Below are 55203 nucleotides of genomic sequence, written 5' to 3'. Positions count from 1 at the left end.
CGTCCGCGGCGGCACGCGCACCCGGCCCAGGCCGATCGCGAGCGCGAGGACGGTGGAGAGCACGAACGGCGCGGCCTCCACCAGCCCGATCGCGATCGCCTTCGGCACGTTTCCGTGCAGCGACAGCGTCTGCACCGGCATCGCGACGATGATCATGCCCGTGCCGACGTTGGCCAGCAGGTCCCCCAGCAGCAGCCCGGCCACCCGGCGGTCACGCAGGACCTCGCGGTACGACCGGGCCGCGACCTCGGTCAGCGGAGCTCCTGGATGCGCAGGAGGTTGCCGGCGGGGTCGCGGAACGAGCAGTCGCGGACGCCGTAGGGCTGGTCGACCGGCTCCTGGACGACCTCGGCGTTGCCCGCTTCGAGCTTCGCGAAGAGGGCGTCGAGGTCCTTGGTGGCCAGGTTGATCGAGGCGTAGGTGCCCTTGGCCATCATCTCGGCGATCATCCGGCGCTCGTCGTCGGTCAAGCCCGGCGTCGCGGCCACCGGCGAGAGCACGATCGCCGTGTCCGGCTGGTTCGGCGGGCCGACGGTGATCCAGTTCAGGTCGCCGTACTTGACGTTCTGGCGGACCTCGAAGCCGAGCAGGTCGCGGTAGAAGGCGAGCGAGGCCTCGGCGTCGGTGTGCGGGAGGAAGCTCGCGTGAATGGTGACGTCCATGACGGTCACACTATGTGGCCGCCGAAGGCCGCGCTTCTCGATTCCTGATCGGTCTGGTGACCTGCTTGGCCACGCACGGGGGCATGCCGACGGTGGCCTCGGCCTGCTGCTCCCGGTAGACGCTCGGCGGCATCCCGACCAGCTCCGCGAACCGCGTGCTGAAGGTACCGAGCGACGAGAAGCCGACGGTGAAGCACACCTCCGTGACGCTCAGCTCGCCCTTGCGCAGCAACGCCATGGCCCGCTCGATCCGCCGCGTCATCAGGTACGAATACGGTGACTCTCCGTAGGCCCGCCGGAACTGCCGGCTGAGGTGCCCGCCGGACATGTTCACGCCCCGCGCAAGCGCCTCGACGTCGAGCGGCTGCGCGTACTCCCGGTCGATCCGGTCGCGCACCCGGCGCAGCAAGGCAAGGTCACGCAGGTACTGCTCGGAGGCGGACGTGCTGCTCACCGCACGATCGTGCCACACCGCAGGGCTACGGCGGAGCCCCTCGTGTCGACCCCCCAATCACGCGTGTCGACCTTCCGATCACGCGTGTCGACCTTCCGATCACGTGTCGACCTCCGGATCACGCCTGTCGACCCTCCGATCACACGCGCCGACCCTCCGATCACGCGCGCCGAGCCCGGGAACCTGCGTGCCGACCCCGGACCACACGTGCCGACCCCTTCCCGTACCGCACCCGCCCCGCGCTCGGAGCGGCCGCAGCCGTGATTGGAGGGGCATCACACGTGATTGAGGGGGCATCTCGCGTGATTGGAGGGGCATCTCGCGTGATTGGGGGGCGACACGGTCAGCCGAGGGCGGCGCGGAGCGTGTCGCGGAGCCAGCGCTGGGCCGGGTCGGCGTCGAGGCGGGCGTGCCAGCTCAGCCGGACCTCCACCTGCGGCAGGTCGGCCGGGATCGGGAAGCGGCGCAGGCCCAGAGCCGGGCCGTGCTGGTCCGCCAGGCGCTCCGGGACCAGGCCGACGTGGCCGCTCGACGCCACCAGCAGCAGGGCCAGCGCGGACGTCGGCACCACCGCCGCGACGTGGCGGCGCAGGCCCGCCGCCGCCAGGACGTCGTCCAGCGGGCCTCGCGCGCGGCCGCGCCGGGACGCCGAGACGTGCGGGTGGCGGCACAGCTGCGCGAGCGTCGGACGGCGGGCGCGGCCCAGGGGACTGTCCTCGCGGACGATGCCGACCAGGCGCTCGCGGTAGAGCACGGCCGTCCGGATGTCCGGGGCCGAGGCGTCGCCGGCGCCGATGTCCAGGTCGACCGAGCCGTCGCGCAGGGCTTCGGCGCTTTCGGTGCCCTCCGCGACGAACCGCAGCGTGACGCCCGGGGCGGCCGCCGCCGCGGCCTCGACCGCCACCGTCGCCAAGGTCGCCGCGACGCCGTCGTTGATGCGGATCGTGAACGTCCGCTCGAGCGAGGCGAGCGAGAACTCGGTGTTGACCAGGGACGCCGCCTCCTCCAGCAGCGATCGCACCCGCGGTGCCGTGCGCAGCGCGAACGGCGTGGGCGCCATCCCGCGGCCGGCGCGCACCAGGATCGGGTCGTCCATCGCCCGCCGCAGCCGCCCCAGCGCGCGGCTCGCCGCCGGGATGGACAGGTGGAGACGCTCGGCCGCGGCCGTGACGCTCCCTTCGCGCAGCAGTGCGTCGAACACGCGCAACAGGTTCAGGTCGAGCTGGTCGGACATGGTTGCATCGTACGCAAGAGAACATTGCCAAAGTTGCGTGGCACGACACAGAACGTGGTCCTTAGCTTCGAAAGCATGTTCCTCAAGAGTCCGCGCGGCGGCCTGCTCCCGCTGATGTGCGCCTGCGTCGTGCTGGTGGTCGGCATGGTCGCGGCGGTCAACCTCGCCGTCCCGCTGCTCGCCGCGAGCACGCTGCACCCGTCCGCGCCGGCGCTCGTCTGGATCGTCGACACCTACGTGATCGTGTTCGCCTGCCTGGTGATCCCGGGCGGCGCGGCGGGCGACCGGTGCGGCCGCAAGGGCGTCCTGCTGGCCGGGCTCGGGCTGTTCGCCGCCGGCGCGCTGCTCTCGGCGGTCGCGCCGGACGTCGTCCTCCTGCTCGCCGGCCGGGCGCTCACCGGCGTCGGCGCCGCCGCGGTGCTGCCCAACTCGCTCGCCGTCCTGCTCCACGCGGTGCCCGCGGAACGCCAACCCGCGACCATCGCGACCTGGGCGTCGATGACCGGCATCGGCGGCGTCGCCGGCAACGTCGGCGGCGGGCTGGTCCTGACGGCCGGGTCGTGGCGCTGGCTCTTCGCCGCCGCGGTGCCGGCCGCCCTCGTCGCGGCCGCGCTGGTGGCCCGGGTCGCGCCCGTGTCGTCGCGCCACGACCGGCGTCTCGACCCGCTGGCCGCGGTGCTCCTCGTCGGCGCGTCGGTCGCCCTGCTGGCCGGGATCGTCCAGGGCCCGGAGGCGGGCTGGGGGAGCACGGTCGTCCTGACCGGGTTCGCCTGCGCCGCCGTGCTCTTCACGGCCTGGGTACTCGCCGAGCTGCGCGCCGAACACCCGCTGCTGGACCCGCGGCTGTTCCGGATCGCCCGCCTGCGCAGCGCGTGCCTCGGCATGACGACGGTCTTCTTCGGCATGTTCGCGCTGTTCTACGTCAACGCGTCGTTCCTCCAGTACGCCAAGGGGTTCGGCGTGCTGGGCACCGGGCTCGGGATCATCCCGCTGACCGTGCCGATGATCCTCGGCGGCCGGCACGTCGGCCTGCTGACGCGGCGCATCGGCCTCGACGCCACCGTCGCGCTCGCCTTCGCGTTCGTCGTCGGCGGCCTGCTCGGACTGTCCACAAGCGACACGCAGACGTCGTACGCGGCCTACGCCGCGTGGCTCCTGGTGACCGGCATCGGCGTGACGCTGGCGCTGCCCACGTTGTCGGGCGTCATCGCGGGGTCACTCCCGCCGGAACAGGCCGGGGTCGGCACCGGGCTGCAGGCCACCACGCGGGAGTTCGGCAGCGCGCTCGGCGTCGCCGTGATCGGCACGGTCCTGACCGGCCGGTTCGCCGCCGCACTGCCGCCGGACGTCCGCGGCGCGCACACGGTGGCCGAAGCCCTCGCGCGGACCGGCCGGGCGCACGAAGTCGTCGCGGCCTTCGTCAGCGGCGCGGACGCGGGGCTGCGGGTGGTCGGCGTGGCGGTCCTGGTCCTCGGCGGGCTCGTCGTGGGGGAGTCGCGGCTTTCCCGCCGCACGAGGTGAAGGCCGTTCCGAGGGCTCCCGTTTCCCTCGGAACGGCCTTCACCGGTGCAACCCCGACCCGACTGGCGACCGTGGCGGCCTTCCCGGCGGCATACCCTTCCCCCGGAAAGGCCGTCACGGACGTGCACGCCGCACCGGTCGAAGACCGCCGCGACGCTCGACCCCGGGCCCCCGCCCGGTGTGCCGGAAGAAGGCCATCCCGGAGGCGTCGGGTTCCTTCGGGATGGCCCTCTCCTGGCCCGCCGGGCGCTCGATCCGTCACCGGACGCGAGGCGGGCAGGGGGACGCTGGGGGCCGGCCACCACACCGCCCAGCCGCGGAGGGGGCGTGGTGACCGGCGAGGGGACGCGGCCGCCGCGCGCAGCCGGGTCCCGGTCCTTCTCTACCTCCCCATCGGAATGGCCATGGTCGGCAGCGCCGCTCCGGGCTGCGCGGCGAACGCCGTGGTGGGCGGGGCCTGCGCCGGGAACGCCGTGGTGGGGATGTCGTTGGCGAACTCGCTCTCGAACTCGCGCTCGAAGGCCTGGTGGTCGAAGCCGCTGTCGAACTCCGCCGGCACGTCGGCCGCCAGGGCGGCGAGCGACGGCTCGACCGTGGGGACCTCGGCGACCTCCGGGGCGGGAGCGGGCTCCGGCTCGGGCACGTAGTCGGGGGCGGGCAGCCGGCGGTCGAGCTCGGCCATCCAGTCCAGCATCGCCCTGGGCTTGTCCCACGCGGAGATGCCGACGAGCCGGCCGTCGCGGATGAAGCCGGTGATGCCGTCGGCCAGGGTCACGGTGTCCTCGGCCAGCGACGGCATCCCGCACATCTGCAGCCGCGTGTCGTAGAGCGTCGACCACGCGCGGGGGAGCGGGGTGAACGGCTTCGCGCTCGAGTGCCCCATCAGCAGGTTCTCCGCCGCGTGCCGGGCCGACTCGACGGCGTTGATCCAGTGCTCGACCCGCCGCGGGGTCTCGTCGAAACGCAGGTTCGGCCAGCGCGCGATGTCACCGGCGATGACGACGTCGGAGGCGCCCTCGGCGAACAGCTTCGAGTCGCAGAGCACGCCGTCGCTGATGTCGAGGCCGGAGCCGCGCATCCAGTCGACCGACGGGACGCTGCCGATGGCGAGCACGACGACGCTGGCGACCAGCAGCTGGTTGTTCGTCAGGTGCAGCCCGACGGTGTCCTTCGTGCTGATCCAGTGCCGCACTTCGCTCTTCATCGCCAGTTTCGCGCGGTGCTCGTGGTGCGCCTCGACGATGCCGCTGGAGACGCGGTCGCCGAAGCGGTGCAGCGGCGCCTTCGCGTGGCCGACGAGCGTGACGTCGCGGCCGATGTGCCGCATGCTCGCCGCGAACTCGTTGCCGATCAGGCCGGCACCGATCACGACGGCCGGCTTCTTGCTGGCGTGCAGGCAGCGCCGCACCGCCATCGAGTCCTCGACCGTGCGCAGGATCCGCACGCGCGGGTCGTGCCGCGGCGCGCCGGGCAGGTGCCGCGGGTAGACGCCGGTCGCGGCGATCAGGCCGTCGTACCAGAGGGATTCGCCGCCGGGCAGGTGCACGACCCGCTCGGTGGTGTCCAGGTGCGTGACGCGCGCGCCGAGGCGCCAGTGCACGTCGAGGTCCGGCAGGTAGTGCGAAAGGCCCACGTCGCTGGGCCGTTCGGTCCCCATCACCAGCGCCTTGGAGATCATCGGCCGGTGGTAGGGGCGCCGCGCCTCGTCGCCGATGAGCACGATCTCGCCGTCGAAGTTCAGTTCCCGCAGTCGTTCCGCGGCGCGCAACCCTGCGACACCCGCGCCGACGATGACGATCCGGTCGCCGTCAGCCATCCAGGTCCCCTCTCATCACGACCGCCTGCATCGGGCAGCAGCGGGCGGCCATCTTCGCCTGTTCCAAGGTGGTTTCGTCCAGCAGCCGCGTGTGGAAGCGCAGCCTGCCGTCCTGGCCGAGGTCGAACACGTCCGGCGCCTCCATGGCGCAGATGCCGTAGAGCTCGCACCGGTCGTTGTCGACGCTGATCCGGGGGCCACCCCCGAAGCGGAGCGGCATGTCAGACCACCTGCTCTTCGACGAGGCCGATCCGCTCCAGCGTGCGGGCCGGCATGAACCGCAGCAGCGACACCGTGACCGCCGGGACGAGCAGCGTGATGCCGCCCAGCCAGGTCACCGAGAGGTGGCCGTTGGCGATGGCGCCGAACCAGGAGTGGATCGCGATGAGCGCCACCGCCGGGTACGCGCAGCGGTGCAGCCACAGCCAGCGCCGGTAGGAGGTGAAGCGCTGCAGGCCCGCGGTGACGAAGATGGCCACCATCACCTCGAAGCCGACGATGCCCGCGATGTGCCGGGCCTCCTGGCCGGAGCTGAACGGGATGAACATGTAGGAGAAGCTGTACGGGGCGATCGTCAGGTAGGTGAAGCCGAGGGCGTGCACCGCGCCGAAGATCAGCGTCGCGGTCGCGAGCACCATGTGCGTGCTGCGCAGGCCCTTCCGGCCGGTGACCGACCGGATCCACCCCGTCGCGGTGAGCACGCCCCAGGTGAGCGTCAGCATCGTCGCGGCGTAGGACGTCCGGGCGGCGAACGCGGCGAGGCCGCGGGCCGCCGGGTCGGTCTTCGGCTGGAACTGCTGGGTGAGGAAGAGCGTCGCGTCGTGCCAGGTCTCAACCATGGCTGCCCCCCGGTCTGACGGTGGCCGGCCGGCGCGTGGCGCGGCCGCGGTTGCCCTTGATCTGGCGCAGTACGTAGAACAGGCCGCCGCCGACCAGCAGGAACAGCGCGCCCACCACGGCGATCTGGGACGTGTCGAGGCCGAGCGCGGCACCGGCCGGCGCCGCGGTGGTGGAGACGACCGGCGTGGGCAGCGCGTCGAAGTCGACGACTCCGGTGCTTTCGAGCATGGTCATGTGCCGCATGACGGCCTGGTTGCCGACCGTGGCGAACGCCCGCACGTCGTCGTTGCGGGTGCCGGCGCGCAGCTGCGCGAGGATGGCGAACACCTGGCCGTGCGCCGCGCGCAGCCGGTTGGCGAAGACGCGGTCGAAGGCCGGGCCGGGGGCCGCGTTCATCTCTTCGAGCAGCCAGCCGCGCTGCTCGTCGGAGGGCTGGTCGGGGACCGGCGAGTTGAGCTTCTGCGACAGCGCGCGCGTCGCGACGTCGAGCCGGCCGTGGTCCATCATGATCGCGAAGCCGACCGCCTGGACCTTCGGGCTGCCCTTCTCCATCGCCATCATGCCCGAGGGCATCTCCCAGAGCCCGGCTTGGCGGACCTTGGTCAGCAGCACGGCGTCTTCGGGGGAGACGGCGGTGGTCTGGGCGATCGAGGCCGGGGACACCGCCGCGAGCAGCGTCAGCACCGCGACCAGCACGAACAGGATCCGGACCAGCGGGCGGGAGCGCTCGAGCGGGGACGGTGGGGTGAGCTCCAGCCCCGCGAGCTCAGAGGCCGAAAGCATTTTCCCTCCACTGGTCCTGGGTCAGGGTGATCTTCTTGCCGTCCGGCGCGATGGGGTACCAGGCCTGGTCGGCGCCCTGGCCGGAGGTGTCGGCCGGTTCGCTGTCGCCGGTGAAGTGGTACAGCGGCCAGCCCGCCAGGGTGACCTGCTGGGTGCCGTCGTCGCGGGTGATCTGGCCGAGCAGCGACCGGTCGACGTCGATCGGCGCGGGACCGCCGGCCTTGACCGGGATCCACTTCGCGGCGCAGGCGTCGGTGCAGTTCGAGCGGGACGGGTCGGTCGTGTCGCGGTCGTAGCGGTAGATCGTGTACCCGGTGCCGTCGACGAGCATGAGCCCGAGGTCGAACGTCTTCGCGGCCCTGAGCTGGCTCTTCGCCGGATCGTTCGGGTTGGCGGTGATCGGCTGCGGCATCGCGAGGGTCATCGGGGCCTGCATCCCGGGCATCTGCATACCGGCGCCGGCGTACCCGCCACCGGTGGTGGCCGCGCCGGCGGTACAGGCGGTGAGCAGGGCGAGTGCGGTGAGGCACACGGCGGCGGGGACCACCGTTCGGGGAATGCGTATCACTGCTCCTCCGTGGGCATGACTACGCGCAGTTGCCTGGGGTGAGGCGGAAATGCGCGCGAAGGATCCACAGTGGACATTCGGTCCGGAGTGGATGCGGAGCGTTGCGGGGGACAACGCCTTGTCGGGGTCTTCGGTAGGGGATACGGACACGGTCCGGAAACGGTTCAAAAAAGTTTCGGGACCGTTTGGTACTGGACGTAGGCCCTTCGGAGCACCAGGATGTCCCGCGTGGGACGGCACACTCGAGCGCTGAGACCCGTTCAAGATCAGGAAGTCGTTGTCGAGCCCAACGACGCCCATGACGATCTGGCGAAGGCGCTGTACCAGGAGTTCGGCGGGTCCCTCATGGCGTTCGCGCTGCGGCTGACCGGCCACGACCGGCAGTGGGCCGAAGACGTCGTGCAGGAGACCCTGATCAAGGCGTGGCGGAACGCGGACAAGCTCGACCGCCAGCCGGAGATGCTGCGCGCGTGGCTGTTCACGGTCGCCCGGCGCATCGTGATCGACGGCTGGCGCAGCCGGAGTGTGCGGCCCCAGGAGCTCGAAGAGATCGAATCCGACGCGATCGCGGTGTCCGACGAATCGGACCGGACGCTCGCCGCGATGATCGTTTACGAGGCGCTGCAGGGCCTTTCGCCCGAGCAGCGGGAGGCCATCCAGCAGACCTACCTGCGCGATCGCACCGTGAACGAGGTCGCGGCGACGCTCGGCGTGCCTCCGGGCACGATCAAGTCCCGCATCCACCACGCCGTCCGCGCGCTGCGCCGCGCGTTGCGTGAGCGGGGGTGAACCGAGGGTGGCCGGGTCCGCACACACCGATGTAGCCGCGTACGTGCTCGGCGTCCTCAGCGAGGCCGAGAACACCCAGTTCGAAGCCCACCTCATGAACTGCCCGCACTGCCAGCTCGACCTGATCGAGCTCTACCAGCTGCCGGACGTGCTCGACCTCGTGAAGCGCAGCTGGCCGGAGCCCCCGATGCCCGCGCCGAGCCCGCGCACCCTCGCCCCCGGGCCCCGGGTGCTGCGCGGCCTGATGGAAGAGGCCGCGGTGAAGCGGCGCCGCCGCAAGCGCCTCGGCCTGCTCGCCGGCGCCGCGGCCGCCGCCCTCGTCGTGGCCGGCCCGCTGGTGACCCTCGCGGTCCGGCCGGCCGACGCCGTCCCGCCCGCCTCCCTCGCTGCTCCGAGCAGCAAGCAGGCACCGCCGGCGACGAGCGTCCTGGCGACGTCCGTCCCGCCGCCGTCTTCGGGCACGCCGAGCCAGCCCGGCGGCGGGCAGACCTACGGCCGCGGCAGCGGCGGGTCCGCCGTCAGCGCGGTCGTCTCGGTGTCCTCCGTGGAGTGGGGCAGCCGCGTCGACCTCGAGCTGCGCGGCATCGTCGGGCCGATGAAGTGCCAGCTGGTCGCGGTCTCGACGACCGGTGACGACCGCGTGGTGTCCGGCTGGTCGGTGCCGCCCAAGGGGTTCGGCATCCCGGGCTCGCCGGAGCCGTTGCGGCTGCAGGGATCGGTGTCCCTGGCCGTGGACCAGATCGGCCGCTTCGAAGTCCGTGGCGACGACGGCACGGTCCTCGTCGTCGTGCAGCGCTGAGCGTTCTGCCGCAGCTTTCTCATGAGTGTCAGGGCGGTTCGCGACCGTCTTTTGCGGCGGCCTGGTTGAACCGTTTTCCGGGGCAGAACCGTGTGACCTGCATGAACCGGATCCGGTTGCGTTCCGCCAGATAACGAACAGATAACGGGCCGGTCGCTTTTGAACCTCGCCGCGCTCGCGTCCGTATCCCCCAATGCATCCCCCGATGCGTCCCGACAAGCCGGAACCGCAGCATCCCCCGAGGGTTCCGTGCGATCTCGACCTCAACCAACGGTAGTTCTTGCCCGGGCCGCCGCGCTGTTCGGCGTGCCCGGAAAAACGAACGAGGTGAACTAGTCTATGGCCCGGAACCATTCTCGGTCCCCCGTGACGGGCAAGCATCGCGTGGCCCGTCGTACCAAGATCGCGATGGGCGCGATCGGCCTGGCGATCGCCGTCGGCGCACTCGCCGTCGCGGTCACCACGGGCCGCACGGGCGAGGCCAGCGCGGACCCCGCGGACCCGTCGTTCTTCATCGACATCACCAAGGTTCCCGCGGGCAACAACGTCAACGCGGCCTTGAAGAAGAAGGGCGCGCAGGGTTCCTTCACCGTCGACTGTGGAACGAACGCGGACGGCGCGCACCACAACCCGGACAACTTCATCGCGCAGCCCGGGATCAAGAACGGCGCCCAGCACCTGCACGACTACGTCGGCAACGTGACCACGGACGCCGACTCCAGCCTCAAGAGCCTCCTGGCCGGCGGCACCACCTGCAAGAACGGTGACCAGTCGGCCTACTTCTGGCCCGTCATCCGCATCGACCGCGCGGACAACGCGGCCGCGGCGAGCAAGAACCAGCAGGCCCAGCAGGCTCAGCAGGGCAAGACCGGCGACGTCCAGCAGGACCAGAGCGCCAAGGACGCGCAGGCCGCGCAGGACGCCGGTCAGGGCCAGGACCAGAACGCGCAGAACCAGGACCAGAACGCACAGGACCAGAACGCGCAGGACCAGAACGGCCAGCAGCAGCGGCGCCGGAACACCGGGGGCGGCGCGGGCCGCGGCGGTGACCAGAACGCGCAGCAGCAGGACCAGCAGAACCAGCAGCAGGGCCAGAACCGCCGCCGGGGCGGCCAGAACGGCGGCCAGAACAACGGCGGCCAGAACAACAACAACGGCGGCAACCAGAACCAGAGCAGCAGCGCGGCGGCCGGCGGCGAGCTCGGCGGCGCGCAGGGTGCGAACGAAGAAGTCGGCGACAACGACGGCCAGATCGTCGAGCCGGAGTCCGCGACGCTGAAGTTCATCGGCGGTGGCGCGCAGAACGTCACCGCGATGCCGCTCGGGCTGAAGATCCTCTACGGTGACGCCAAGCAGAGCACCAACGGCCCGGCCAACGCCCGGCCCAGCTGGACCTGCACCGGGTTCGAGGACCGGCTGACCGACCTGTACCCGATCTGCCCGCAGGGCAGCAAGGTTGAGCGCATCCACGCCTTCCCGAACTGCTGGGACGGCAAGAACACCGACAGCGCCAACCACCGCACGCACATCGTGTTCGCGAACCAGCAGGGCAAGTGCCCGCAGGGCTTCAAGAACGTGCCGCAGCTTCAGGTGACGCTGGTCTACAACATCCCGCAGGACGTCCAGCAAAAGGGTCAGTACAAAGTGGACGCCTTCGCCCAGGAGAAGCACAACCCGCGGTCCGACCACGACGACTTCGCGAACGTGATGAGCCGGAAGATCATGGGCCGCGTGGTCAACTGCATCAACTCCGGCAAGGCCTGCGCGGAATAACGCCTTTCGCCCCGGTCACTCCACACCAGGAGGGAGAACGTCCGATGAACCGTGCTCGTCCGATCGCCGCCGCGGTGCCCGCCGTCGCCGGTCTCGCGCTGGTCGCGGCCTGCGGGACCAACCCGTACGCCGCGCCCGGTGCGGTCCAGCCGCTGGGTGCTCGGCAGGAGCTTTCGGCGAGCACGGTTCCGGCGTCCTCCGGGGCCGGCCAGGACCGGCTGGTGACGTCCACAGTGGAGGGTCTCGGCGCCGTCCTCGCCGACGCGGCCGGCCACACGCTCTACCGCTACGCCGACGACTCCGCGAACCCCTCGAAGACGTCCTGTGTGGACGCCTGCGCGGAGGCGTGGCCGCCGCTGATCTCCGGCTCGCCGGCGCTCGCCGCCGGGGTGGACCAGCGGCTCGTCGGCCTCGTCACCCGGCCCGACGGGAGCAAGCAGGTGACCGTTGCCGGCTGGCCGGTCTACCGGTACGCCAAGGACACCGGCTCCGGCGTCGCGCTCGGCCAGAACGTCGGCGCGAAGTGGGCGGCCATCACACCGGCGGGGGAGAAGGCGGGGCAGAGCGCGGACTCCGCCAAGACCATCGGCACCGCCGAGATCGGCGGCCTCGGCCCGGTGCTCACCGACCGCGCCGGCCGGACTCTCTACCTGTTCACCAAGGATGGCAAGGGTTCCGGAACGTCCACTTGCGACGGCGCCTGCGCCAAGACGTGGCCGCCGCTGCTCGTCGACGGCCGGATCACCGTCGCCCAGGACGTCGACACCGCCCTGATCGGACAGCTCACCCGCGCGGACGGCCGCAAGCAGGTCACCGTCGGCGGCTGGCCGGTCTACACCTACGCCGAGGACGACGCGCCCGGCGAGGCGAACGGCCACGGCGTCGGGAACACCTGGTACGCCGTGGAACCCAACGGCTGCAAGGTCGACCCGTCACGCCGGCCCGGCAACGCCGTCGCGACGGCTTCGGCACCCGGCGGGTACTGACCCGCCCCACGAACCCCGGCCCGGCGGACACTTCCCTCCACCTCACCCCCCGAGTCCGCCGGGCCGGTTGCACCACCCGAAGAACCGCGGGACCCCCGTCCCGCGCCCCGAGCCCCGGCCCGGTGGACGTTTTCCCTCCACCTCACCCCCCAGTCCCCGGGCCGGGAGTCCTCACCCCACACCGATCCGGCGAAGCCGGGTCAGCGAAGGAGGAGACAGGCGGGAACCCCTTCCCGCCCCGCGAGTTCCGGCCGGTGGACGTTCTTCCCTCCACCTCACCCCCCCGAAGTCCACCGCGCCGGAACTCCTCCCTCCAGACACACGTGATGCCCCTCCAGACACGCGAGATGCCTCTCCGATCACGCGTGATGCCCCTCAGATCACGCGAGAAGCCCGCCCGGGCGAGCAAGGTCCGACCCCCAACAGTCGAGAGCCGGCCTCTGACCCTGCGAGCCCGCCGCCGAACACACGGATCCGCTTCGGATAACGCGGAGCCACCCGTGGTCACGCGAGTCCCACCGCCGATCACGTGGATCCGCTCGAGATCGCCGGATCACACAGCGCCACCGCGGTCACGCGAGATCCGCCCCGAACCTTCCCGGCCCGGCGGCCGCCCCTCGGTCACCGGGCCGGCCGCTCCTCCCCGAAGACCCCGGTCCGGTGGATGCTTCCCTCCACCTCACCCCCCTCATCCCCCGGACCGGCCACGCCGCGGTCCCCGTGCTCCGGCACGGGGACCGCGGCCCAGAAGTCCAGCGGTACGCGGCCCGTGCCGCGCCCGGCCGCGTCGAGCAGGCGGCCCATCAGCTTGACGCTCCGCAGCGTCACCGCGCGGCCGGTGATCTCCAGCCACGGCAGCTTCGCCGCCAGCAGCGCCTCCACCGCCACCGTGTCGTGCTGCGAAGGCAGCCACAGCACCAGCATCAGGTTCGCCGCCCCGGTCAGCGCCGCGCACATGCGGACCTCCGGCAGCATCGCCAGCGACCGCGCGGTCGTCTCCAGCTTGTCGGGCGGCACGCGCAGCCAGAGCGTCACGGTCACCGGCGCGGGCGACACCGACCGCGCGATCTCGCACCGGACGCGGATCGCGCCGCGGGCCAGCAGCGCGTCCAGCCGGCGCCGGACGGTCGTCGCGCCGACGCCGAGCTCGAGCGCCAACGCCGCCGCCGACGCCCGCGCGTCGGCCCCGAGGGCCAGGATCAGCGCCCGGTCCGCGTCGTCGAACCGCAGCGGCGCCCGGTTCTTCGCCGGCTTCACCGAAAGCGCCTCGCGCTGGCCCGGCGAGATCGCCCGGACCCGCCACCGGCTGCCCTCGGTGAACATCCGGGGCGAAAGGACCGTTCGCGCGCGCGTCATGCCGGGCACGGCAGCGACCCGGTCCAGGACGTGCGCGCCCAGCTCGCGCAGGGTCGGCGCGACGACGTGGGCGAGCAGGTCGCACGGCCCGGCCACGTACTCGACCGTCACCACGTGCGGGTCCGCGGCCAGCTCCTCCGCGACGCCCAAAGCCGAGCCCGGCTCGCAGTCGATCTCGACGAACGCCAGGGCCAGCTGCCCGGTCAGCTCGCCGCCGACGTACGCGGTCAGCCAGGCGTCCCCGCGCGCGACGAGCGTGTCCCACCGCCGGGCGGCGGTCACCGCGCTCAACCCGAGCGCGCGGCCGAGCGTCGACCACGACGCCCGCGGCGCCGCTTGCAGCGCGTCGACCAGTTTGAGGTCCTGCTCGGCCAACATGGTGGATTCTTCGCCCATCGGCCCTCGCAACGGTGGTTTCCGAACCTTTTCCCGGCCATTGTGCTCGACACTTGCATGATCTGCGGATGACCCTGCGATCCGACGCCGCCGCCCTGCTCGACGACCTGGTCGCCCTCCGCCGCGACCTGCACCGCATCCCGGAGATCGGCCTCCACCTGCCGCGCACCCAGGAGCGGGTCCTCGCGGCACTGGACGGCCTCGACCTCGAAGTCAGCCTCGGCAAGAACCTCTCGTCGATCACCGCCGTCCTGCGCGGCGGCAAGCCGGGCGGCACCGTGCTGCTGCGCGGCGACATGGACGCGCTCCCGGTGACCGAGGCGACCGGCGAGGAGTTCAGCTCGACGATCGACGGTGCCATGCACGCCTGCGGCCACGACCTGCACACCGCGGGGCTGGTCGGCGCGGCCCGGCTGCTCGCCGCGCGCAAGGACGAGCTGCCCGGGGACGTCGTCTTCATGTTCCAGCCCGGCGAAGAAGGCTGCGACGGCGCGGGCCGCATGATCGAAGAGGGCGTGCTGACGGCGTCCGGCAAGCACGTCGACGCCGCCTACGGCCTGCACGTTTCCGCTTCGAGCTACGCGAAGGGCCAGTTCGTCGCGCGACCCGGGACGCTGATGGCGGCGTCGGGCGCGCTGGCCGTGCGGGTGCTGGGGGCGGGCGGCCACGGCTCGTCGCCGCACGACGCGCGCGACCCGATCCCGGCCGCCTGCGAGATGGTCACCGCGCTGCAGACGATGGTGACGCGCACCTTCGACGTCTTCGACCCGGTCGTCGTCACCGTCGGCATGTTCCACGCCGGCACGCGGCGCAACATCATCCCGGACGACGCGGCGTTCGAGGCGACGCTCCGCTCGTTCTCCCCGGCGGTCGCGGCCCGCGTCGGCGAGCGCGCGGTGCAGGTGTGCCAGGGCATCGCGGCCGCGCACGGCCTCGACGTCGAGGTCACCTACGAACCCGAGTACCCGGCGACGGTCAACGACGCCGGCGCGTACGAGTTCGTCGCCGACACGATCCGTGAGGTCTTCGGCGAGGAGCGGTTCACCGAGATGGCCGATCCGATCACCGGCTCGGAGGACTTTTCCCGGGTCCTCGAACGGGTTCCTGGCGCGTACCTCTTCCTCGGCGCGTGCCCGGCGGACCCGGACACCGCGGCCGACAACCACTCGCCGCGCGCCCGCTTCGACGACGGCGTGCTCGCCGACGGCGCGGCGCTGCTGGCCGAGCTCGCCGTCCGCCGCCTCGGGATCCTGGCGGGGTGACGCCGTGCGCAGCTACCACTGGCCGCCGCTGCTCCCCGTGCTCGCGCTGGTCCTGATGCCGTTCCTGCCGTTCGTCAACACGACCGGGCTGTGGCTCGGGCTGCCGCGGATGGTCGTCTGGGGTGCCTTCTGGTGCCTCATGTTCACCCCGGCGCTGCTGCTGTCCGAACGGCTCATGCGCGGGCAGGAGGACGACTCGTGATCCTCACCTTCACCCTCGCCGGCATCGTGCTGATCGGCGTCCTCGGCTTCCTCGGCCGGCGCAAGCCCGTCGCCGACCTGGCGGAGTGGACCGTCGGCGGCCGCCGCTTCGGCGCGCTGACCATGTGGTTCCTGCAGGCGGGGGAGGTGTTCACCACCTTCACCTTCCTCGGCATGGCGGGCCTCGCGTTCTCCGGCGGCGTCGCGGCGATGTACGCGCTGCCGTACGTGCCGATCGCCTACGTCGTGCTGTTCTTCCTCGCCAAGCGCCTCTGGACGATGGGCAAGGAGCGCGGCTACCTCACCCAGGGCGACTTCCTCGAGGACCGCTACTCCAGCCGGGCGCTCGGGACGTTGTCCGCGGTGCTCGGCGTCGTGTTCGTGCTGCCGTACCTGCAGCTGCAGATCACCGGGCTCGGGCTGATCGTCCGGCTCGTCACCGGCGACTCGGCGTCCGGGACGCTGAGCATGATCACCGGCAGCGTGCTCGTGGTCGCGTTCGTGCTGTGGGCCGGGCTGCGCGGCGTCGCGGCGACGTCCTACTTCAAGGACGGGATCATGCTGGTCGCGCTGGTGGTGCTGATCATCGCCGTGCCGACGCACTTCGCCGGCGGCATCGGGGGTGTGTTCCACAAGATCGAGCAGCTGCACCCGGAGAAGCTGATCGTCCACAGTGGAGCGAACGACCACGTCTGGTTCGTGACGAGCATGCTGGTCAGCGCGATCGGCGTCGGCCTGATGACGCTGCCGCACTCGTGGCCGGCGCTGATGTCCGCGCGCGACCCGAAGGTGCTGCGGCGCAACTACACCTGGATGCCGGTGTACGAGCTGTGCCTGCTGCTGCCGATGCTGATCGGCTTCGCGGCGATCATCGTGGTCCCCAAGGGAAGTGACCCGAACGGCGTATTGCTGACGCTGTCGAAGGACGCTTTGCCGCAGTGGGTGACGGGCGTCGTCGTGGTCGCCGCGACGGCCACCGCGATGGTCCCGGCGGCCGGGATCCTGATCGGCATCTCGTCACTGGTGGCGCGCAACATAGTCCGCGTCCGCAGTGGCCGCAAGCAGTTCTGGATCAACCACGGCACGGTTGTGCTCGCGAGTACCCTTGCCCTCGTGCTCGGCATCTTCCGGCCGGACCTGCTGGCCAACCTGCTGCTGCTCACCTATTCGGGCTCGGTCCAGCTGGCCCCGGCGAACCTGCTGGGCTTCCTGCGGCGCGTCCCGGTGGGCAAGGGCCCGGTGTTCGCCGGGCTGATCGCCGGCGAGCTCGTGGTCATCTGGCTGACCTTTGTGGACACCCACCTCGTCGGCACGGTCAACGTGGGACTGGTCGGGCTCGGCGTCAACGTCGTCGTGCTCGCGCTGGCCGCTTTGCTGCACCGGCGCACTTCTCTCGTGGAGGCGGCGTGACGCGCACGGTTTTCACCGGCGGCTCGGTGTTCGACGGCACCGGCTCGGAGCCGGCGGCGGCCGACGTCGTCGTCGAGCACGGCCGGATCGTCGACGTCGGCACCGGCCTGGACGGCGACGAGGGCGTCGACTGCGCCGGCACGGTGCTGCTGCCCGGGTTGTTCGACTGCCACGTGCACGTCACGGTGTCCGACATCGGGCTGCTGGCGCGCGTGCAGAAGCCGTTCTCCTACCAGTTCTACGAAGCCGCGCGGAACCTGTGGGCGACGCTCGGGCTGGGCATCACGACGGTGCGCGACGCGTCGGGCGCGGACCTCGGCATCAAGCAGGCGGTGGACGACGGGCTGATCCCGGGGCCGCGGTTGCAGATCTCGATCGGGCTGATCAGCCAGACCGGCGGCCACGGCGACGCATGGAACCCGTCCGGCCTGTGCGTGCCGCTGCTGGTGCCGCACCCGGGCCGCCCGGACGCGACGGTCGACGGGCCGGACGAGATGCGCCGGGTGGCGAGGACGCTGCTGCGCGCGGGCGCGGACGTCCTGAAGGTGTGCACGACCGGGGGAGTGCTGTCGCCGCGCGACGACCCGCGGCACTCGCAGTTCACGCCGGAGGAGCTGGAGGTCCTGGTCACCGAGGCGGCGATGCAGGGGCGTCCGGTGATGGCGCACGCGCAGGGCTCGGCGGGCGTCAAGAACGCGGTCCGGGCGGGTGTCCGTTCGATCGAGCACGGCATCTACCTCGACGACGAGGCGATCGAGCTGATGCTGGGCCACGGGACGTGGCTGGTCCCGACGCTGATCGCCCCGGTGAACGTGGTGCGGGCGGCCGATGCCGGGGTGGATCTGCCTTCTGCGGTCGTCGCGAAGGCGCGGGAAGTGGTGGAGGTGCACCGGGACTCGGTGCGCCGCGCGTACGCGGCGGGGGTCCGGATCGCGATGGGCACGGACAGCGGCGTCGGCCCGCACGGGACGAACCTGGAGGAGCTGGCCCTGATGGCGGCGTGCGGCATGACCCAGGCCGACGTCCTGGAGGCGACGACGTCCTCGGCGGCGCGGCTGATGGGCCTGGACGGCGAGCTGGGCCGCATCGAGCCCGGGTTGCGGGCGGACCTCGTCGTGGTGGACGGGGACCCGTACGACTTCCCGGCCTTGGCGTCGAACATCCGGGAGGTGTGGAAGGACGGGGTCCGGGTGGTCTGACACCGTGCCGCGCGCGCGTGATCAGGAGGTCGACACGTGTGATCGGGGGGTCGACACGCGTGATCGGGGGGTCGACACGGTCAGAGGTCGGGGTTCAGCAGGTCTTTCAGAGCGGCCGCGAACTTGGCCGGGTTTCGTTGCGGGGCCAGGTGTGCGCCCGGCATCTCGGTGAACGGCAAGCCCAGCTCCAGGGCCAGGATCTTCGCCGGCTGGTAGTGGTAGCGGCCGCGGCTGCCCTCGCCCGCCACCGGGAAGATCTCCGTGTTCGCCCTGCGCAGCGCGCGCAGGTCCGGGAGGTAGTCGAAGAACTCCGTCAGCTCGCGGTCGAACAGGCGGATCCAGTCGGCTTCGTGCGGCAGCCGGAGGTTCGGCAGGTCGGGCAGGGCCGCGCCCGCGATCGCGTCGGCGAAGCGCGTCACCGCCGTCATCAGCTCGCCCGACCGGGCCAGCCGCACCTGCTCGGCGGCGGCTTCGAGCCAGCCGCCCGCGTCCGGCATCAGGTGCACCGCCGGGGGTTCGTGCGCGACGAGCGTGCGCACCCGGTCCGGGTACCGGGCGACGAGGTCGAGGCCGATCAGCGCGCCCGCGCTCGAGCCGAACACCAGGGCGGGGCCGTCGGTGGCGTGCTCGAGGACCGCCCGCGCGTCGTCCGCCTGGCGGGCGACCGTCACCGGGCCCGTGGTCGTGTCCGTGCTGCCGAAGTGGCCGCGGCGGTCGTACGTGACGACCGTGTAGCCGTCGTACAACTGCTTCGCCAGGGCGCGGTAGGAGTCACCCGACCCGGTGCCGCCCGCGATGAGCAGCAGCGCCGGCCCTTCGCCGCCGCGGCGGACGAGGAGCTCACCGTCCTCCACCGGGCAACGGCTTTCCGAGATCATGCCCCGAAGTCAAGCACAGCGGCCCGGAGCGGACGTGCGCGGGCGTCGCGGAACGCTGTCCGCACAAGGCTTTCAGACGCGCTCGATGATCGACGCCGTGGCGAGGGCGCCGCCCGCGCACATCGTCACCAGGGCCGTCGCGGCGTCGCGGCGTTCCAGCTCGTGCAACGCCGTCGTCAGCAGCCGGGCTCCGGTGCTGCCCACCGGGTGGCCCAGCGCGATCGCGCCGCCGTTGACGTTCACCCGCGATTCGTCCGGCGAAAGCGTCCGCTGCCAGGACAAAGCGACCGAAGCGAAGGCCTCGTTCACCTCGAACAGGTCCGGGTCGCCGATCGTCATGCCGGCCCGGGTGAGGACGCGCTCGGTCGCGCGGATCGGGCCGTCGAGGTGGTAGTACGGCTCCGCGCCGACCAGCGCCTGTGCCACGATCCGGGCCCGGGGACGCAGGCCGAGCGCCGCGGCCCGCTCGGCGTCCATCAGCAGCAGGGCCGCCGCGCCGTCGGAGATCTGGGACGACGTTCCCGCCGTGTGGATGCCGTCCTCGACCACCGGCTTCAGCCGTGCCAGGCCTTCGACCGTCGTCTCGCGGAGGCCCTGGTCGCGGCCGACCAGGCGGGTCTCGCCGGTCGGCGAGCCGTCTTCGGCGAGGACCGGGGCCTTCACCGGCACCACTTCGCGGTCGAAATGTCCCGCTTCCCACGCGGCCGCGGCCTTCTGCTGCGACCGGGCGCCGAACGCGTCGACGTCCGCGCGCGTCAGGCCCCGCCGGGCGGCGATCCGCTCGGCCGCGCCGTACTGGTTGGGCAGGTCGATCGACCACGACGACGGCCGCGGCGAGCCGGCGCCGCGGTTCGTCCCCAGCGGCACCCGGGTCATCGCCTCGACCCCGCACGCGACGCCGACCTCGATCGCGTCCGCCGCGATCAGGCCGGCGATCAGGTGGGTCGCCTGCTGCGCCGAGCCGCACTGGGCGTCGATCGTCGTCGCCCCGGCCGTCTCCGGGAGGCCCGCGTGCAGCCACGCCGTGCGCGTGACGTTGTTGGACTGCTCGCCCGCCTGCGTGACGCAGCCGCCGATCAGCTGCTCGACCAGCTCGGGGTCGACGCCGGCGCGGTCGAGCAGGGCGACCTGCGCGGCACCCAGCAGTTCGGCCGCGTGCAGGCCGGCGAGCAGCCCGCCCCGCTTGCCGATCGGGGTCCGCACGGCTTCGACGATGACCGGCACGCCCATGTCGTCCCTTTCGTCGGGAAGTACTGTCCAGTGACCCAAAAACTAGAACAAGTTATCGTTTGAAGCAAGCGACCGCAGGATCGACACGATCTTGATCTTCCGCGAGTGAGCGCTCGCTCACCTGGCCTCATCGGTCAAGTTAACGGGTTTCACTAAACGGTCTTCCGCAAGTTAACACCGTATGCTCTAATCGGGGTTAGAACGTGTTTCAAAGGCGAACCGTGGGAGGCAACGTGGCCGCTCCGCTCATCCCCGCCGGGTTCGACTTCACGGACCCGGACCTCTACGCCCAACGCCTGCCGGTCGACGAGTTCGCCGAGCTCCGGCGGACGGCCCCCGTGTGGTGGAACCCCCAGAAGCACAACACCGCGGGGTTCCGCGACGACGGCTACTGGGTCGTCTCGCGCCACGCGGACGTCAAGGAGGTGTCGCGCGACAGCACGCTGTACTCGTCCAGCGAGAAGACCGCCATCATCCGCTTCGACGAGAGCATGACCGAGGACAACCTCAACGCGAACCGGCTCGTCCTGCTCAACATGGACGCCCCGCAGCACACGAAGCTGCGGCGGATCGTGTCGAAGGGCTTCACCCCGCGGTCGATCGCGCGGCTCGAGGACACCCTGCGCGACCGCGCGGAGCGGATCGTCCACGAGGCCCGCAAGAAGGGTTCCGGCGACTTCGTCACCGACGTCGCCTGCGAGCTGCCGCTGCAGGCGATCGCCGAGCTGATCGGCATCCCGCAGGAGGACCGGCTCAAGATCTTCGACTGGTCCAACCAGATGGTCGCCTACGACGACCCGGAGTACGAAGTCGAGCCCCTCGAGGCGTCGACGCAGCTCATCGGCTACGCCTGGAACATGGCCGAAGACCGGCGCAAGTGCCCGATGGACGACATCGTCACGAAGCTGATCCAGGCCGACGTCGACGGCGAAGCGCTCGGCTCCGACGAGTTCGGCTTCTTCGTCATCCTCCTCGCCGTCGCCGGCAACGAGACCACGCGCAACGCCATCACCCACGGCATGAAGGCGTTCCTCGACCACCCGGGCGAGTGGGAGCTCTACAAGGACCAGCGGCCCAAGACCGCGCCCGACGAGATCGTCCGCTGGGCCACCCCGGTCGTCGCCTTCCAGCGCACCGCCACCCGCGACACCGAACTGGGCGGCGCGCACATCCGCAAGGGCGACCGGGTCGGGATGTTCTACAGCTCCGCCAACTTCGACCACGAGGTGTTCGAGGACCCGGAGAAGTTCGACATCCTCCGCGAGGACAACCCGCACGTCGGCTTCGGCGGCACCGGTTCGCACTACTGCATCGGCGCGAACCTGGCCCGCCTGGAGATCGACCTGATCTTCAACGCGATCGCCGACGTGATGCCCGGCATCACCGAAGCCGCGTCGCCGGTGCGGCTGCGGTCCAGCTGGCTCAACGGCATCAAGCACTACCCGGTGCGGTACGCCTGAGGAAGTCCAGGACGCGCCGCTCCGTGAGCCCGGCGGCCGCCTCGTCGAAGTCGGGGCCGGCCGGGTCGGTGAAGAAGTGGCCGGTGCCCGGGTAGGTGAAGACCCGGGCATCGGCGCCCAGCCGGGCCGCGGCTTCGCGCCACGCCGCGACCTGCGCCGGAGGCGCGATCGGGTCGGGGTCCGCGACGTGCACCTCGACCGGCAGGCCCGCGCGGGCCGTGGCGGGCAGCGCGCCCACGGCGTGCAGCAGCAGGACGCCCGCGGTGCTCGGACGCCCGGGCAGCACCTCCTGGACCACGCCCGTCCCCATCGACACGCCGGCGAGCACGGTCTCCACGGGCAGCTCGCGCACGGCTTCTTCGGCGCGCCGCACGATCGTGGCCCAGCCGACGCGGTCCTTCAGCGCGAAGCCTTCTTCCAGCGTCGACGCCGTCCGGCCGGCGTAGAGGTCCGGGGCCGTGACGCGGTGCCCGGCGGCCCGCAGCCGGCCGGCGAGACCGTGTTCGACGGGCCGCAGCCCGAGCACGGAGTGGAACACCACGACGTCGGTCATCCGGCGATTCTGCCCGAGGGTGACATCATGAGGCGATGGCCCCGCGAGCGACCGTCGACGTCGAGTTCTCCGTGCACGTCACCGAACCCGGGCGTGCCGCGATTTCCGTCGCCGCGGCCCACGCCGACACCGAAGAGCTGACGGTTTCCTGGCACGGCGAGAGCGAGCCCGTCGAGTTCGAGCACGGGACGCGCGCCGAGGTCTTCCGGCTGCCGAAGGGCGAACACCGCGTCACCTACCACGCCGAACGCGCGCTGACCGACGCCGAACCCGAGCCCGTCACGCTCGCCGAGGCCGCCGTGTTCACCCGGCCGAGCCGGTACTGCCCGGCCGACCGGATCGCCGGCCTGGTGCCACCGCAGCTGTTCAAGCTGAAGGACACCAAGGCGCGGGTGGAGGCGATCGTCCGGCACGTCCACGAGCGACTGTCCTATGTGGTCGGTGCGAGCCGGCCGGCCGACGACGCGATCGACACCCTGCTGGCCGGGGAGGGCGTCTGCCGCGACTTCGCGCACGTCTGCATCACGTTGTGCCGGTTCCTCGACATCCCCGCGCGCTACGTCGGCGTCTACGCGCCCGGACTGTCCCCGATGGACTTCCACGCCGTCTTCGAGGCCGGCGTCGACGGCCACTGGTACGTCTTCGACGCGACGCGCCTGGCGCCGCGCCAGACGATGCTCCGCATCTCCACCGGCCGCGACGCCGCGGACACCGCGTTCCTCGCCACCCTGGGCTGCGAGCTCGACTTCCTGGGCAGCACGGTGTTCGCGACGACGGACGCCGCCCTTCCGGCGGACGACGGCACCGGGCTCGTCGTCCTCGGCTGAGGGCCGACCGCGTGTTGCCTGCGCGAAGTGGCCTCCGGCTGGGTAAACAGAGTCCGTGAAGAGTTCCCCCAAGGCCCCGGGCCCCTGGGCCCGGGCGCGCGCCCGGTACCGGTGGCTGGACCACATCGCCCGCGCCGCCGACCGCTACATCGAGGCCGGCGGCTACCACTACATCGCCTCCATCACCTACTTCAGCCTGCTCTCGCTGGTGCCGCTGCTGATGGTCGCGTCGTCGGTCGCGGGGTTCGTGCTGGCCAGCCAGCCGCACCTGCTCGACACGCTCGTGCACGCGATCGTGTCCACGCTGCCCGGCGGGCTCGGCGGCAAGGCCACCGACCTGCTCACCGGGTTCGTCAAGCAGCGCACGAGTGTCGGGGCGTTCGGGCTGGTCATCGGCCTCTACTCGGGCTGGAACTGGATGAACGCGCTGCGGGACTCGCTGACGGCGATGTGGGGCCAGAACCGCTCCGACCAGCCCCTGCTGCGGCTCATCGCCGTCGACCTGCTCGCCTTGGTCGGGCTCACGGCGGCGCTGCTGGTGTCCTTCACGCTCACCATCTCCGGCACCGCGCTCGGCAGCTACCTGCTGCGGCTCGCGGGCCTCGACGACACGAGCTGGGGGCACCAGCTCGTCTCGGCGTCGTCGGTGCCGCTGTCGCTGGCCGCCGACTGGCTGGTGTTCCTGTGGGTGCTGACGCGGCTGCCGCGGCAGAAGGTGGGCGTGCGCAGCGCGGTGCGCGGCGCGATCGCCCTGGCCGTCGGGTTCGAGGTGCTCAAGCTCGCCGGTGGCTTCTACCTGCGGCTGATCGGCGACTCGCCGACCGGCATCGCGTTCGGCTCGGTCATCGGCCTGATCTTCTTCATCTCGCTGGTGGCGCGGCTGCTCGTCTACGTCACGGCGTGGACGGCAACGGGCTCGGACGCGCCGCCGAGGCCGGTCCAGCCACCGGCGCCGGTCGTGCTCAAGCCCGTGGTCGTCGTGGACCCGCCGGTCGCGGTGCCGGCCACGGTCGGCGTCCTGACCGGCGTGCTGGGGACGCTGCTCGCGCTCAAGTGGCGACGTTCGCGAGACTGACTGTGCTGTCCGTTCCCCCTCCGGCGGCAGTCACGGCGGAAAGGGGCGGCTTGCGCTGATCGCTTGCGGCTCGTGTCCGCCTGCTTCCGGCCGGCTGGGGAACAGCCGGTCCAGCTGGTGGTCGATGAGGGCGATCGCCGCCTCCGGCGTGCGCTGGCCCAGGATGATGCTCGTCTGCAGGCCGTCGACGCTCGAGAGCAGCAGCTCGGCCTCCGGCATCAGCTCGAGGTCGTGGGGGACTTCGCCGCGTTCGCGGCCCCAGGCCAGCAGGTCCGCGGTCAGGCGTTCCAGCTCCGGCGGCGCGGCCTTGAACGCCGACGCCAGCCCGGCGTCCGAAAGGGACCGGACGAAGTAGGCCAGGTGCACGAGGTAGCGCGTGCGGCGCTCGTCGTCCACCGGCAGCATCCCGACGAGCATCGCGCGCAGGATCTCCCGCGGGGTCGCCTCCTCCTCCGGGCCGAGGCCCGCGCGGATGCTCTCCCCGGCGTCGGCGTTGAGGATCTCGAGCGCGCCGAGCAGCAGGTCGTCACGCGTGCCGAAGTAGTACTGGACGAGCCGCAGCGACACACCCGCCTCGGCCGCGACCTTGCGCAGCGAGACGTCTTCCAGCCCGCGCGCGCTCGCGATCCGCCAGACCGCTTCGGCGATCTGGCGGCGGCGCTGCTCGTGGTCGGCGAGTCTCGGCATGGTGGGTCGAGCGTATCAACGCGGCTTGTGCGCGCCGACCACCCACATCGAGAAGTACTGGGACCCGCCGCCGTAGGCGTGCCCGACCGCGATCCGCGCGCCGTCGACCTGGTAGTCCCCGGCGCGGCCCATGACCTGCTTCGCCGCTTCGGAGAAGCGGAGCATGCCGGACGCGCCGATCGGGTTGGACGAGAGCACCCCGCCGGACGGGTTGACCGGCAGCTGCCCGCCGATCGCCGTCTCACCGGCTTCGGTGACCTTCCAGCCTTCGCCTTCGGGCGCGAAGCCCAGGTTCTCCAGCCACATCGGCTCGAACCACGAGAACGGCACGTAGATCTCGGCGACGTCCACTTCGGACAACGGGTCCTTGATCCCGGCCTCGGCCCACAGCGCGGCCGCGGCGTCGCGCCCGGCCTGCGGGTTGACCTGGTCGCGGCCCGCGAACGTGGTCGGCTCGGTGCGCATGGCCGTCGCGTGGATCCAGGCGGCGCCGCCCTCGACGGCGTCCCCGGCGGCCTCGTCGCCGAGCACCATCGCGCACGCGCCGTCGGACGACGGGCACGTCTCGTCGTAGCGGATCGGGTCCCACAGCATCTGCGACTTCTGCACCGACTCGACGGTGATGTCGGCCTGCTGCAGGTGCGCGAACGGGTTCAGGGCGCCGTTGCGGCGGTCCTTCGCCGCGACGATCGCGCCGACGTGCTCGGGCGCGCCCGAGCGGCGGATGTAGGAGCGCACGTGCGGCGCGAAGTAGCCGCCGGCGCCCGCGCCGACCGGCATCTGGAACGGCGGCAGGATCGACAGGCCCCACATCGCGTTCGACTCGGACTGCTTTTCGTAGGCCACGGTGAGCACGCGGCGGTGCACGCCGGACTGGATCAACGACGCGGCGACCAGCGCCGTCGAGCCGCCGACCGAACCGGCGGTGTGCACGCGCAGCAACGGCTTCCCGTTCGCGCCCAAGGAGTCGGCGAGGAACAGCTCGGGCATCATCACGCCCTCGAACAGGTCCGGCGCCTTGCCGAGCACGACGGCGTCGATGTCGGCCCAGCCGACCTGGGCGTCGGCCATCGCGCGGTCGATCGCCTCGCGCAGCAGGCCCGGCATCGAGACGTCCTGCCGCTTGGCGCGGTGGTGCGTCTGGCCGGTGCCGAGCACGGCGGTGAGCTGCTTGGTCATCGGGCCTCCAGCACGGTCACCAGGTTCTGTTGCAGGGCCGGGCCGCTCGTCGCGTGCGCCACGGCCTTGCGGGATTCGCCGCTGTGGATCCGGGCCGCCGCTTCGCCGATGCGGGCGAGACCGGCGGAGAACATCGGGTTCGCGGCCAGCGCGCCGCCCGACGGGTTGATCTTGACGTCGTCGTCGAGCTTCAGGGCCGTGCGCAGGATCAGCTCCTGGTGCGTGAACGGCGCGTGCAGCTCGGCGAGGTCGGCGCCGTCGAGGTCGAGGGACCGCGCGGCGATCTCGGTGGACGGGCTGCGGGTCAGGTCGCGGGCGCCGAGTACGGGGGAGTCGACGCGGTGCTCGATGCCGCCGATCACCGCCGGGTGGTCCACGATGTCCTTCGCGCGTTCCACAGTGGACAGGACGATGACCGCGGCGCCGTCGGTGATCGGCGCGATGTCGTGCCGGCGCAGTGGGTCCGCGTAGTACGGCGCGTCGAGGAGTTCGGCGACGTCCTGGCCGGTGCCGCGCGCGGCCACCTCGGCCAGGTCCTTTTCGGACCAGAGCCCGGCTTCGAGCCCCATGCGTGCCTGGATCCCGGCGATCGACACCGAGTCGGGCCACAACGGCGTGACGACGTACGGGTCGAGCTGCAGGGCGAGCACCCGCCGCAGCTGGCCGGCGCTGGACTTGCCGAAGCCGTAGACGAGCGCGGTCTCGACCTCGCCCATCTTGATCTTCAGCCAGGCCTCGTAGAGCGCCCAGGCGGCGTCCATCTCGACGTGCGACTCGTGGATCGGCGGGAACGCGCCGATCGCGTCGACGGCGGCGATGAAGGAGAACGCGCGCCCGGCGAGGTAGTCCGACGAGCCGGAGCACCAGAAGCCGATGTCCTGTTTGGACAGACCGGTCTTTTCGAAGACCTCGGCGAAGATCGGGACGAGCATCTCCACGCCGTTGGTGGTGCCCTCGGTCTCCCGGACGTTGGGCGCCTTGGCGAAGCCCGCGATGGCGACGTCTGGCATCAGGACCTCACAGGTGGTGGGCGAAGGTTTCGTAGGCCGCGTCCGGCTCGCCGGTCGGCTCGAAGTGGCTGATGTTCTCCAGCGACGTCCACCACTCGTCGCGGGGTTTCCAGGCGGCGCGCACGCGCATGCCCATCTTGACGTCCTGGGCGTCGCAGCCGAGGACGAGGTGGAGGAAGGCGATGTCGGCGCCGTCGAGCAGGATGTACGCGGCCACGTACGGCGGCTTGAGGCGCTGGCCGAGGAACGGGACGTTGACGATGCAGAACGTCGTCACGATCCCGGTGTCGGGGAGTTCGACCTCGTCGGTCGTGGGAACGCCGTCGGTCGGGCACGCGCCGCGCGGCGGGATGTAGACCTTCTCGCACTTCGGGCACCGCTGGCCGATGAGCTTGCCTTCGGCGAGCCCGCGCAGGTAGCGGCTCTCCTCGGGGGAGGCGGAGTGCATGTACTTCAGGTGCACGGGCGTGATGACGACGCTGACCGGAGCACCCTCTTCGCGCTCGGCGACCGGGGGAGCGGGCTCGGTCGGCGTGGTGTCCCCGGCGTCGGCGGGGAGGAAGTAGGCGATGTCGCGGATGTGCCCGACGGCCTCGTCGGCCCACTTGACGCGGACCCGCTGTCCACTGTGGATCTTGTCGGGACGGCCGGCGTCGACGGCGTGCAGCATGGCGGTGTCGGCGCCGTCGAGCTTGACCAGCGCCCAGGCGAAGGGCCGGTTCAACGGCTGGCCGTCGAGCGGCTCCGGGCACCACGACCACGAGACGACCGTGCCCTCTTCGGCCACCGGCACGAACTCGCTGAGCTGTTCGGCGGTCACGGGGTCGTACTCGACCGGCGGGACGTGCACCCGCCCGTCACTGCCGCGGATGCCTTCGATGCGGTGCTCCCGCAGCGCGTTCACGAACCGTCCCAGAACGGGCCCGGTGGAGCGCGTGTAGTCGAAGCCGACGTTGAGCGGTGCCGCCAGTGGTGTCTCGGTCACGCCCTTGAGTGAAACATGTTCTCGTTCTGGCGGCAAGATCCAGCCACGGCCCCCTGAAACACGTTCTAAACTTGATCGTGCGCAAAGAGGCATCACGCGTGATTGGGCGGGCATCACGCGTGATTGGCGGGGCATCGCCCTGATGCCCCTCCAGTCACACGTGATGCCCCTCCAGTCACGCGTGATGCCTCTCGGATCACGCGTGATGCCGGTCAGCGGCCGCGGAACTCCGGCTTGCGCTTCTCGCTGAACGCGCGGGGGCCTTCCTTCGCGTCTTCCGAGGCGAAGACTTCGATGCCGTACTGCGAGTCCAGCTTGAAGGCTTCCTCCTCGTGGAGGCCTTCGGTGTCGCGGATCGTGCGGAGGATGGCGCGGACCGCGACCGGGCCGTTCGCGTTCACCAGCTCGGCCAGTTCGAGCGCGCGGGAGAGGGCCTGGCCGTCCGGGACGACGTGGCCGATCAGGCCGATGGCCAGGGCTTCGCCGGCCGAGAGGTGACGGCCGGTGAGCAGGATGTCCGCCGCGATCGTGTACGGGATCTGACGCGGCAGCCGTACGGCCGAACCGCCCATCGGGAACAATCCCCACCGGGCCTCCGACACGCCGAAGCGGGCCGACGTGCCCGCCACCCGGATGTCCGTGCCCTGCAGGATCTCCGTCCCGCCCGCGATCGCCGGGCCCTCGACCGCCGCGATCAACGGCTTCGTCAGGCGACGTCCCTTCAGCAGTCCCGGGATGTGCGAAGGGTCGAACTTCCCGGCGTCGAAGGCCGCCGACGGCGAGTTCCGCGACATCGACTTCAGGTCCGCGCCCGCGCAGAACGCGCCGCCGGCCCCGGTGAGGACGCAGCTGCGGATCGAGTCGTCCGAGTCCACCCGATCCCACGCCGAGACCATGATCGACATCATTTCGCCGGTGATCGCGTTGCGGGCCTCGGGCCGGTTCATCGTGACGACGAGGGTCTGCCCCTCCTGCGAAACCAGCGCGTGCGGTTCACCCACGTCAGTCCTCCTGAAGCAGCAGTGCCATTGCCCAGAACGATAACATGTTCTACTTTGAGGGCGTGGCACTCAACATCGCGGATCTTCTGGAGCACGCCGTCGACGCCGTGCCGGAGCGCGTCGCGGTCGTGTGCGGCGACCGGCGAGTCACCTTCGCCGAACTGGAGGCGCGGGCCAACCGGCTCGCCCACCACCTCGCCGCGCACGGCGTGGGACGCGGGTCCCACATCGGGGTCTATTCCCGCAACTCGATCGAGGCCCTGGAGGCGATGATCGCGGCGTACAAGCTGCGCGCGATCGCCGTCAACGTCAACTACCGCTACGTGCACGGGGAACTCGTCTACCTTTTCAACGACGCGGACCTCGTCGCGCTGGTGCACGAGAGAAGCTACGCCGACAAGGTGAAAGCCGCCCTGCCGGAGTCGCCGAAACTGAAACACGTTGTCGTGATCGACGACGAGAGCGACGGCGACTTCTCGAGCTACGGCGGCGTCGACTACGAAGCCGCCCTCGAGGCCCAGAGCCCCGAACGCGACTTCGAAGAGCGCAGCAACGACGACCTCTACATCCTCTACACCGGAGGCACCACCGGCTACCCGAAGGGCGTCCTCTGGCGCCACGAGGACATCTGGCGCGCGCTCGGCGGCGGCATCAACTTCGTCACCGGCGAGTACGTCCCGGACGAATGGACGCTCGCCGAGCAGGGCAAGTCCGGCAGCCTGACGCGCCTGCCCGCCGCGCCGCTGATCCACGGCGCCGCGCAGTGGGCCGCGTTCGGGGCGCTGTTCACCGGCAGCCCGGTGGTGTTCGTGCCGCGCTTCGACGCCCACGAGATCTGGAAGGCCGTGCAGGAGCACAAGGTCCAGGTCCTCACGATCGTCGGCGACGCGATGGCGCGGCCGCTGATCGAGGCGTTCCGCGAGGGCGATTACGACGCTTCGTCGGTCGTGGCGGTGTCGAGCCACGCCGCGCTGTTCTCGCAGTCGGTGAAGCAGGAGTTCGTCGAGCTCGTGCCGAACGCCGTGATCACGGACGCGATCGGCTCGTCGGAAAGCGGCTTCACCGGCATCGGCATGGTGGCGAAGGGCTCCGACCACAGCGCCGGCCCGCGGGTGAACTTCGGCAAGGACGCCATCCTGCTCGACGACGACGGCAACCTCGTCGAGCAGAAGCCCGGCGCAGTCGGGCTCATCGGGCGACGAGGGCACGTCCCGCTCGGCTACTACGGAGACCCCGAGAAGAGCAAGACGATCTTCGTCGAGGTCGACGGCGTCCGGTACGTCGTCCCGGGCGACTACGCCCGCTACGAAGAGGACGGCACGGTCACGCTGCTCGGCCGCGGCTCCCAGTGCGTCAACACCGGCGGCGAGAAGGTCTACCCGGAAGAGGTCGAGGGCGCGCTGAAGTCGCACCCCGACGTCTTCGACGCGCTCGTCATCGGCGTCCCGGACGACCGGCTCGGCCAGCGCGTCGCCGCCGTCGTCCAGTTGCGCGAAGGCGCCGCGCTCGATCTCGCCGCGCTCGAGGAGCACGTCCGGGGCGAGATCGCCGGGTACAAGGTGCCGCGCACCGTCTGGCTGGCCGACGAGATCGGCCGCTCGCCCAGCGGCAAGCCCGACTACCCGTGGGCCCAGCGCTACGCCGCCGACCACGAGCCCGCCACGGCCCAGCCCGTCTAGGAGGACACCACCAGTGCGGACATCCCTGTGCGACCGGCTCGGCATCGACCTGCCGATCATCGGGTTCACGCCCTCGGAGCACGTCGCCGCGGCGCTCAGCCGCGCCGGCGGGCTCGGCGTGCTCGGCTGCGTCCGGTTCAACGACGCCGCGGAGCTCGACCGGGTGCTCACCTGGATGGACGAGAACACCGGCGGCAAGCCGTACGGCGTCGACATCGTGATGCCGGCGAAGGTGCCCGCCGAGGGCACCCAGGTCGACCTGGCCAAGATGATCCCGGACGGCCACCGCGAGTTCGTCGACCGCGTCCTGAAGGAGCTGTCGGTGCCGCCGCTGCCGGACGACACCGACGAGCGCGCGGGCGTGCTCGGCTGGCTGCACTCGGTCGCCCGGTCGCACGTCGAGGTCGCGCTCAACCACCCGATCAAGCTGATCGCCAACGCGCTCGGCTCGCCGCCGCCCGACGTGATCGGCCAGTGTCACGACCGGGGCGTCCCGGTCGCGGCGCTCGCCGGGAAGGCCGAGCACGCGGTCCGGCACGTCGAAAACGGCGTCGACTTCGTGGTCGCGCAGGGCTACGAAGCCGGCGGGCACACCGGCGAGATCGCGTCGATGGTGCTGGTGCCGGAGATCGTCGACGCCGTCGACGTGCCGGTGCTCGCCGCCGGCGGGATCGGCTCCGGGCGGCAGATGGCCGCGGCGCTGGCGCTCGGCGCGTCCGGCGTCTGGATGGGCTCGATGTGGCTGGCCACGCGGGAGTACCTGCAGACGATGGCCGAGTCGGTGGCGATGCAGCAGGCGCTCGTCGCGGCGACGTCGTCGGACACCGTCCGGACGCGGATCTACACGGGCAAGCCGGCCCGGCTGCTCAAGACCCGCTGGACGGAGGCGTGGGCCGCGGCCGACGCGCCCGAGCCGTTGCCCATGCCGCTGCAGAACCTGCTGGTTTCCCACGCCCACAACCGGATCCACGCGGCCAACGACCCGAGCGTGGTGTCGATGCCGGTCGGCCAGATCGTCGGGCGGATGAACGAGGTGCGCCCGGTCGCCGACGTCGTCGCGGACCTGGTGCACGGCTACGAAGAAGCACTGTCCCGTTTGGACAAGACGCGCTGAGAGGGGGCCCGCCGCGGCGGGCCCCCTCGGCGTGGAAGCGGCTAAAGACCGGAGGCGGCCGCGGCGATCTTCGACGCGAACGTGCTCACCTCGGTGTAGACGCCGGGGGCGTGCGCGCGGGCGCAGCCGTCACCCCAGCTGACGATGCCGACCTGGATCCACGCGCCGGCGTTGTCGCGGCGGAACATCGGGCCGCCGGAGTCGCCCTGGCAGGTGTCGACGCCGCCGGCGGCGAGGTTGCCCGCACAGATCTCGGCGCTCGGGATCAGGTCGGGGTAGCTGCCGCCCTGGGCCTGGCAGGTGGCGTCGTCGACGAACGGGACCGTCGCCTTGAGCAGGTACCGCTGCTGCGCGCCGCCTTCGCGGGCCGCGCCCCAGCCGGCCACGGTGAACGTGCCGGTGTTGTACGTCGCCGTCGTCGCGATCGGCAGCGTCGCCTGGCCGCTCACCGGGCTGGCCAGCTTGATCAGCGCCCAGTCGCCGCCGGTCGAGGTGCCGTAGGTGGGGGACTGGTAGACGTAGGTCGACTTGATCTTCTGCGCGCTGGTGCTGTTGAGGTCGACCACGCCGATCGTGGCCGTGATCGAGGTGTTCGCCCCCGTCCGGCTGACGCAGTGCGCGGCGGTGAGGACGATCTGCTTGGTGTAGAGCGCGCCGCCGCAGCCCATGGACAACCGCACCATGAACGGGAATTCGCCCTGGGCGGCCCGGGTCCCGCCGACGACGTCGGTGGACGGCGGCTGGGCGGCGGTGGCGATCGCCGGGGTGGCCAGCGCCGCGGCCGCGGCGACCGCGGCCAGTGCGGTGGTGGCGTTTCTGAGCAGGGTGAACCAGCGCTTGGGAGCCAAGGGGATCAGTCCTTCCAGTGTCCACAGTGGAGGCCGAACTCGAGAGTGGCCCCTTGACTACACCAGGTGCTCACATACCGGGACAACCGACTTTCTTCGGATGTTTCGGGCGGTTGGGTGATTTCCGACCACCGGAACCGATTACGGCCGCCACCCGGCGTTCACCTGGGGTTTCCCGGACGTGAACACACGTCCGCCGGGGACGCAGAGCGCATCCGGGTGATCCTCTGCGTGACGGCCGTGTTACGCGCCACAGCGAACCACCGGGCATCCGGAAACCAATAGGGTCGGGTGCGTGCCCGCCCCTTCACGCCATTCCCGCCTGTCCGCCGACGGTCCCGTCCTCGACGGGATTCCCGAGCACGGCCGCGTCCCGCGCTACTACGCGGTGAAGGTCGAATTGCTGGCGGTGATCGCGGAACTCGGCGAAGGAGCGGTGCTGCCCACCGAGCGGGAACTGTGCGAGCGCTTCGAGGTGTCGCGGGCGACCGTGCGGCAGGCGGTCGCGGAGCTGGTGCTCGAGGGCAAGCTCAGCCGGCGCCAGGGGAGCGGCACGTACGTCGCGGGCCCGAAGCTCGTCCAGCCGCTGGCGCTGGTGAGCTACACCGAGGGACTGCGCCGCCAGGGCATCCGGCCGGGCCGGAACGTGATCACGCTGGAGCGGCGCCTGGCCGGCAGCGCCCTGGCCGCCGACCTCCAGGTCACCTCGGACGCCGAGGTCATCCACATCGAGCGGGTGCTGCTGGCCGACGAGGAGCGCGTCGGCCTGGAGTCGACATATCTCCTGGCCGAGCGGTTCCCGACGCTGCTCGAGGTGTTCAACCCGGAGCAGTCGCTCTACGCGTGCCTGAGCGAGAAGCTCGGTGTGGTCTTCGACGGCGCCGAGGAGCGCGTCGAGACGGTGCTGGCCACCCCGCGCGAGGCCCTGCTGATCGGCACCAACCCGGCCCTGCCGATGCTGCTGATGCACCGGATCTCCTGGGGCCCGGACGGCGCGCCGTTCGAGCGGGTCCGGTCGCTGTACCGCGGCGACCGCCTCAGCTTCGTGACCCGGCTCGGGCGCCCGGCCGACTGACTGTCACGTTCTCCCCGGCGGTTTCGTTCCTCCCGCACCACCGAAAAGGGAGGACGTCATGAACGCCGCGTTGTGGGCCGGCCAAGTGCTGCTGGCCGCGATCTTCGCCCTGTCGGGCGGGCTGAAGTCGACGATGTCCCGGCAGCGGATGCTCGAGACGGGCCAGACCGGGGCGGCGGCGTACCCGCTGCCGGTGGTCCGGTTCACGGCGATCTGCGAGCTGGTCGCCGTGGTGGGGCTGATCCTGCCGGTCTTGCTGGGCGTCGCGCCGGTGCTCACCGGCTGGGCGGCCGTCGGGCTGGCCGTGGTGATGGTGGGCGCGATGGCGATGCACGGCCGGCTGGCCGTGGTGGGGGAGAAGCCGGCCGAGTGGCGCAACGTGGGGGTGAACGCGCTGATCTTCGCGGTCTGCGTCTTCGTCGCCTTCGGAAGACTCTGATCGAGGTAACGGAACGATAACTCATCCGGTCCAATATTCGGTGCCCCTTCACCTGGCGTTCGCCGAGGGGCCAGCAGCCGTGCACGCGCTCCGGAGAGCGTGTGCGGCGTGCGAATCCTCATCGTGGGCGGCGGCGTGCTCGGCACGGCGCACGCCTGGCAGGCCGTCGAACGCGGTCACGAAGTCGTCCAGCTCGAACGCGAGCCCGAAGCGCGCGGAGCGTCCGTGCGGAACTTCGGGCTGGTCTGGGTCGGCGGCCGCGCGTCCGGCGTCGAGCTCGAGACGGCCCAGCGGGCGCGGCTCCTGTGGGAACGGATCGGCGAGCGCGTCCCGGCTCTCGGGTTCCGCGCCAACGGCTCGCTGACCGTCGTCCGGACCGAAGCCGAACTCGCCGTCGCGCGCGAAGTGGCGGAAGGTGCCGAAGCCGCCGAGCGTGGTTACAAGCTCCTCGACGCCGCCGAAGCGAAAGCGCTCAACCCGGCCCTGCGCGGCGACTTCGAAGCCGCGCTGTGGTGCGAGCGCGACGGCGCCGTCGAACCCCGCACCGCCCAGCCCGCCCTCCGCGCCGAACTCGCCAGGTCCGGCCGGTACACCTGGCTGCCGGGCCGGGAAGTCCGGCACCTGACCGGCACCGGCGTCGTCGACGACCGCGGTGAGCGGCACTACGGGGACGTCGTCCTCTTCTGCACCGGCGCCTGGCTCGGCGGGCTCGTCCGCGAACTCGCGGGGGAAACGCCCGTCCGGCGCGTCCGGCTGCAGATGGCCCAGACCGAGCCCCTCGGCGAGCCGCTCACCACCAGCGTCGCCGACGGCGACAGCTTCCGCTACTACCCGGCCTACCGCGGCGAAGCCCTCGACAGCCTCGAAGCCCGGCAACTCCAGGCCGAAGTCGCCCGGGCGAACCGCATGCAGCTCCTGCTCGTGCAGCGCCTCGACGGCTCGCTCACCATCGGCGACACCCACGAGTACGACGAGCCGTTCGGCTTCGACGTCACCGAAGACCCCTACGAGCACCTCGAAACCGTCGCCGGTGCGCTGCTCGGCCGGCCGCTGCCGCGCATCCGCCGCCGCTGGGCCGGGGTGTACGCGCAGACGGTCGACCCCGGCCGGATCGTGCACCGCGCCCGCGTCGCCGACCACGCCTACCTGGTCACCGGGCCGGGCGGGCGGGGCATGACCTGTTCCCCCGCCATCGCCGAAGACACCGCCGAGGAGCTGGGCCTGTGACCCCCGAACTCGTCGTCCTGGACATGGCCGGCACGACCGTCGCCGACGACGGCCTCGTCGTGAAGGCCTTCACCGCCGCCATCGAAACCCTCGGCGTGCCCGACGAGCAGCACGCCGAGATGCTGAAGTACGTCGTCGACACCATGGGCCAGTCGAAGATCACCGTCTTCCGCGCCCTCATGCGCGACGAAACCGAGGCGCAGCAAGCCAATTCCGCGTTCGAAGCCGCCTACGGGAACCTGGTGGCGGAGAGCAGGCCGGTCCCCGGTGCCGAGGACGTCATCCGCGGCCTGCGCGCAAACGGCGTCAAGGTCGCCTTCACCACCGGCTTCGCGCCCGTCACCCAGCAGGCCATCCTCGACTCCCTCGGCTGGCGCGACCTCGCCGACCTGGCACTCGCGCCCGGCGACGGCGTGCGCGGCCGTCCCTTCCCCGACCTCGTCCTCACCGCCGCGCTGCGGCTCGAAGTCACCGACGTGCGGCAGGTCGCCGTCGTCGGCGACACCGCGTCCGACGTCCGGTGCGGCCGCCGCGCCGGCGCGTCCGTCGTCGCGGGCGTCCTCACCGGCGCGGGCCGCCGCGAAGACCTCCTCGAAGCCACCCACATCCTCGACTCCGTGCGTGACCTCCCCAGCCTGCTCGAAGGAGCGAAATGAAGAAGACCCTGGCCGTCGTGCTCGCGACGGCGCTGACCGTCCTGCTGTCCGCCTGCGGCGGCACCGGCGCCGCGACCGCCGGCGGCAAGACCGTCACCGTGTACACAGTGGACGGACTGGAAGACTGGTACACCGCGAGGTTCGCCGAGTTCAAGCAGCAGACCGGCATCACCGTCGAGGCCGTCACGGCCGGCTCCGGTGAGGTCGCCTCGCGCGTCGAGAAGGAGAAGGCCAACACGAAGGCCGACGTCCTCGTCACGCTGCCGCCGTTCATCCAGCGCGTCGCCGGCCTGCTCCAGCCGTCCACCCCGCAGGGTGCGGACAAGGTGGCGGACAAGGACCCGCAGGGCCGCTTCTACGCGATGATGAACAACTACCTCAGCTTCATCCACAACGCGCAGGCCACACCGAAGACCTGGGACGACCTGCTCGACCCGAAGCTCAAGGGCAAGGTCCAGTACTCGACGCCCGGCGAGGCCGGCGACGGCACCGCCGTGCTCCTGCAACTGCAGCACGTCCTCGGCGAGCAGGGCGCGCTCGACTACCTCGGCAAGCTGGAGGCCAACAACGCCGGGCCGTCGTCGTCCACCGGGAAGCTGCAGCCCAAGGTCGCCAAGGGCGAGCTGCTGGTGGCCAACGGCGACGTCCAGATGAACCTCGCCGAGATCGCCAAGAGCGGCGGCTTCGACGTCTTCTTCCCGGCCGACGCCCAGGGCAAGCGGTCGACCTTCGCGCTGCCGTACTACGCCGGGCTCGTGACGAACGCGCCGCACCCGGACGAGGGCAAGAAGCTCCTCGACTTCCTGTTCTCGCCCGAGGTCCAGGCCAAGACGGCCGACGCGTTCGGCATCCCGGCCCGCTCCGACGTCACCGCCACCGGCGCGAACGCCGGCAAGATCAAGGCCGCGCTGCAGGGCGTCGACATCTGGACCCCGGACTGGACCGCCGTGCTCGGCAAGCTGGACGCCGACCTGGCCGCGTACAAGAAGGCCGTCGGCCGGTGACCCCGGCCGTCGAGTTCCGCGGTGTGTCCGTCCACTTCGGACGCACGACGGCGCTGGACTCCCTCGACCTGACGGTCGCCCGCGGCGAGACCCTGGCGGTGCTCGGGCCGTCCGGCTCCGGGAAGTCGACGGCGCTCAAGGCGCTCGCCGGGTTCGTCCGGCCGGGCGCCGGGCGGGTGTTCCTCAACGGCGAGGACGTCACCGACCTGCCACCGCACCGGCGCGGGCTCGGTGTCGTCGTGCAGAGCTACGCGCTGTTCCCGCACCTGCGCGTCGACGCCAACGTCGCCTTCGGGCTCAAGGCCCGGCGTGCCCCGCGCGGCGAGGTCACCCGGCGGGTCGCCGAGGTCCTCGACCTCGTCGGCATGGGCGGCTACGCCCGCCGGTTCCCGCGGGAGCTGTCGGGTGGGCAGCAGCAGCGCGTCGCGCTCGCCCGGGCGCTGGCGATCCGGCCCGACGTGCTGCTGCTCGACGAGCCACTGTCCGCTTTGGACGCCGCCCTGCGCGAGGACATGATCGCCGAACTGCTGCGGCTGCGGGCCGAGCTGCCGGACACCACGCTCGTCTACGTCACCCACGACCAGGGCGAGGCCCTGGCGCTGGCCGACCGGATCGCCGTCATGCGCGACGCGCGGCTGGTCGAAACCGGACCGTGCGAGCAGCTCTACCGGCGCCCGGCCACCGAATTCACCGCGAGCTTCCTCGGCGCGGCCAACCTCATCCCGGTCGACCTGGTCAGCGAGGGCCGGCCCGCCAAGGTCCGGCTCGGCGACCGCGTGCTGACCGCCGAACCGACCGGCGCGCTCGGCACCGGGCCGGTCGCGCTCGGGGTGCGCCCGCACCGCGTCGGCGTCGGCGAACCCGGCGGCGACGCGCTCCCGGCGCTGGTGCGCGCGGTGCAGTGGCGCGGCACCGGCTACCGCCTGGACCTGGAACTGACCGGCGGCGCCACGATCCGGGCCGAGGTGCCCGACGCCTTCGCCGTCGGCGCGTCGGTGGGCGTGTCGATCCCGGACGGCTGCCCCCTGGTCGGAGTCGCGCCATGACCGCTGTCCCGGTGACGGTCGTGGGGGAGAAACGGCGTTCTGACACAGTTTCTCCCTCACGAGGCGTGGTCTGGCTGCTGCCGCCGCTGGTGGTCGTCGTGGTGTTCTTCGGGTATCCGCTGGTGCTGGTGGCCGGGCAGTCGCTGACCACGGACGCCGGGTTCGGCCTGGGCGTCTGGGCCGAGGTGCTCGGCTCGGCGGAGTTCCGCGACGCGGCCGGGCAGACGGTGCTGCTCGCGCTGGGCGCCACCGCCGGCTGCGTGCTGCTCGGCACGTTCCTCGCCCTGGTCATCGCGTTCGTCCCGTTCCCGGGCGCGCGGACGCTGTCCCGGCTGGTCGACACCGTGCTCGCGTTCCCGTCGTTCCTCATCGCGCTGGCCTTCACGTTCCTCTACGGCAACGCGGGCGTGTTCGGCGCCGGCGAGTTCCTGTACTCGCCGTGGGGCGTGCTGCTGGCCGAGATCACGTTCTACACGCCGTTCGTGATGCGGCCGGCGCTCGCGGCGTTCGGGCAGGTCCCCGGCGTGCACCTGGACGTCGCCGCGTCGCTGGGCGCGCGTCCCGGGCGGGTGCTGCGGCAGGTCGTGCTGCCCGCCGCGCTGCCGTCGCTCGCGTCGGGCGCGTGCCTGACGCTGCTGCTCGCGCTGAACGAGTTCGGCATCGTCCTGTTCCTCGGCGCCAAGGGCGTCACGACGTTGCCGATGCTGGTTTACGGCAAGGGGATCGTCACGTTCGACTTCCCGGCGGCGAGCGTCGTCGCCCTGGTCGACGTCGCGATTTCGCTGCTGCTGTACGGGAGTTACCGGGTCCTGTCGGGAAGGGGGCGCGATGCTGCTGTGGACGCGGCGTAGCAAGGTGCTGCTGTGGCTGGTGTTCGGCGTGGTGTTCGCCGTCGTGGTCGCGGCCCCGCTCGTGATGATCGTGCTCGCGTCGTTCGCCGGGCACTGGACCGGCGTGCTTCCCGGCGGCTTCGGCCTCGGGCACTACACCGACGCGTTGTCGGGGGAGACGTTCGCGAGCCTCTCGGTGAGCATCCAGACCGGCGTCGTCGCGGGCGCGGCGGCCGTCCTGCTCGGCACGTGGGCGGCCCTGGCGGCCGAGACCACGCCGAAGCGGGTCCGGCAGCTCGCCGACACGCTCTTCCACCTGCCGATCGCGGTGCCGTCGGTGGTGCTCGGCCTGGCGCTGCTGGTGGCGTTCAGCCGGCCGCCGCTGGCGTTCAACGGGACGCGCTGGATCGTGCTGCTCGGGCACCTGCTGATCCTGCTGCCGTTCGCCTACAGCACGGTCTCGGCGGCGCTGGCCCGCGTCGACCCGCTGCTCGCGCAGGCCGCGGCGTCGCTCGGGGCCTCCCCCGTGCGGGTGCTGCTGCGGGTGCGCGTGCCGGTGCTGCTCCCGGCGATGACGGCGTCGGCGAGCCTCGCGCTGGCGATGTCGATGGGCGAGCTGGGCGCGACGATGATGCTGTACCCGCCGGACTGGCGCACGCTCCCGGCCGGCATCTTCGCCCTCACCGACCGCGGCCAGGTGTTCCTCGCCTCGGCGGCGACGGTCGTGCTGCTCGCGGTCACCCTCGCGGGGGTGGTTCTGCTCGGTCTGGTCCGCGGCCGGGCGGCTCATCGCTGAGGTGATGCAACCCGACGGGCGTCCGCTCCGTCCTGCAGGTATGCGCACATTGCTGGGTACGGGCCTGCTGCTGCTCACGCTGACCGCCTGCGGGGCCGGTTCCGCGGGCGCGCCGGCCGCGCCGGGCAGCACCGGGCCGGGAACACCGACGACGTCGGCCTCGGCGGCGCCGGGATCACCGGGGTCGCCGACGGCCGCGCCGCCGCCGTCGCAGACGGTCGGCCGCCCGACGCAGGGCATCGCCCCGGGCGACGACGTCATCGCGGAGTCGCAGGTCGACGCGCGCGGGCTGCCGGAGGGCTTCCCGCGCAGCCTGGTCCGCAGCACCGACGGCAGGACGCTGACGCTGCAGGCCGAGGAGGGCGGGTGCCGCAAGGTCTCGGCCCACGTCGGCGACCAGACGGCGCAGCAGGTCGTCGTGCTGGTCGCGATGACGACGGCGAAGAAGGGCCAGATGTGCCCGGACTACATCAAGGACGTCAGCATCCCGCTGCCCCTGACCGCGCCCCTCGGGTCGCGGACGGTCGTGCTCCGGCAGGGCTGAGGACCACCACCGACGCTGGGAGGGCGTCCCCGGGTTGCCCGGGGCCGCCCTCCCAGACCACGTCCGCGCCCGTTCCACGGAAAAGTGGCGGGGCGAATCGATCTTCGGTGCAACCGCGCGGCACCCGCGTTCCGTCTTCGGGGACATGAGGTACTTAGCGAAGGTGGCCGGGACAGGCGCGATCCTGCTGATGGCGACGGCCTGCGCCGGCCAGGAGATGTCCACCAGCCAACCGGCCGCCGGGGGAACCTCCGCGGCACCGAGCACCGGTCCGTCGGCGCCGCCGAGCGAGTCGGTGCTGCCGACCTCGCCGTCGGCGAACCCGCCGGGCAAACCCCGGCTGACCGTGCCCGAGGGCAGCGTCCCGGTGCCGCCGGACAAGATCGACGCCGCCGCTTTGCCGAAGAACTACCCGCACGAGGTGTGGACGGCCAACGGCGGCACGGTCCTCAACATCCGCGCCCAGGAGGGCGGCTGCGGTCACGCGCTCGGCGAAGCGGCCGAGCAGGCCGGCGACCACGTCGTCGTCAACCTGAGCGAGACCAAGGCGCAGACCGGCCAGATGTGCACCATGGACATCCGGTACCCGGTGATCTCGGTCGCGCTGGCCGCGCCGCTGGACCAGCGCACGGTCGTGCTGAAGACCACGCCGCCGAAGTGATCGCCCTGCCCTAGGCTCGGGTGATGGGAAGCCGCCAGGTCTCACGCACCGCGATCGTCGCCACGACCCCGGAGAAGATCTTCGGGCTCCTCGCCGATCCGGCCCAGCACCCGCTCATCGACGGATCCGGAACGGTCCGGGCCGCCCAGCCGGGCGGCCCGGACCGGCTCGTGCTCGGCGCCAAGTTCGGCATGGACATGAAGCTGGGCGCGTCGTACAAGATCCTCAACACCGTGGTCGAGTTCGAGGAAGGCCGCCTGATCGCCTGGCGGCACTTCAACGGGCACCGGTGGCGCTGGCGCCTCGAGCCCCTCGACGACGGCCGCACCGAAGTCACCGAGACCTTCGACTGGTCGACGGCGAAGTTCCCGCTGGCCATCAGCCTCAGCCCGTTCCCGCGCAAGAACGCCGAAGGCATCGAGAAGACCCTGGCACGGCTCACGGAGCTGTTCCCGGCCTGACGTGGGCCCACCCGAAATTAGTTGTACAGTGCTTAATATTGTCCGTGCAACTAATAGTGGGGATGCGGTGCCGCAGCCGGTGCGGCGGCGGGTGGTCCTGGCCATCTGCTGCCTGAGCCTGTTCATCGTCGGGCTCGACAACACGATCGTGAACCTCGCCCTGCCGTCGATCCGGCACGAGTTCGGCGCGTCGGTCTCGAGTCTGCAGTGGACGATCGACGCGTACACGCTCGTGCTGGCGAGCCTGCTCATGCTCTCCGGCTCGACGGCCGACCGGATCGGCAGGCGCCGGACGTTCCAGACCGGGCTCGCCCTGTTCAGCCTCGGCTCGCTGCTGTGCGGGGTCGCGCCGAACGTCGGGCTGCTCGTCGCGTTCCGCGCGCTGCAGGCGATCGGCGGGTCGATGCTCAACCCGGTCGCGCTGTCGATCGTCGCGAACGTCTTCACCGAGCCCCGCGAGCGCAGCCGCGCGATCGGCGTCTGGGCCGGGGTGAACGGCCTGAGCCTGGCCGTGGGGCCGGTGCTCGGCGGCGTGCTCGTCGACTGGGCCGGCTGGCGCTCGATCTTCTGGATCAACGTCCCGGTCGGCGTGGCCGCGATCGTGCTGACGGCCCTGTTCGTCCCGGAGTCCCGCGCCCCGCACCCGCGCCGGCCCGACGCGGTGGGGCAGCTGCTGGTGATCGTCCTGCTCGCTTCGCTGACGTACGGGATCATCGAAGGCCGCGGTTCGGGCGCGCCGGTGATGGTCGGCTGCTTCGCGATCGCCGCGGTGGCGCTGGCGGTCCTGCTGCGCTACGAACGCCGGCGCCGGGATCCGTTGCTGGAACTGAGGTTCTTCCGCAGTGTGCCGTTCTCGGGGGCGACGCTCACCGCGGTCGCCGGGTTCGCGGCGCTGTCGGGGTTCCTGTTCCTCACCACGTTGTACCTGCAGGAGACACGCGGGTTTTCCGTGCTGCACGCCGGGTTGCTGACGCTGCCGATGGCCGTGCTGACCGCGGTGGGCGCGCCGCTGTCGGGCCGCATGGTCGGCTCGCGCGGGCCCCGGCTGCCGTTGCTGGTGGCCGGCGCGGGGATCGCGGCGGCCGGGTTCGTGCTCGCGGGGATCGGCCCGGAAACGCCGCTTTCGCTGGTGGTGACGGGTTACGTGTGCTTCGGCGTCGGTTACGGCCTGCTCAACGCGCCGATCACGAACGCGGCGGTGTCCGGGATGCCGCGTGAGCGCGCGGGCCTCGCGGCGGCGGTCGCCTCGACCAGCCGCCAGGTGGGGACGTCGCTGGGGGTGGCGGTGATCGGCGCGGTCGTCGCGGCGTCCCCGGGGACGCCGCCGGGCACCGGCCAGGCGGTGTGGGTGATCGTCGCGGGCTGTGGCGTCCTGGTGTTCCTCCTCGGGCTCGCCACCACGACGCGCTGGGCCCTGGCGACCGCCGAGCGGGTCAATGGTCCGGACCACGCCCGGTCGAACTAGTCGAAACTGCTCCGAATCCCGGTGAACCGCCGCAGTTACCGAGCCGTATCCATGGTTGAGGTGGTGATCAGAGAGGAGGGGCACATGCCCCGGTTGAGCAGTGGTCGGCACCGCAAGCAGGCGACCGTCGGTCTGGCGGCGTTGCTGGGTGTTTCCGGCATCACCGCGACCGCCATCGCGCTGAGCAGTCCCGCGGGCAACGCGGCCGAAGCGCCCAAGGAGAACTGCGGCGGGCTCGACACCGCCCTGCAGAACAACCTGAACTTCATCGCCGGCCAGCAGGCGAACCCGGACGCGCAGTCGGCCGCGAGGATCGCCAACCGGCAGGCGGTGGTCAACCTGATCCAGCAGCGGCGGCAGGTCGCGGGCTGCACGGCGAACGTCGTCGCGAACAACGGCCAGGCCGCGCAGGCCCCGGCCCAGCAAGCTCCGGCCCAGCAGGCCCCGGCGCAGCAGGCGCCCGCGCAGCAGAACCAGGCGAACGCCGGCCAGACCGGTGATGTCGTGTGCAACGGTTCGACCGTGACACTCTCGGGCGAAGGTGGCGCGCCGGCCGCGTCGAGCAACCAGTTCCCGGCCGGGACCAAGCTGAAGGTGACCAACCTGGACAACTCGAAGTCCACCACGGTGGCGGTGACGTCGGTGTCGGGCAGCTGCGTGCTGCTCAACAACGCGGCCTTCGAACAGGTCCGGGAGCCCGGAAAGTTCCTCATCCGGCGGGCGCGGATCGAGCGCGTCGGCTGAGGGAGCAGGGAAGGTGGGGGACACCGGTGGCGGGCCGGTGTCCCCTTCCCTTGCGGGCTAACGGAAGCTGATCTGCAGGACCGGGTCGCCGGTGCTGGCGAAGAAGTCGTTGCCCTTGTCGTCGATGACGATGAACGCCGGGAAGTCCTCGACCTCGATCTTCCAGACGGCTTCCATGCCGAGTTCGGCGTACTCGAGGACGTCGACCTTCTTGATGCAGTCCTGCGCCAGGCGCGCGGCCGGGCCGCCGATCGAGCCGAGGTAGAACCCGCCGTGCGCCTGGCAGGCGTCGGTGACCTGCTTCGAGCGGTTCCCCTTGGCCAGCATGACGAGTGAGCCGCCGGCGGCCTGGAACTGCTCGACGTAGGAGTCCATCCGCCCGGCCGTCGTCGGCCCGAACGAGCCGGACGCGTAGCCCTCCGGCGTCTTCGCCGGCCCGGCGTAGTACACCGGGTGGTTCTTCAGGTAGTCCGGCATCTCCTCGCCGGCGTCGAGGCGCTCGGCGATCTTCGCGTGCGCGATGTCGCGGGCGACGACCAGCGGCCCGGTGAGCGAAAGCCGCGTCTTGACCGGCAGCTGCGAGAGCTGCGCGCGGATCTCGGCCATCGGCCGGTTGAGGTCGACGTTCACGACGTCGTCGGAGAGGTCCTCCTCGGTGACGTCGGGGAGGAAGCGGGCCGGGTCGCGCTCGAGCTGCTCGATGAACACGCCGTCGGCGGTGATCTTGGCCTTGGCCTGGCGGTCGGCGGAGCAGCTCACGGCGATGCCGACCGGGCAGGACGCGCCGTGGCGGGGGAGCCGGATGACGCGGACGTCGTGGCAGAAGTACTTGCCGCCGAACTGCGCGCCGATGCCGAACTGCCGGGTCATCTCCAGCACCTGCTGCTCGAGGTCCTGGTCGCGGAAGGCGTGGCCGAGCTCGGAGCCTTCGGCGGGGAGGTTGTCGAGGTAACGCGCGGAGGCCAGCTTCGCGACCTTGAGGTTGAACTCGGCCGACATCCCGCCGACGACGATCGCCAGGTGGTACGGCGGGCAGGCCGCGGTGCCGAGGCTGCGCAGCTTCTCGTCGAGGAACCGGGCGAGCCGCTTCGGGTTCAGGACCGCTTTGGTCTCTTGGTAGAGGAACGTCTTGTTGGCGCTGCCGCCGCCCTTGGCCATGAACAGGAACTCGTAGGACGGGTCGCCCTCTTTGTGGTACAGCTCGATCTGCGCCGGGAGGTTGGTGCCGGTGTTGCGCTCGTCCCAGAAGTTCACCGGCGCCATCTGCGAGTACCGCAGGTTCAGCTGCTGGTAGGCGTCGAAGATGCCCTGCGAGAGCGCGCGCTCGTCGTCACCGCCGGTGAGGACGCCTTCGCCGCGCTTGCCGATGACGATGGCGGTCCCGGTGTCCTGGCACATGGGGAGGACGCCCCCGGCGGAGATGGCGGCGTTGCGCAGGAGGTCCATGGCGACGAACCGGTCGTTGCCGGACGCCTCGGGGTCGTCGACGATCGCCCGCAGCTGCTGCAGGTGTGACGTGCGCAACAGGTGCTGGATGTCGGTGATGGCGGTGCGCGCGAGGGTGGTGAGCGCTTCCGGCTCGATCTTCAGGAAGGTCCGCCCGGCGGCTTCGACGGTCTCGACGCCCTCGGCGGTGACCAGCCGGTACTCGGTGGTGGTGTCCTTGCCCAGCGGGAGGACTTCGGTGTGCTGAAACGTGGTGGTGGACGGCACTGCCAGGCTCCTTTGCCAGCTCCGGGATCGGTCCACCCTACGCACGCTGTCCGGGTACCGGGCAGAGGCGTCCGGTCACTGTGGGCCACCCCACGTGGGCGCTGTGTTCGGCCGGTGGCCCGGTGGATCCGCTCGGTGAGTCCCGGCAACCCCGAAGTCTGATTGTGACTACGGCCGGCGGTACCGCGTCAAGGCGGGAAAGCGTGCCTTGACCCGGCACCGCCGGCCGTGTTCTGGCTTCGGATCGGGGTTGCGGGGAGGGCTGGCTTGGCGGGGGCGCTGGTGGGTCGGGTCGCTGCCGCTTGGTGGGGTGCGCGGTGGGTCGCTGCCGCTGACGGGGTGCGCGCGTGTGCCGCCTTCTGGCGTGCGTTCGCTGGAGTGGTCGGGAGGCCGGGTCCACCCCGACGGACCCGACCTCCCGGGGAAAGCTTCCGGATGCGTGCACATCCGGTTGCGAGGCCTGCGCCGGCACTGGGGGCCGCGTGACGCAGGTCATGGGTCGACGTCGCCGGGCGGGTGCTGGCGAGGGGTTGCTACCCGCGTCGGGCTGCGGTGAAACGCCTTCTTCGTGGAAAATTTTCGACCTCTGCGTAAGCCCAGGTCGTCGCTCTGCGCACACGGGCGCGCGCAAAAACGAGGGCGGGTGCGCCCATGCGCACCCGCCCTCGTTTCGTCTCTGGCTAGCTGGCGTAGGCGCGGAGACGGTCCGCGCGCTCGCCCTGGCGGAGCTTCGACATGACCTCGCGCTCGATCTGGCGGACGCGCTCGCGGGAGAGCCCGAAGTGCTTGCCGATCTGGTCGAGCGTGCGGGGCTGGCCGTCGTCGAGGCCGTAGCGCAGGCGGATCACGTGCTGCTCGCGGTCGTCCAGCGTCGCGAGGACGCGGCGCAGGTCATCCTGGAGCAGGCCCGAGATCACGGCGCTCTCGGCGTCGGTCGCCTCCGAGTCCTCGATGAAGTCACCGAGCGGGGCGTCCTCCTCCGTGCCGACCGGCATGTCGAGGCTTACCGGGTCGCGCGAGTGGTCGAGCAGGTCCGAGATCTTGTGGGCCGGGATGCCCGACTCGGCCGCCAGCTCCTCGTGCGTCGCGTCGCGCCCGAGCTGCTGGTGCAGGTCGCGCTTGATGCGGGCCAGCTTGTTGACCTGCTCCACCAGGTGGACCGGGAGCCGGATGGTGCGGCCCTGGTCGGCCATCCCCCGGGTGATGGCCTGGCGGATCCACCAGGTCGCGTAGGTCGAGAACTTGAACCCCTTGGAGTAGTCGAACTTCTCCACCGCGCGGATCAGGCCCAGGTTCCCCTCCTGGATCAGGTCGAGCAGCGGCATCCCCCGGCCGGTGTAGCGCTTGGCGAGCGAGACCACCAGGCGGAGGTTGGCCTCCAGCAGGTGGTTCTTGGCCACGTGGCCGTCGCGGACCAGGGCGGACAGCTCCTTGCGGCGCTTCGGGGTGAGGTTCTCCCCGGTGTCCAGCATGTGCTGGGCGAAGACGCCGGCTTCGATGCGCTTGGCGAGCTCGACCTCGTCGGCCGCGGACAGCAGGGCCGTCTTGCCGATGCCGTTGAGGTAGACGCGCACGAGGTCGGCGGCGGGGCTCTGGGCGTCGAGGTCGGCGTCGGTGAGCGCCCCCACGCTCACGGGCGGCTCCTCGGACGTCTGAGCCGGGATGCGCTCGCGAATCCCGCGCGACTCGCGTTCGAGAGTCTGGACTGACATTCTGCCTCCCCGGTCACGGGCTGAACGTGCTGCTGCGGTTCGTCCACCGGGTGCGTACCCGCGACCGGGGCCTGTGGAACCCGGTACGCCGGTCCGGCCGGCTTGGCTGGACATCTGGCACAACGCTCCGGGTTTCCAAAACGTTCCCGGCTCGCCTGAAAAGGAGACGGCTGCCGGGGCGCTCCGGTTGCTCGACCATTGCTGAGCTTTTGCTGAGAACCTCCGGGGGCCGGGAAACCTGAGAATCCGATGTGAATCGGGTCAAGGCGTGAACCGGGACGCGGTGGTCTAGACCTCTACGAGAACCGTGAACGGACCGTCGTTGACGCTCGAGACCGCCATCATCGCCCCGAAACGGCCCGTCGCGACGGTGGCGCCGCGGCCGCGCAGCTCGGCCACGACGGCGTCCACCAACGGCTCGGCGAGCTCCGGCCGGGCGGCCTGCGTCCACGACGGCCGGCGCCCTTTCTTCGTGTCTCCGTAGAGGGTGAACTGGCTCACCACGAGCAGTGGTGCATTCGCCGTGGCGCATGATTCCTCGTCACGCAGCACGCGCAGCTCGTGCAATTTGCGCGCCATCGTCACGGCCTTCGCCGCGTCGTCGTCCGCGTGGATTCCCAGCAGCACAAGCAAACCCGGCTCGTCGATCGCCCCGACGACCTCACCCGCGACGGTGACGTCCGCCCGGGTGACGCGGGCCGCGACGGCCCTCACCGGCCCGCCGGGACGAGCATGCCGTGCCGGACGAGCTCGCGGACGACGGGCAGCGCGGTGGCGGCCAGCTCCGCGGCATCGAGCCCTTGGGAGAACGCGAGGAGCTCGATCAGGTCCTCCAGCGGCAGTGCGCCACGACACCCCGCGAGCAGGCGCGCGGCGAGGTCGTCGACCTCGTGCTGCCAGCCCGGCCCGTCGGTGCGGTGCAGCCGCCGGATCTGCGTGGTCCAGCCTTCGTCGCCCGGTTCCTCGACGCTTTCCAGCAGAACCGTGTCCGGCACCACAAAACGGACATACAGGAGGGAATCGCCGGATTCGCGCAGCCATTCGACGCGGTCGAGCCAGTTCGCCGCCTCCGGGCCCAGCGGGTCGTCGTAGGCCTGGCGCAGGTCTTCGCACACCACCGTCGGGGTCCGCCCGGCGGCCCGGCGGAGGGTGACGAAGCCGAAGCCGATGCCCCGGACGTCGTTCGCCGCTAACCAGTCGAGCCATGCCGCCGCCTTCGCCCGGCCCTCCGGCGAGCGCGGGTCGAGACCCGCGTCACGCAGCCAGGTGCCGACGTAGAGCGCCGGATCGGCGACGTCGCGCTGGACGAACCAGGCGTCGGTCTCGGCGGGCAGCCAGCGGCTCACCCGGTCGGCCCAGTCCTCGGTGCCGGTGTGCAGCCAGGAGGCCAGCAGCTGGCCGACGCCGCCGTCGTTGAGGAACCCCGGCAGCTGCCGCACGACCAGCGCGCTCGCGTCGTCGCCGGCCAGGCCGGAGTCGCGGTAGGTGTAGTCCACCCGGGCCGGGCCGACCACGAACGGCGGGTTGCAGACGACCTGGTCGAACTTCCGGCGCGCGACCGGGCCGAACCACTCGCCACGCACCAGTTCGACGTCGAGCTCGTTCAGCCGGAACGTCGCCGCAGCCAGCGCGAGCGCCCGTTCCGAGACGTCGGTCGCGGTCACGCGCTGGGCGTGCCGGGTCGCGTGCAGCGCCTGGACGCCGTTGCCGGTGCCCAGGTCGAGCAGGGTGCCCACGGGCCGGCGGCTGGTCGCGCGGATCAGCGACAGCGACGCGTGCCCGACGCCGAGCACGTGGTCTTCGGGCACGGTCCGGCCCAGCACGTCGGCGTCGAGGTCGGACACGACCCACCAGGAACCCTCGTCGTCGCCGTGCGGCCGGATGTCGAGCGCCGCGCGGTAGCCGTCCTGGACCTCCGAGAGCACTCCCGCGGCGACGGCGTCCTCGGGGGAAAGCGGCGCGAAGGCGGCCTTGACCGCCGTCTCCGGCTCGGTCCCGCCGAGCAGGAACAGCCGGATCAGCGTGCCGAGGTCGCCCGCGTCCCGGCTCTCGCGCTCGGCGGGCACCGGCTCACCGCGGCCGAGCGCCGCGTGCGCGGCCCCGCCGAGGGCGGCCACCACGCCGTCGGCGTCGTAGGAGGTGCGCCGGAAGGCCTCGCGCAGCCGCGCGCAGACGTCTTCGGACAGGTCGGGCAGTACGCTTCGCGTGCTCACGGTGGGTAATGCTGCCACGATGGCCCCTGTGACCCTTGACGACGTCCTCGCCCCGCTCGACGCGGCGCTGCCCGAGCTCGAAGCGCTGTACATCGACCTGCACCGCCACCCCGAGCTGTCGTTCGCCGAAACGCGGACGGCCGCCGAGCTGGCCCGGCGGCTCGAGCAGGACGGCTACGAGGTGCACACCGGCATCGCCGGCACCGGGGTGCTGGGCGTGCTGCGCAACGGCGAGGGCCCGGTGGTGCAGCTGCGCGCCGACATCGACGCGCTGCCGGTCGAGGAGAAGACCGGGCTGTCCTACGCCAGCACCGCCCGCGGCACGGACGCCCAGGGGAACGACGTCCCGGTGATGCACGCCTGCGGGCACGACATGCACGCCACGTGGCTCTCCGGCGCGGCCGCGCTGCTCGCGAAGGGGCGCGACACCTGGTCCGGGACGCTGCTCGTGGTGTTCCAGCCCGGCGAGGAGAGCGCGGGCGGCGCGGCGCGGATGGTCCGGGACGGGCTGTTCAACGTCGCGGGCAAACCGGACGTCGTGTTCGGCCAGCACCTGGTGCCCGGCCCGGCCGGCTGGGTGCTCACCCGGCCCGGCGTGATCATGGCCGCGACCGACACGCTGCGCATCACCCTCCACGGCCGCGGCGGGCACGGCTCGCGCCCGGAGACGACGGTCGACCCGGCCGTGCTGGCCGCGTCGGTGGTGCTCAAGCTGCAGACGATCGTCTCGCGCGAGATCGCCGCGACCGACTCGGCCGTGGTCACCGTCGGCTCCCTGCACGTCGGCACGGCGAGCAACGTGATCGCCGACGACGCCGTGCTCGAGGTCAACATCCGGTCCTTCGACCAGGCCGTCCGCGAACGCGTGCTGGCCGCGGTCGAGCGGATCGTGAACGGCGAGGCGGCCACGGCCGGCGCGCCGAAGCCGCCGGAGATCGTCCGCTCGGGCGCCTACCCGGTCACGGAGAACGACGAAGCGGCGAACGACGCGCTCACCGAGGTCTTCCGCGGCCACTTCGGCGCCGACGTCGTGCTGCCGGCCCCGCTGGTCACCGGCAGCGAGGACTTCAGCGAGTTCGGCCGCGCCGCCGGCGTCCCGTCGGTGTTCTGGCTGGTCGGCGGCTTCGACCCGGAGACGGTCATCACGGCGATGACCGAAGGCCGGTTCGAGCGCGACATCCCGTCCAACCACTCGCCGCGCTTCGCCCCGATCCTGCACCCGACCCTGCGCACCGGCATCGAAACCCTGGTCGCCGCCGCGGTGAGCCGATTCGCTCACCCAGGTGACGCGTGAGCCGTGCCGGTGGGACGATGGACGGCGGAGGTGGTGCAGTGACCACGCCCGCCAAGGACTCGGACCCGGTGCTGATCACCGGGGCGGCCCCGTCGTACGAAGAGCAGTTCGCCGCCCGCAAGCGCAAGTACGTGATCATGATGGCCTGCCGGATCCCGTGCCTGATCCTCGCCGGGCTGACCTACCACACCTGGTGGCTGGCGCTGGGTTTCCTCGCGATCTCGGTGCCGCTGCCGTGGATCGCGGTGCTGATCGCCAACGACCGCCCGCCCCGCAAGTCCGAGAACGTCTCGCGGTACCAGCGCGAGGCGAAGGCGATCGAAGGCGGCAACCACCACGTCATCGACGGTTAGCCGGGCTGCGGGCCCACCTTCCCGACGGCCAGCGCGCCCAGCCGGGTGCCGTGCCGCAGAACGTCCACAGTGGACTCCCCGGCCAGCCAGCCGGTGAGCACGCCGGCGTCGAACGCGTCCCCCGCGCCGGTCGAGTCGAGGCACTCCGCCTCGACCGCGGGCACGCTCGTCACGCCGCCCTGATCGACCCAGCTGGCGCCCTCCAGGCCGGCCGTCACGACCACCGCGCCGACCGTGCCCAGCAGTTCCTTGGCCGACGCCGGGTCCGCGGAGCCGGTCAGGGCCACCAGCTCCTCGGTGTTCGGCATCAGCAGGTCGGTGCCGCGGACGTCGTCGAGGAACGCGGCCGGGTCGGTGATGTGCGCCGCGGCCTGTGGGTCGACCGACGTCGTCAGCCCCAGCTCGCGAGCCACGGCCAATGCGGCCAGCCCGGCCGCCCGCGACGGCGGGTCGAGCAGGACGTACCCGGACAGGTGCAGGTGGCGCGCGCCGGACAGGGCTTCCGGGGTGACGTCTTCGGGCGCGAACCGCTGGTTCGCGCCGCGGTCGGCGAGCATGCTGCGCTGCCCGGAGGCGTCGACCATCACCACGACGCAGCACGTCGGCGCCTCGGCGTCGACCGCGAACGCGCAGCGCACGCCCGCCGCCTCCAGCTCCGCCCGGATCAGCCGGCCGCCCGGGTCGTCGCCGATCCGCGCGACCAGCGTCGTCTCCGCGCCGAGCGAACGCAGCCACAGCGCGGTGTTCGCACCCGAGCCGCCGCCGGTGAACCGGATCTTCGCCCGGGCGTCACCGCCGTGCGGCAACGGCTTGTCGTGCCGGGCGATCACGTCCAGGGCCGCGTCCCCGACCACCACGATCCCGTTCATGCGCCGACCTCGCTGACGCTCGGCGCGGCCTGACCGGCGAGCGCTGTGTTGGATGATTCGTTCGCAGGCTCACTCATGCCAGCGCCACCGCCACTTCGGCAGCCAGCTTCGCGTTGTTCAGCACCAGAGCCTCGTTCGCGTCGATGCTCACGCCGTCGCTCGCCGTGTGGAAGTGCTCCAGCAGGACGGGCGTCACGTCGGCGCCGTGCACGCCCTGCTCCGCCACCAGGGCGAGGCCCTCGGCGAGCAGCCGGTCGTGCAGTGCCCTGTCCATTTCGGACGCTTCGGGGATCGGGTTCGCCAGCAGGACACCGGAATCCGCGTACGCGCGGTGCGCGGCGACCACCGCGGCGGCCTGCTTCGGGTCGTCGACCCGCCAGCCGACGGCGTGCCCGGACGAGCGCAGGTAGAACGCCGGGAAGTCGTCGGTGCGGTAGCCCAGCACCGGCACCGAGTTCGTCTCCAGCACCTCGAGGGTCGCCGGGATGTCGAGCACCGACTTCACACCGGAGCAGACGACGACGGTCGGCACCTTCGCCAGCACGCCGAGGTCCGCGCTGACGTCCCAGCTCTGCGCCGCACCGACGTGCACCCCGCCGAGCCCGCCGGTGGCGAACATCCCGATTCCCGCGGCGGCGGCCAGCGCCGACGTGCTCGCCACGGTCGTCGCGCCCGAGCGGCCGAGGCCGACGGCCGGGCCCAGGTCGCGCAGCGACAGCTTGTCCAGCCCGGCGTCCGGCGCGCAGACGCGCTCGAGCTCGGCGGGGGAGAGGCCGACGACGACGCGGCCGTCGAGCACCGCGATGGTGGCCGGGACGGCACCGCCGTCGCGCACGACGCGCTCGAGGCGGCGGGCGACGTCGAGGTTGCGGCCCGGCGGCAGGCCGTGGGACAGGATGGTGCTCTCCAGCGCGACGACGGGGTGCCCGTCACGCAGCGCCGCGGCGATCTCTTCGTGCAGGTGGAGTGGGGTGGTCACGAGGGACCATCATCGGTGATCGTCCCGCTCGCGCCGCCAGTGGGTCAGCTCGGCGGTCAGGTTCTTTTCCGCGGTGCTCGCCCAGCGTGTCCGCGCGGCTTCGCTGCGGTAGAGCGTCCGGGTCAGCATGCCTTCGAGGACGGCGATGCGGCCTTCGCACCAGACGTCGTCGGGGTACTTCGCATACTCCTCGCGCACAGCCTTGGCGTACGTCGCGTAGCGCTCTTCGGGCGCGCCGAGGATCGCGAGGTCGGCGTCGAGGAGCGCGGTGGCGAGGCGGTCGTCCGCGGGGGCGTCGTGCTTGATCGTGGCGAGGATCAGGCCTTCGACGCGCTTGACGTGGGTTTCGGCGACGCCGTCCAGTGCGTCGCGAGCCCAGGCGGCGCTGGCGCGTTCGTCTTCGCCGGGCTTCGCGTCGTACACGACGTCGTGCGCCCAGGCGGCGACGGCGACGATCGCGCGGTCGGCGTCGCCGAGGTCCGCGGCCAGCCAGGCGGAGTCCCGCGCGACGGCCGCCGCGTGGTCCAGGGTGTGGTAGCGGCGGTGGGGCTCGGCGTAGCGGGCTTCGAGGCCCGCCCGGGGCACGCCGCCCAGCGCGGTGACCGCGTCGGCCCACTTCACGGGAACGTCCAGCGCGTCGGCGTGCCGGTGAAGTCCTTTTCCCGCAGGCCGAACGCCTTCTCCGGGCGCAGTCGCAGCGATGCGTTGACCGCCGGGTCGAGGAAGCCGACGTCGTAGGTGGTCGCGTACTTCGCGTTCATCGCGTCGAGGAAGCGGTGCAGCGCGTCCGGGTCGGTGACGATCTCGGCGGTCCCTTCGACGACGACGGGCTCGTACGGGTCCTCGGTGGCGATCGAGACCGAAGAGCCCGCGGCGATGTTCCGGGCCTTCACCGACCGCAGCGACGACGAGAACCACAGCACCTCGCCGGTCCACACCGCCCAGACCGGCATCAGGTGCGGGCGCCCCGCCGGCGTGACGGTCGCCAGCCAGAAGTCGTGCGACGCCCGGAGCCGCTCGTCCGCCCACGACCAGGGCAGCAACCCGGCGCGACCGGCCGTGATCCCGTAGCCGGGCATGTGCGGGCGTTCGGCGCGGGGCGCGTCCATCAGTCGAAGATGCCGCGCGGCCGGGCCACCTCGTGCAGCCAGTCTTCGAGCTGCTTCTCCCAGTTCACGTCCGGCTTCATCGTGAACATCCCGAGGAAGTCCTGGCCGCGGCCGCCGAAGCCGCCCGTCTTGCTCACCCGCACGCGCTTGGTCACCTCGAGCACGACGTCCGTGCGGTCCGACGACGTCAGGAACGTCAGCGCGACCTGGGAGAAGATGCTCGCGAAGCGGGGCGAAGGCGCGAAGCGGATCTCCTGGAAGAACGGCAGCTGCTGCGGGGCACCGTTGATCCGGCCCTGCTCGAGGATCGCCTCGCGGAAGGTGAAGCCGATCCGGCTCAGCGCGTCGAGGACCCGCTTCTGCGCCGGGAGCGGCTCGATGGCGACGGCGTCGGCGTCGAACGGGTCCGACACCGCGGCGGCCAGGTCGAGCTCGGCCCGCACGCCGACGGCCATGCCGGTCAGCGGTTTGGCGTAGACGCTGGTCACGGGCGTCTCCCAGGGCAGCGGCACCTCGAACGGCACCCGGACCTGCTGGCCCGCGCGGATCGTCTCGCGGCCGGCGAGCTGCTGGGTGCCGAAGGGGAGGTCTTCGGTCTTGTCGGTGCCGGGGACCTGGACGCGGGCCAGGAGCGTGACAGCGAGCCCCTTGATCTCCTGGTCGACCTCGCCGCCGGCCAGCAGCACCTCGCCGTGCAGCGGGCGGCCGGGGGTGGCGGCCCGGTCGAGCAGGCGGGCGTCGATCTTGGCCCCGCCCGAGCCGAACGTCGCGAGCACCTTCTGGAACATGCCGCAGATCCTGCCAGGTCGAGGGGCTTTCGCACGAGGTTCGACGGGACTCGGGCACAATGGCCGGGTGAGCACCGAGACGCTGACGAAGCCGGAAACCACGCCCGAGGGCACGGACACCACCGACGACGACTCGCCGAAGATGTTCCACTACGTGAAGAAGAACAAGATCGCCGAGAGCGCGGTCATGGGAAACCACGTGGTGGCGCTGTGCGGCGAGGTCTTCCCGGTGACCAAGTCGCCGAAGCCCGGGTCGCCGGTCTGCCCGGCCTGCAAGGAGATCTTCGACGGGCTGCGCCCCGGCGAGTGACGTCCTGAGCACCGACCCCGGCGGGTGACCCCGCCGGGTCTTCGGCGTGTCAGGAAGCGCACAGATCCCCGAACAAACGTGAAAACCATTCATTAGTCGGGTGCGCCCGGTGCGGGACGCCTGGTAGATCCAATCAGCCAGGTTCCCTCACCCACCGGAGTCGCACATGCGCAGAACCGGGATCGTCCTCGCCGTCGCCGCCCTGCTGACCGCCGTCGTGGTCACCCCCGCGGAGGCTGTCACGGGCTGGACGGAGGTCGGTTCGGACCACGCCAGAGCCCTCGACGAGAGCCAGGGCCTCGCCACCATCGTCCGGCCGTCCGGCACCACCATCCGCTAC

59 protein-coding genes (2 of these 59 cut by a window edge) are annotated in these 55203 nt (G+C 71.6%); 31 read left to right on the top strand and 28 right to left on the bottom strand.

Features of this window, described 5'->3' with window-relative positions; genetic code table 11:
- From ACYVLJ_RS14190 to ACYVLJ_RS14175, 4 genes are all read right to left on the bottom strand, one after another.
- Positions 1 to 204 carry the beginning of an MFS transporter gene (locus tag ACYVLJ_RS14190; RefSeq protein ID WP_460438931.1) on the bottom strand. Its footprint begins 984 nt before the window's first position, so 204 of the gene's 1188 nt are visible here — the first part of the coding sequence; its start codon is at positions 202 to 204; its stop codon lies beyond the left edge, outside the window.
- Positions 205 to 251: 47 nt separating this feature from the next.
- Positions 252 to 662, bottom strand: a complete 411-nt coding sequence (locus tag ACYVLJ_RS14185; RefSeq protein WP_451973583.1) for a VOC family protein — start codon at positions 660 to 662, stop codon at positions 252 to 254.
- Positions 663 to 672: 10 nt separating this feature from the next.
- Entirely contained in the window at positions 673 to 1116 is a 444-nt protein-coding gene (locus ACYVLJ_RS14180; protein WP_451973581.1) for a helix-turn-helix transcriptional regulator, read from the bottom strand.
- Positions 1117 to 1459: 343 nt separating this feature from the next.
- A complete protein-coding gene (locus ACYVLJ_RS14175; protein ID WP_451973579.1) occupies positions 1460 to 2350 on the bottom strand; it encodes a LysR family transcriptional regulator in 891 nt (296 codons plus the stop codon).
- 114 nt (positions 2351 to 2464) lie between these two features.
- On the opposite strand from ACYVLJ_RS14175, the gene ACYVLJ_RS14170 reads away from it, so the two are divergent.
- Positions 2465 to 3871 carry an MFS transporter gene (locus ACYVLJ_RS14170; RefSeq protein ID WP_460439135.1) on the top strand — a complete coding sequence of 469 codons (1407 nt, stop codon included), beginning with the start codon at positions 2465 to 2467 and terminating at the stop codon, positions 3869 to 3871.
- 382 nt (positions 3872 to 4253) lie between these two features.
- Here the strand turns inward: ACYVLJ_RS14170 and ACYVLJ_RS14165 are convergent, their stop codons facing one another.
- Genes ACYVLJ_RS14165 through ACYVLJ_RS14145 form a run of 5 tightly spaced genes read right to left on the bottom strand, consistent with a single transcriptional unit; the run spans position 4254 to position 7857 of the window.
- Positions 4254 to 5687, bottom strand: coding sequence for an NAD(P)/FAD-dependent oxidoreductase (locus tag ACYVLJ_RS14165; RefSeq protein WP_451973577.1), 1434 nt, complete (start codon positions 5685 to 5687; stop codon positions 4254 to 4256).
- Positions 5680 to 5907, bottom strand: coding sequence for a ferredoxin (locus ACYVLJ_RS14160; protein WP_451973575.1), 228 nt, complete (start codon positions 5905 to 5907; stop codon positions 5680 to 5682). The genes ACYVLJ_RS14165 and ACYVLJ_RS14160 overlap by 8 nt, the downstream gene beginning before the upstream one ends.
- A gap of 1 nt (position 5908) precedes the next feature.
- Complete coding sequence (locus ACYVLJ_RS14155) at positions 5909 to 6526, bottom strand: ferric reductase-like transmembrane domain-containing protein (RefSeq protein ID WP_451973573.1); 618 nt, start codon at positions 6524 to 6526, stop codon at positions 5909 to 5911.
- On the bottom strand, positions 6519 to 7310 hold the full coding sequence (locus tag ACYVLJ_RS14150) for a DUF4142 domain-containing protein (protein WP_451973571.1): 792 nt from the start codon (positions 7308 to 7310) through the stop codon (positions 6519 to 6521). The genes ACYVLJ_RS14155 and ACYVLJ_RS14150 overlap by 8 nt, the downstream gene beginning before the upstream one ends.
- Positions 7294 to 7857, bottom strand: a complete 564-nt coding sequence (locus tag ACYVLJ_RS14145) for a hypothetical protein (RefSeq protein WP_451973569.1) — start codon at positions 7855 to 7857, stop codon at positions 7294 to 7296. The genes ACYVLJ_RS14150 and ACYVLJ_RS14145 overlap by 17 nt, the downstream gene beginning before the upstream one ends.
- Positions 7858 to 8106: 249 nt before the next feature.
- Between ACYVLJ_RS14145 and ACYVLJ_RS14140 the strand changes: the two genes are divergently transcribed.
- The 4 genes from ACYVLJ_RS14140 (at position 8107) to ACYVLJ_RS14125 (ending at position 12225) form a co-directional block, all read left to right on the top strand.
- Positions 8107 to 8667, top strand: a complete 561-nt coding sequence (locus ACYVLJ_RS14140; protein WP_451973567.1) for a sigma-70 family RNA polymerase sigma factor — start codon at positions 8107 to 8109, stop codon at positions 8665 to 8667.
- A 7-nt stretch (positions 8668 to 8674) separates the two neighbouring features.
- Positions 8675 to 9466, top strand: a complete 792-nt coding sequence (locus tag ACYVLJ_RS14135) for a zf-HC2 domain-containing protein (RefSeq protein WP_451973565.1) — start codon at positions 8675 to 8677, stop codon at positions 9464 to 9466.
- Positions 9467 to 9805: 339 nt separating this feature from the next.
- Positions 9806 to 11239, top strand: coding sequence for a DUF1996 domain-containing protein (locus ACYVLJ_RS14130; protein ID WP_460438930.1), 1434 nt, complete (start codon positions 9806 to 9808; stop codon positions 11237 to 11239).
- Between the two features lie 44 nt (positions 11240 to 11283).
- Positions 11284 to 12225, top strand: a complete 942-nt coding sequence (locus ACYVLJ_RS14125; protein WP_460438929.1) for an SCO0930 family lipoprotein — start codon at positions 11284 to 11286, stop codon at positions 12223 to 12225.
- 621 nt (positions 12226 to 12846) lie between these two features.
- On the opposite strand, the gene ACYVLJ_RS14120 is transcribed toward ACYVLJ_RS14125, so the two are convergent.
- Positions 12847 to 13959 (bottom strand): Lrp/AsnC family transcriptional regulator, encoded by a 1113-nt coding sequence (locus ACYVLJ_RS14120; RefSeq protein WP_460438928.1) that lies wholly within the window; start codon positions 13957 to 13959, stop codon positions 12847 to 12849.
- Between the two features lie 86 nt (positions 13960 to 14045).
- Here ACYVLJ_RS14120 and ACYVLJ_RS14115 point away from each other — a divergent pair, with 86 nt between their 5' ends.
- Genes ACYVLJ_RS14115 through ACYVLJ_RS14100 form a run of 4 tightly spaced genes read left to right on the top strand, consistent with a single transcriptional unit; the run spans position 14046 to position 18049 of the window.
- Complete coding sequence (locus ACYVLJ_RS14115; protein WP_460438927.1) at positions 14046 to 15239, top strand: M20 metallopeptidase family protein; 1194 nt, start codon at positions 14046 to 14048, stop codon at positions 15237 to 15239.
- A 4-nt stretch (positions 15240 to 15243) separates the two neighbouring features.
- The gene (locus ACYVLJ_RS14110; RefSeq protein WP_451973555.1) at positions 15244 to 15441 is read left to right on the top strand and encodes a hypothetical protein; all 198 of its coding nucleotides are present in this window, start codon (positions 15244 to 15246) and stop codon (positions 15439 to 15441) included.
- A complete protein-coding gene (locus ACYVLJ_RS14105; protein ID WP_460438926.1) occupies positions 15438 to 16850 on the top strand; it encodes a sodium:solute symporter family protein in 1413 nt (470 codons plus the stop codon). The genes ACYVLJ_RS14110 and ACYVLJ_RS14105 overlap by 4 nt, the downstream gene beginning before the upstream one ends.
- Positions 16847 to 18049, top strand: a complete 1203-nt coding sequence (locus tag ACYVLJ_RS14100) for a metal-dependent hydrolase family protein (RefSeq protein WP_460438925.1) — start codon at positions 16847 to 16849, stop codon at positions 18047 to 18049. The genes ACYVLJ_RS14105 and ACYVLJ_RS14100 overlap by 4 nt, the downstream gene beginning before the upstream one ends.
- An 80-nt stretch (positions 18050 to 18129) precedes the next feature.
- On the opposite strand, the gene ACYVLJ_RS14095 is transcribed toward ACYVLJ_RS14100, so the two are convergent.
- Positions 18130 to 18927 (bottom strand): alpha/beta fold hydrolase, encoded by a 798-nt coding sequence (locus ACYVLJ_RS14095; protein ID WP_460438924.1) that lies wholly within the window; start codon positions 18925 to 18927, stop codon positions 18130 to 18132.
- A 72-nt stretch (positions 18928 to 18999) separates the two neighbouring features.
- The gene (locus ACYVLJ_RS14090; RefSeq protein WP_451973547.1) at positions 19000 to 20157 is read right to left on the bottom strand and encodes a steroid 3-ketoacyl-CoA thiolase; all 1158 of its coding nucleotides are present in this window, start codon (positions 20155 to 20157) and stop codon (positions 19000 to 19002) included.
- Between the two features lie 233 nt (positions 20158 to 20390).
- Between ACYVLJ_RS14090 and ACYVLJ_RS14085 the strand changes: the two genes are divergently transcribed.
- Positions 20391 to 21617, top strand: a complete 1227-nt coding sequence (locus ACYVLJ_RS14085; protein ID WP_451973545.1) for a cytochrome P450 — start codon at positions 20391 to 20393, stop codon at positions 21615 to 21617.
- On the opposite strand, the gene ACYVLJ_RS14080 is transcribed toward ACYVLJ_RS14085, so the two are convergent.
- A complete protein-coding gene (locus tag ACYVLJ_RS14080) occupies positions 21589 to 22170 on the bottom strand; it encodes a dienelactone hydrolase family protein (protein ID WP_460438923.1) in 582 nt (193 codons plus the stop codon). The genes ACYVLJ_RS14085 and ACYVLJ_RS14080 overlap by 29 nt on opposite strands.
- 35 nt (positions 22171 to 22205) lie before the next feature.
- On the opposite strand from ACYVLJ_RS14080, the gene ACYVLJ_RS14075 reads away from it, so the two are divergent.
- Positions 22206 to 22997: a transglutaminase-like domain-containing protein gene (locus ACYVLJ_RS14075; protein ID WP_460438922.1), complete on the top strand. Its 792-nt coding sequence runs from the start codon at positions 22206 to 22208 to the stop codon at positions 22995 to 22997.
- Between the two features lie 55 nt (positions 22998 to 23052).
- Complete coding sequence (locus ACYVLJ_RS14070; protein WP_451973539.1) at positions 23053 to 24072, top strand: YhjD/YihY/BrkB family envelope integrity protein; 1020 nt, start codon at positions 23053 to 23055, stop codon at positions 24070 to 24072.
- A gap of 30 nt (positions 24073 to 24102) precedes the next feature.
- Here the strand turns inward: ACYVLJ_RS14070 and ACYVLJ_RS14065 are convergent, their stop codons facing one another.
- The 5 genes from ACYVLJ_RS14065 to ACYVLJ_RS14045 all read right to left on the bottom strand — a co-directional run bounded on the left by ACYVLJ_RS14065 (position 24103) and on the right by ACYVLJ_RS14045 (position 28934).
- Positions 24103 to 24759 carry a TetR/AcrR family transcriptional regulator gene (locus tag ACYVLJ_RS14065; RefSeq protein ID WP_460438921.1) on the bottom strand — a complete coding sequence of 219 codons (657 nt, stop codon included), beginning with the start codon at positions 24757 to 24759 and terminating at the stop codon, positions 24103 to 24105.
- A 15-nt stretch (positions 24760 to 24774) separates the two neighbouring features.
- Positions 24775 to 25938 (bottom strand): thiolase domain-containing protein, encoded by a 1164-nt coding sequence (locus ACYVLJ_RS14060; protein WP_460438920.1) that lies wholly within the window; start codon positions 25936 to 25938, stop codon positions 24775 to 24777.
- Complete coding sequence (locus ACYVLJ_RS14055; RefSeq protein WP_451973533.1) at positions 25935 to 26948, bottom strand: thiolase domain-containing protein; 1014 nt, start codon at positions 26946 to 26948, stop codon at positions 25935 to 25937. The genes ACYVLJ_RS14060 and ACYVLJ_RS14055 overlap by 4 nt, the downstream gene beginning before the upstream one ends.
- Positions 26949 to 26955: 7 nt before the next feature.
- Entirely contained in the window at positions 26956 to 27933 is a 978-nt protein-coding gene (locus ACYVLJ_RS14050) for a Zn-ribbon domain-containing OB-fold protein (protein WP_460438919.1), read from the bottom strand.
- Positions 27934 to 28145: 212 nt separating this feature from the next.
- Positions 28146 to 28934, bottom strand: coding sequence for a crotonase/enoyl-CoA hydratase family protein (locus tag ACYVLJ_RS14045; protein ID WP_460438918.1), 789 nt, complete (start codon positions 28932 to 28934; stop codon positions 28146 to 28148).
- Positions 28935 to 28996: 62 nt separating this feature from the next.
- On the opposite strand from ACYVLJ_RS14045, the gene ACYVLJ_RS14040 reads away from it, so the two are divergent.
- Together ACYVLJ_RS14040 and ACYVLJ_RS14035 are read left to right on the top strand one after the other, a co-directional pair.
- Positions 28997 to 30613, top strand: coding sequence for an acyl-CoA synthetase (locus ACYVLJ_RS14040; RefSeq protein ID WP_460438917.1), 1617 nt, complete (start codon positions 28997 to 28999; stop codon positions 30611 to 30613).
- A gap of 13 nt (positions 30614 to 30626) precedes the next feature.
- Entirely contained in the window at positions 30627 to 31727 is a 1101-nt protein-coding gene (locus ACYVLJ_RS14035) for an NAD(P)H-dependent flavin oxidoreductase (protein WP_451973526.1), read from the top strand.
- A gap of 41 nt (positions 31728 to 31768) precedes the next feature.
- Here ACYVLJ_RS14035 and ACYVLJ_RS14030 read toward each other — a convergent pair whose 3' ends face one another.
- On the bottom strand, positions 31769 to 32575 hold the full coding sequence (locus tag ACYVLJ_RS14030) for a S1 family peptidase (RefSeq protein WP_460438916.1): 807 nt from the start codon (positions 32573 to 32575) through the stop codon (positions 31769 to 31771).
- Positions 32576 to 32870: 295 nt separating this feature from the next.
- On the opposite strand from ACYVLJ_RS14030, the gene ACYVLJ_RS14025 reads away from it, so the two are divergent.
- The 13 genes from ACYVLJ_RS14025 (at position 32871) to ACYVLJ_RS13965 (ending at position 43523) form a co-directional block, all read left to right on the top strand.
- A complete protein-coding gene (locus ACYVLJ_RS14025) occupies positions 32871 to 33650 on the top strand; it encodes a GntR family transcriptional regulator (RefSeq protein WP_451973522.1) in 780 nt (259 codons plus the stop codon).
- 58 nt (positions 33651 to 33708) lie between these two features.
- Positions 33709 to 34089 carry a DoxX family protein gene (locus ACYVLJ_RS14020; RefSeq protein ID WP_460438915.1) on the top strand — a complete coding sequence of 127 codons (381 nt, stop codon included), beginning with the start codon at positions 33709 to 33711 and terminating at the stop codon, positions 34087 to 34089.
- A gap of 108 nt (positions 34090 to 34197) precedes the next feature.
- Entirely contained in the window at positions 34198 to 35316 is a 1119-nt protein-coding gene (locus ACYVLJ_RS14015) for a TIGR03364 family FAD-dependent oxidoreductase (protein ID WP_460438914.1), read from the top strand.
- Positions 35313 to 35972 carry a phosphonatase-like hydrolase gene (locus ACYVLJ_RS14010; protein WP_460438913.1) on the top strand — a complete coding sequence of 220 codons (660 nt, stop codon included), beginning with the start codon at positions 35313 to 35315 and terminating at the stop codon, positions 35970 to 35972. Before ACYVLJ_RS14015 ends, ACYVLJ_RS14010 begins: the two co-directional genes overlap by 4 nt.
- Complete coding sequence (locus ACYVLJ_RS14005; RefSeq protein WP_460438912.1) at positions 35969 to 36976, top strand: type 2 periplasmic-binding domain-containing protein; 1008 nt, start codon at positions 35969 to 35971, stop codon at positions 36974 to 36976. The genes ACYVLJ_RS14010 and ACYVLJ_RS14005 overlap by 4 nt, the downstream gene beginning before the upstream one ends.
- Positions 36973 to 38022, top strand: coding sequence for an ABC transporter ATP-binding protein (locus ACYVLJ_RS14000; RefSeq protein WP_451973513.1), 1050 nt, complete (start codon positions 36973 to 36975; stop codon positions 38020 to 38022). The genes ACYVLJ_RS14005 and ACYVLJ_RS14000 overlap by 4 nt, the downstream gene beginning before the upstream one ends.
- Positions 38019 to 38873 carry a 2-aminoethylphosphonate ABC transporter permease subunit gene (locus ACYVLJ_RS13995; protein WP_451973511.1) on the top strand — a complete coding sequence of 285 codons (855 nt, stop codon included), beginning with the start codon at positions 38019 to 38021 and terminating at the stop codon, positions 38871 to 38873. The genes ACYVLJ_RS14000 and ACYVLJ_RS13995 overlap by 4 nt, the downstream gene beginning before the upstream one ends.
- Positions 38851 to 39648, top strand: a complete 798-nt coding sequence (locus ACYVLJ_RS13990; RefSeq protein WP_460438911.1) for an ABC transporter permease — start codon at positions 38851 to 38853, stop codon at positions 39646 to 39648. The genes ACYVLJ_RS13995 and ACYVLJ_RS13990 overlap by 23 nt, the downstream gene beginning before the upstream one ends.
- Before the next feature lie 40 nt (positions 39649 to 39688).
- Positions 39689 to 40192: a hypothetical protein gene (locus ACYVLJ_RS13985; protein ID WP_451973507.1), complete on the top strand. Its 504-nt coding sequence runs from the start codon at positions 39689 to 39691 to the stop codon at positions 40190 to 40192.
- Between the two features lie 163 nt (positions 40193 to 40355).
- Positions 40356 to 40853: a hypothetical protein gene (locus tag ACYVLJ_RS13980; RefSeq protein WP_460438910.1), complete on the top strand. Its 498-nt coding sequence runs from the start codon at positions 40356 to 40358 to the stop codon at positions 40851 to 40853.
- A 23-nt stretch (positions 40854 to 40876) separates the two neighbouring features.
- Positions 40877 to 41314: an SRPBCC family protein gene (locus tag ACYVLJ_RS13975; protein WP_451973505.1), complete on the top strand. Its 438-nt coding sequence runs from the start codon at positions 40877 to 40879 to the stop codon at positions 41312 to 41314.
- A 67-nt stretch (positions 41315 to 41381) separates the two neighbouring features.
- Positions 41382 to 42779, top strand: coding sequence for an MFS transporter (locus ACYVLJ_RS13970; RefSeq protein ID WP_451973503.1), 1398 nt, complete (start codon positions 41382 to 41384; stop codon positions 42777 to 42779).
- Between the two features lie 84 nt (positions 42780 to 42863).
- Positions 42864 to 43523 (top strand): RlpA-like double-psi beta-barrel domain-containing protein, encoded by a 660-nt coding sequence (locus tag ACYVLJ_RS13965; protein WP_451973502.1) that lies wholly within the window; start codon positions 42864 to 42866, stop codon positions 43521 to 43523.
- A gap of 57 nt (positions 43524 to 43580) precedes the next feature.
- On the opposite strand, the gene ACYVLJ_RS13960 is transcribed toward ACYVLJ_RS13965, so the two are convergent.
- The 4 genes from ACYVLJ_RS13960 to ACYVLJ_RS13945 form a co-directional block, all read right to left on the bottom strand.
- The gene (locus tag ACYVLJ_RS13960; RefSeq protein ID WP_460438909.1) at positions 43581 to 45236 is read right to left on the bottom strand and encodes a fumarate hydratase; all 1656 of its coding nucleotides are present in this window, start codon (positions 45234 to 45236) and stop codon (positions 43581 to 43583) included.
- Between the two features lie 680 nt (positions 45237 to 45916).
- Positions 45917 to 46948, bottom strand: a complete 1032-nt coding sequence (locus tag ACYVLJ_RS13955; protein WP_451973498.1) for a sigma-70 family RNA polymerase sigma factor — start codon at positions 46946 to 46948, stop codon at positions 45917 to 45919.
- Between the two features lie 288 nt (positions 46949 to 47236).
- Positions 47237 to 47662 (bottom strand): D-aminoacyl-tRNA deacylase, encoded by a 426-nt coding sequence (gene dtd, locus ACYVLJ_RS13950; protein ID WP_451973496.1) that lies wholly within the window; start codon positions 47660 to 47662, stop codon positions 47237 to 47239.
- Positions 47659 to 49161, bottom strand: coding sequence for a DUF7782 domain-containing protein (locus tag ACYVLJ_RS13945; protein ID WP_460438908.1), 1503 nt, complete (start codon positions 49159 to 49161; stop codon positions 47659 to 47661). Before ACYVLJ_RS13945 ends, dtd begins: the two co-directional genes overlap by 4 nt.
- Positions 49162 to 49189: 28 nt before the next feature.
- On the opposite strand from ACYVLJ_RS13945, the gene ACYVLJ_RS13940 reads away from it, so the two are divergent.
- Together ACYVLJ_RS13940 and ACYVLJ_RS13935 are read left to right on the top strand one after the other, a co-directional pair.
- Positions 49190 to 50455, top strand: coding sequence for an amidohydrolase (locus ACYVLJ_RS13940; RefSeq protein ID WP_460438907.1), 1266 nt, complete (start codon positions 49190 to 49192; stop codon positions 50453 to 50455).
- Between the two features lie 17 nt (positions 50456 to 50472).
- Positions 50473 to 50808: a DUF3099 domain-containing protein gene (locus tag ACYVLJ_RS13935; RefSeq protein WP_451974287.1), complete on the top strand. Its 336-nt coding sequence runs from the start codon at positions 50473 to 50475 to the stop codon at positions 50806 to 50808.
- On the opposite strand, the gene ACYVLJ_RS13930 is transcribed toward ACYVLJ_RS13935, so the two are convergent.
- From ACYVLJ_RS13930 to ACYVLJ_RS13910, 5 genes are all read right to left on the bottom strand, one after another.
- Complete coding sequence (locus tag ACYVLJ_RS13930; RefSeq protein WP_460438906.1) at positions 50805 to 51677, bottom strand: carbohydrate kinase family protein; 873 nt, start codon at positions 51675 to 51677, stop codon at positions 50805 to 50807. The two genes, ACYVLJ_RS13935 and ACYVLJ_RS13930, sit on opposite strands and share 4 nt — an antisense overlap.
- 73 nt (positions 51678 to 51750) lie before the next feature.
- Positions 51751 to 52656, bottom strand: coding sequence for a pseudouridine-5'-phosphate glycosidase (locus ACYVLJ_RS13925; RefSeq protein ID WP_460438905.1), 906 nt, complete (start codon positions 52654 to 52656; stop codon positions 51751 to 51753).
- A gap of 9 nt (positions 52657 to 52665) precedes the next feature.
- Positions 52666 to 53277 (bottom strand): HD domain-containing protein, encoded by a 612-nt coding sequence (locus tag ACYVLJ_RS13920; protein WP_460438904.1) that lies wholly within the window; start codon positions 53275 to 53277, stop codon positions 52666 to 52668.
- Complete coding sequence (locus tag ACYVLJ_RS13915; protein WP_460438903.1) at positions 53274 to 53765, bottom strand: pyridoxamine 5'-phosphate oxidase family protein; 492 nt, start codon at positions 53763 to 53765, stop codon at positions 53274 to 53276. Before ACYVLJ_RS13915 ends, ACYVLJ_RS13920 begins: the two co-directional genes overlap by 4 nt.
- On the bottom strand, positions 53765 to 54553 hold the full coding sequence (locus tag ACYVLJ_RS13910) for a sporulation protein (RefSeq protein ID WP_460438902.1): 789 nt from the start codon (positions 54551 to 54553) through the stop codon (positions 53765 to 53767). The genes ACYVLJ_RS13915 and ACYVLJ_RS13910 overlap by 1 nt, the downstream gene beginning before the upstream one ends.
- 67 nt (positions 54554 to 54620) lie before the next feature.
- On the opposite strand from ACYVLJ_RS13910, the gene ACYVLJ_RS13905 reads away from it, so the two are divergent.
- Together ACYVLJ_RS13905 and ACYVLJ_RS13900 are read left to right on the top strand one after the other, a co-directional pair.
- A complete protein-coding gene (locus tag ACYVLJ_RS13905; protein WP_163046767.1) occupies positions 54621 to 54863 on the top strand; it encodes a DUF3039 domain-containing protein in 243 nt (80 codons plus the stop codon).
- 166 nt (positions 54864 to 55029) lie between these two features.
- Positions 55030 to 55203 carry the 5' portion of a hypothetical protein gene (locus ACYVLJ_RS13900; protein ID WP_451973480.1) on the top strand. Its footprint extends 663 nt past the window's final position, so only the first 174 of its 837 coding nucleotides appear in the window; its start codon is at positions 55030 to 55032; its stop codon lies beyond the right edge, outside the window.

The organism is Amycolatopsis stemonae (genome assembly GCF_054781455.1).
The sequence above is the reverse complement of the archived record's forward strand: the minus strand, read 5'-3'. Positions and strand labels throughout refer to the sequence as shown.

Coding starts and splice junctions, on each gene's coding strand:
- ACYVLJ_RS13995 (WP_451973511.1), top strand. CDS start 38,019: ATGACCGCTGTCCCGGTGACGGTCGTGGGGGAGAAACGGCGTTCTGAC.
- ACYVLJ_RS14065 (WP_460438921.1), bottom strand. CDS start 24,759: ATGCCGAGACTCGCCGACCACGAGCAGCGCCGCCGCCAGATCGCCGAA.
- ACYVLJ_RS13965 (WP_451973502.1), top strand. CDS start 42,864: ATGCCCCGGTTGAGCAGTGGTCGGCACCGCAAGCAGGCGACCGTCGGT.
- ACYVLJ_RS13930 (WP_460438906.1), bottom strand. CDS start 51,677: ATGAACGGGATCGTGGTGGTCGGGGACGCGGCCCTGGACGTGATCGCC.
- ACYVLJ_RS14155 (WP_451973573.1), bottom strand. CDS start 6,526: ATGGTTGAGACCTGGCACGACGCGACGCTCTTCCTCACCCAGCAGTTC.
- ACYVLJ_RS14185 (WP_451973583.1), bottom strand. CDS start 662: ATGGACGTCACCATTCACGCGAGCTTCCTCCCGCACACCGACGCCGAG.
- ACYVLJ_RS14170 (WP_460439135.1), top strand. CDS start 2,465: ATGTGCGCCTGCGTCGTGCTGGTGGTCGGCATGGTCGCGGCGGTCAAC.
- ACYVLJ_RS14080 (WP_460438923.1), bottom strand. CDS start 22,170: ATGACCGACGTCGTGGTGTTCCACTCCGTGCTCGGGCTGCGGCCCGTC.
- ACYVLJ_RS14115 (WP_460438927.1), top strand. CDS start 14,046: ATGACCCTGCGATCCGACGCCGCCGCCCTGCTCGACGACCTGGTCGCC.
- ACYVLJ_RS13915 (WP_460438903.1), bottom strand. CDS start 53,765: ATGGACGCGCCCCGCGCCGAACGCCCGCACATGCCCGGCTACGGGATC.
- ACYVLJ_RS14160 (WP_451973575.1), bottom strand. CDS start 5,907: ATGCCGCTCCGCTTCGGGGGTGGCCCCCGGATCAGCGTCGACAACGAC.
- ACYVLJ_RS14175 (WP_451973579.1), bottom strand. CDS start 2,350: ATGTCCGACCAGCTCGACCTGAACCTGTTGCGCGTGTTCGACGCACTG.
- ACYVLJ_RS14060 (WP_460438920.1), bottom strand. CDS start 25,938: ATGACCAAGCAGCTCACCGCCGTGCTCGGCACCGGCCAGACGCACCAC.
- ACYVLJ_RS14090 (WP_451973547.1), bottom strand. CDS start 20,157: ATGGGCGTGCCGGTCATCGTCGAAGCCGTGCGGACCCCGATCGGCAAG.
- ACYVLJ_RS14130 (WP_460438930.1), top strand. CDS start 9,806: ATGGCCCGGAACCATTCTCGGTCCCCCGTGACGGGCAAGCATCGCGTG.
- ACYVLJ_RS13935 (WP_451974287.1), top strand. CDS start 50,473: ATGGACGGCGGAGGTGGTGCAGTGACCACGCCCGCCAAGGACTCGGAC.
- ACYVLJ_RS13955 (WP_451973498.1), bottom strand. CDS start 46,948: ATGTCAGTCCAGACTCTCGAACGCGAGTCGCGCGGGATTCGCGAGCGC.
- ACYVLJ_RS14150 (WP_451973571.1), bottom strand. CDS start 7,310: ATGCTTTCGGCCTCTGAGCTCGCGGGGCTGGAGCTCACCCCACCGTCC.
- ACYVLJ_RS14055 (WP_451973533.1), bottom strand. CDS start 26,948: ATGCCAGACGTCGCCATCGCGGGCTTCGCCAAGGCGCCCAACGTCCGG.
- ACYVLJ_RS14020 (WP_460438915.1), top strand. CDS start 33,709: ATGAACGCCGCGTTGTGGGCCGGCCAAGTGCTGCTGGCCGCGATCTTC.
- ACYVLJ_RS13975 (WP_451973505.1), top strand. CDS start 40,877: ATGGGAAGCCGCCAGGTCTCACGCACCGCGATCGTCGCCACGACCCCG.
- ACYVLJ_RS14165 (WP_451973577.1), bottom strand. CDS start 5,687: ATGGCTGACGGCGACCGGATCGTCATCGTCGGCGCGGGTGTCGCAGGG.
- ACYVLJ_RS14005 (WP_460438912.1), top strand. CDS start 35,969: ATGAAGAAGACCCTGGCCGTCGTGCTCGCGACGGCGCTGACCGTCCTG.
- ACYVLJ_RS13985 (WP_451973507.1), top strand. CDS start 39,689: ATGCGCACATTGCTGGGTACGGGCCTGCTGCTGCTCACGCTGACCGCC.
- ACYVLJ_RS13910 (WP_460438902.1), bottom strand. CDS start 54,553: ATGTTCCAGAAGGTGCTCGCGACGTTCGGCTCGGGCGGGGCCAAGATC.
- ACYVLJ_RS14125 (WP_460438929.1), top strand. CDS start 11,284: ATGAACCGTGCTCGTCCGATCGCCGCCGCGGTGCCCGCCGTCGCCGGT.
- ACYVLJ_RS14120 (WP_460438928.1), bottom strand. CDS start 13,959: ATGTTGGCCGAGCAGGACCTCAAACTGGTCGACGCGCTGCAAGCGGCG.
- ACYVLJ_RS14095 (WP_460438924.1), bottom strand. CDS start 18,927: ATGATCTCGGAAAGCCGTTGCCCGGTGGAGGACGGTGAGCTCCTCGTC.
- ACYVLJ_RS14075 (WP_460438922.1), top strand. CDS start 22,206: ATGGCCCCGCGAGCGACCGTCGACGTCGAGTTCTCCGTGCACGTCACC.
- ACYVLJ_RS13990 (WP_460438911.1), top strand. CDS start 38,851: ATGCTGCTGTGGACGCGGCGTAGCAAGGTGCTGCTGTGGCTGGTGTTC.